Source organism: Micromonospora noduli, assembly GCF_003264475.1.
Classification (GTDB): Bacteria; Actinomycetota; Actinomycetes; order Mycobacteriales; family Micromonosporaceae; genus Micromonospora; species Micromonospora noduli.
In genome coordinates this window covers 285,135-341,789 of record NZ_PYAC01000001.1, presented here as the reverse complement: position 1 = coordinate 341,789, position 56,655 = coordinate 285,135, and the positions used below count along the sequence as shown (strand labels likewise).

Here is a 56,655-nt window from a genome sequence, read left to right as displayed (position 1 = left end):
TCACTGCGTGCCGGCTGTCGACCGGCGCATCGAGTGCAACAGGGGAGACCCGGCAGGGTGTTCCGCCTCCCGGGCCGTCCCGTGCCGTCAGCGCTGGATGGACTTGGTCTCCAGGAACTCCTCCAGCCCAAAGCGGCCGAACTCGCGGCCGTTGCCGGAGTGCTTGTAGCCGCCGAACGGGGCGAGCGGGTTCCAGTGGCCGGCGTTCACGTCGACCTGGCCCACGCGCAGCCGCCGGGCGATCGCCAGCGCGTGCTCCGGCTCACCGAAGACGCCGCTGGTCAGCCCGTACAGCGTGCCGTTGGCGATGGCCACGGCCTCCTCCTCGTCGGCGTAGGGGATGATCGTCAGCACCGGGCCGAAGATCTCCTCCTGGGCGATCGCGGAGGTCGGGTCGACGTCGGCGAAGATCGTCGGCTGGACGTAGGCCCCGACGGTCAGCCCCTCCGGCCGCTGCGGACCGCCGAACACGAGCCGGGCACCGTCGGCGATGCCTCGCTCGATGTAGCCGACGACCTTCTGCCGGTGGGCCTCGGACGCCATCGGGCCGATCCGGGTGGCCTCGTCGCCCGGGTCGCCGACGGTGTACTGCTTCGCGGCCTCGGCGGCCAACGCCACGACCTCGTCCTGACGGGAGGCGGGCACCAGCATCCGCGGCCACGCGCCGCAGACCTGACCACCGTTGCTGAACGCCATCATGAGACCCCGCTCGACCGCGGCGGGCAGGTCGGCATCGTCGAGGATGATGTTCGCGCCCTTGCCGCCCAGCTCCAGCGCGACCCGCTTGACGGTCGCCGCGGCCACCGCGGAGATCCGCTGCCCCGCCCGGGTGGAGCCGGTGAAGGAGATCATGTCGATGTCCGGGTGTGCGGAGATCGCCTCGCCGACTGTCGCGCCGGTGCCGTAGACGACGTTGAACACACCCGCCGGTACGCCGGCCTCGGCGGCGACCTCCGCGAGGATGCGCGCGGTCAGCGGGGCGTTCTCGGACGGCTTGAAGACCATCGTGTTGCCCGCGAGCAGGGCCGGCGCCAGCTTGGAGACGACCTGCTGAAGCGGGAAATTCCACGGCGTGATCGCGCCGACCACGCCGATCGGCTCGCGGACGATCAGCGAGTTGCCGACCTCCTCGGTCCAGGCGAAGTCGTCGGCCAGGCCGGCGACGGACTCGACCACCGCGGCCGGGAACGCGACCTGGGCGGTCCGGGACATACCGATCGGAGAGCCCATCTCGGCGGTGATCGCCTGGGCGATCTCCTCCGTGCGGGCGGCCAGGCCGGCGCCGAGGCGACGCAGCACGTCCGCCCGGTGCTGCGGGGTGGTCGCCGACCAGGCCGGGAAGGCGGCTCGGGCGGCGGCGACGGCGCGGTCGACGTCGGCGGCGGTGCCGGCCGGGGTCTCGGCGACGACCTCGCCGGTGGCCGGGTTGACGACGGGAAGGGTGTCGGCGGAGCCGGTGACGGTCTCGCCACCGATCCAGTGGCCGGCGACGGTGTAGGTGGAAGGTGTCATGGACCGACCGTCGCACCGCTGCCGAACCCCAACCAGGTGCGGTTTATCCAGGGTTCCGCGATCCCTGGCTGAGGCCCGGCCCCCTCAGAACGCGAGGACGATCCGGCCGGCGGTGGTGCCCGCGTCCTGCCGGGCCCAGGCGTCCGCGATGGCGTCGAACGGCACGATCTCGTGGTCGACGGTGAGCCGGCCGGCCGCCGCGTGCCCGGCCACCACTGTCAGCGCCGCGGCCCCCTCGGCGGTCGACAACCCGTTGTTGGTGTAGCCGATCATCCGCAGTGCGCCGCTGCGCAGCACTGCGGACTCGATGGGCGCGGTCGCGCCGGCCGCGCTGCCCAGGTTGACCAGTCGCCCACCCGGGCGCAGCACCCGCAGCGCCGCCGCGGCCGGGACACCGAAGACCGGGTCGAGGACGAGGTCGACCGGCCCGTCGGCGGCGTGGCGCAGCCGGTCGGCCATCGACGCGACATCGTCGTCGGGGAGCAGCGGGACCGCGACGGCGGCACCGAGCTCCTCGGCGCGGGCCCGTGCCGCGGCCGACCGGGCCACGGCGATGACGCGGCGGGCGCCGCCGAGCAGGGCGAGCTGGACGGCGGCCTGACCGACCACACCACCGGCGCCGAGCACGATGACCTGGTCGCCGGCCGCCAGGCCGCCGGCGTGGGTCAGCGCCGCGTGCGCGGCGACCGCGGAGAGACCGAGGGCCGCGAGCAGGGTAAGCGGTACGTCGGCCGGCAGCGCCACCACGTCGACGGTCGGCACGGTGACAGTGGTCGCCATGCTGCCGTCGACGCCGGAGCGCATCCCGGCCGACGTGCCGAACCAGACCGGGGTACCGTCGGCGAGCCGACCGATTCCCTGCACGCCCGGCACGTACGGGGTGCTCGGCGGGCCGAAGTAGCTGGTGCCGCTGGCGCAGAGCACGTCCAGCGGGGTGATCGGCACGGCCTCGACGGCGACCGCCACCGTACCGTCGGCCGGTACGGGCGCCGGCCGCTCGGCGATCGTCGGCGCGTCGCCGCAGGTGGTGAGCACTGCCGCGCGGATCACGTCGCGATGTCCGGGTAGGGCATCGAGAAGTGGGCCAGTCGCGCGCCGTAGGACTTCTGGTATTCCAGCGGCTCGGTGTTGTCCCGCTCGAAGAGGGCGATGAAGAGGGTCAGGGTGAGGAACGGGTGCGCGCCCAGCTCGAAGAGCTTCACGTGGTCGTGGGTGGCCAACGCCTCGCGCTCCACGTCGTCGAAGCGCAGCCAGGTGCTCGCCTCGCCGGTGTGGCAGTTCAGCACCGTGTTGGCGCACTCGGCCTCCCACCGGGAGACCAGCTCGCGCGGCTCGCTGCGGTAGCGTTCGACCAGCTCCGGGTCCCGGTCGACCATGAAGAGGAACTTGTTCAGCAGGTACTTGCTCATGCCGTCGGCGCTCCGTTCGGGTACCAGGTGAAGTACGCCTCCATGGTGTGGAACAGATCGAGGGTGTCCACGTAGTCGGCCTTCACGCCGGCACCGGCCACGCCCATCATGAGCATGAAGTCCATGAAGCCGTGGGTGGCGTTGCCCGGTGAGTGCAGGCTGTCCAGGGTGACCTCGCGCAGGCACTCGTCCAGGTCGCCGTTGGCGATCCACTCGACGGCCCGCTGGTCGAACTCCGGGTCCGGGCCGTGCGGGCCGAACTGCCGGGGGCCGCCCAGCTCCAGCGAGAGGTGGCCGGTGCCGATGACGGCCACCCGCAGGTGCGACGGCCACGACTCGACGATGTCGCGGATGCTCTGGCCGAGCTGGACGAAGCGCTTCGGCTGCGGCAGCGGCGGCGCGAAGATGTTGGTGTAGATCGGCACGATCGGCAGGTCGGCCTCGGGCCGCAGCGTGATGATCGGGCAGGTGATGCTGTGGTCGATGCGCAGCTCGTTGCTGAACGCGAGGTCGAAGCCGGCGTCGAGCCCGGCCCGCAGGATGTGCCCGGACAGGTCCTCCTGGCCCCTGAGCAGCATCCGGGGCAGCCCGAACTCGCGCTCCTCGTTGTACCAGTTGGCGTCGTAGTAGGGCGCCTTGCCGACCAGGAACTGCGGCATGTTGTCCAGCCAGAGCTGGTGGAAGTGGTCGGAGCCGACCATCACCAGCACGTCGGGCCGGGCTCGGGTCAACGTCTCCCGGAATGCCAGGATCTTGCGGGTCCACTCGTCGGCGAACGGTGGCCGATCCTCGCCGGTGGCCGTGCTGGCCCGGTAGTAGAAGGGGTGGTGGGTGGAGGCGATGACCGCGACGATGGAGGCCATTCCCGCTCCTTTCGGGGGTGGGAGAGAAGATCAGGGTTCGTAGACGGCGTTGCGGTCGACGGTGCGGTAGATGTCCATGCCGAGCGGTCGTCGTCGCTCCTCGGCGAGGTGCCCGAGCAGCCCCGCCGCGCGGGCCAGCAGGGCGAAACCGCGCAACATCTCGACCGGGAGCCCGAGGTCGGCGAGTGCCGCCCCGCAGACTCCGGCGCCGTTGAGCGGCAGGGTGCGGCCGAGCACCTGCGGGTGTACGCGTCCGATCGCCTCGAACAGCCGCAGGTGCGGGCCGTGCAGACCCTCCTCGGTGGCGATCCTGATCAGCACGGGGGTGCGCGGGTCCTGCTCCTTGTGCACGGGGTGCCCGAGCCCGGGGACCAGTCGACGCTCCTGCTTGGCCCGGGTGACCGCGTCGAGCGCCACCGCGTCGTAGTCGGTCACCTCGCCGGCCTGGGCGAGCGTGTCGGCGAGGAAGCGTCCACAGTCCTCGGTGACACCGAGGAAGCGGGCGCCGCCGCCGAGCAGGCCGGCGGCGAGCGCGCCCTGCAACGACTCGGGCGCGGACAAATACGTCAGCCGGGCGGCGATCGCCGTCGGGGTGAAGCCGTGGTCGGCGAGGGCCACCAGCACCGCCTCGAAGACCCGTACCTCACCCGGGGTGGGACGGCGGCCGGCGACCAGCCAGTACGCCAGCTCGCCGAAGCCCACAGTACCCATCAGGTCGGCGGCCAGGTCCTGCCCGAGCAGGGAGATGGTGGTCGGGTCGGAGGTGCCGATCCCGGTGGGGAAGCTCAGTTCTTCAGCCACGCGCGGATCTCCTCGCCGTGTTCGTCGAGTCCCGGCGGCGGCAGCTCGTACCGGGCCGGGGTGTCGGAGAAGGTGATGGGGTTGCGGACACCGGGCACGTCTCCGACGGTGACGACCGGGTCGAGGCCCAGCTCCTCGGCGAGCGCCACGCCACCGTCGATGGTGTTGATCGGCGCGCATGGAACGCCGGCGGCGAGCAGGTCCCGGAACCACTCGTCCTTGGTCCGCTTGGCGAGGCGTTCGACCAGCAGCGGCCGCAGTTGTTCGCGGTTGGCCGTGCGGTCCTGGTTGCGCCCGAAGCGCGGGTCGTCCGGCAGGCCGGGCAGGTCGAGCACCTGGCAGAGCTTGCGGAACTGCCCGTCGTTGCCGGCGATGACGATCAACTCGCCGTCAGCGGTGGGCAGTGGCTCGTACGGGAAGAGGCTGGGGTGCGCGTTGCCCATCCGGAACGGGACGGTGCCGCCGGCGACGTAGCCGCTGGAGTGGTTGACCAAACCGGACAGCGCCGAACTGAGCAGATTGACCTCGACGTGCTGGCCTCGCCCGGTCTCGTCACGGTGGTGCAGCGCGGCGAGGATGCCGATGCTGGCGTGCAGTCCGGCCATCACGTCGAAGACGGAGATGCCGGCCCGGTACGGCGAACCGTCCGGGTCGCCGGTGAGGCTCATCAGGCCCGAGATGGCCTGCACCATGAGGTCGTAGCCGGGGAAGTCCCTGCCTGCGCCGGTGCCGAAGCCGCTGATGCTCGCGTACACGATCTTGTCGTTGGTCGCGGTGACCGTGTCGTAGTCGAGGCCGAACCGGGCGAGGCCGCCGGGCCGGAAGTTCTCGATCAGCACGTCGGCCCGGCGGGCCAATTCCTGCGCGGCGGCCAGGTCGTCGGGGTTCCTGAGGTCCAGGGCGACCGACCGCTTGTTGCGGTTGATGCCGAGGTAGTACGTCGAGACCCCGTCGCGGGTGGGCGGCATCCAGGTGCGGGTGTCGTCGCCACCGGGGCTCTCCACTTTGATCACCTGGGCGCCCAGGTCGGCCAGGAGCATCGTCGCGTACGGCCCGGCGAGGATCCGGGAGAAGTCCGCGACGAGCAGGCCGGCCAGTGGGCCTGTCGAATGCTGCACCATGTTTCCGCCCGTTCTGCGGACACCTGTCCGCCGGGACAGCTTGCGATACCGCACGGTGCGTGTCAACGGTGCGATTCGCGCGTGGGACCACGCTCTTGACACGAATCGTGACCGGGACCACACTTGCGCCACTCGGACTGGCCGCACAGCGGACAGGAGTCCGGATTCCCCTCGTACCGTGAAAGGAATGGGTGGCGAATGAGCGCAACCGACCGGCCGGTGGTCTTCCGTAACGGCCTGGTTCTCACCATGGACGACGCGCACACCGTGCTGCCCGGCGCCGACGTGCTGGTCGTCGGCGGCCGGATCGCGCAGGTCGGCGTCGGTCTCACCGCACCCGACGACGCCCTGGAAATCGACGCCACCGGCGGCATCCTCATGCCCGGCATGGTCGACACCCACCGGCACCTGTGGCAGACCGCGATGCGCGGGTACGGCGCCGACTGGACCCTGACCCAGTACTTCGTCTGGTACTACCTTGAGTCGGGCAAGCTGTTCCGGCCCGAGGACGTCTACGCCGGCAACCTGCTCGGCGCGATCGAGGCGATCGACGCCGGCGTCACCACCACCGTCGACTGGTCGCACGGGTTGCAGACACCCGAGCACGCCGACGCCGCCGTGGACGCGCTGGAGGCGGTCGACGGACGGTTTGTGCTCGCCTACGGCAACATCCAGCAGGGGCCGTGGGAGTGGGCGACCTCGCCGGAGTTCCGCGACTTCCACCGCCGTCGCGTCGACGGTGGCAAGCTGGCCGGCTTCCAGTTGGCGTTCGACGTCACCGGCGACCCCGCCTTCCCGGAACGGGCCGCGTTCGAGGTGGCCCGGGAGTTGGGCGCCGCGGTGACCACCCACGCGGGCGTGTGGGGCGCCACCAACGACGACGGCATCCGGCTGATGCACGAGAACGGATTCATGACCCCGTCGACCGTGTACGTGCACGCGGCGACGCTCACCCAGGACTCGTACAACCGGATCGCCGCGACCGGCGGCTCGGTCTCCGTCTCGACCGAGAGTGAGCAGAGCGCCGGCCAGGGTTACCCACCCACCTGGCAGTTGCGCCACCACGACATCCCGGTGTCGCTGTCGATGGACACCAGCGTGTGGTGGAGCGGCGACCTCTTCTCCGCGATGCGCAGCACGCTCGGCGCGGACCGCTCCCGGGAGCACCTGGAGGCGCACGCCAAGCAGGAAACCATCACCCACTGCCACCTGCGCGCCGAGCAGGTCGTCGAGTGGGCCACCCGAGGCGGCGCCCGTGCGCTCGGCATGGACGCCACGATCGGCGCGCTCACCCCCGGCCGTCAGGCCGACGTCGTCCTGATCAAGAACGACGCCTCGCCGGCGATGTTCCCGATCCTGAACCCGCACGGTCACGTCGTCTTCCAGGCTCAGCGCGCCGACGTGCACACAGTGCTGGTGGGTGGCCGGGTCGTGAAGCGGGACGGCCGCCTCGTCGGCGTCGACCTCGCCGCCGCGCGGGCCAGTGTGGCCGCGACCATCGATCACCTGCGCGAGACGATGGGGGAGGAGGCGTGGCAGCGGGGAATGAACCCGGACGTCCCCGAGACCGCGATCCTGGAGAACCCGTACCAGTACACCGAGTGGGACGCCGGGTCGGCGCAATGGAAGCATTAAGGACATGAGTGACAACGGAAGGGGCGCCGGGCCCGACTTCATCGAGGCTCTCGCCCGTGGCCTCGACGTCCTGCGCTCCTTCCGTCCCGCCTGCCCCTCGATGACGCTCAGCGAGCTCGCCGCCGCCACCGGCCTGGCCCGCCCCACCGTCCGGCGCATCCTCATCACGCTCGAATCGCTGGGCTACGTCCGCGCGGTCGGCCGCGGCCACACCCTCACCCCGCGCGTCCTGGAGCTGGGGATGGCGTACGTCAACGCGCTGAACATGTGGGACGTGGCCCGGCCGCACATGGAGAAGCTCGTCGCGCAGACCAACGAGTCGACCTCGATGGCCCAGCTGGACGGCAGCGACATCGTCTACGTCGCCCGGGTGGCCGTCCCCAAGATCGTCACCCTGGGCGTCACCATCGGCACCCGCTTTCCGGCACCCGCGACGTCGATGGGCAAGGTGCTGCTCGCGGCCCTCCCACCGGAGACGCTGGCGACCGTCCTCGCCGAGCCCAGCCGCTCCGGCATCACGCCGCGCTGGCAACCCGCACCGGGCGACCTCGACGCCGTGCTGCGCGAGGTCCGGGCCAAGGGCTGGGCGCTCGCCGACCAGGACCTGGCGCCGGGAATCCGGTCCGTCGCCACCGGCGTCCGCGACGGCGACGGGCGGGTCGTCGCCGCCATCAACGTGACAGTGCACGCCGCCGAGACCTCGCTGGAGACCCTGCGCGAAGAGCACCTTCCGAGGTTGCTGCGCGCGGCCGCCGACATCGGGCACGATTGGGCGCTCACCGCCGCCGTGCCGGTGGTCACGGCCTAGGCGTGTCCGGCCGATCATGAGCTTCGCGGATCGTCCGGGGCAGCGCCGACGCCCGACCGGATGCCATAGTGCCGCGATGAAGGCGGACCTGCACAGTTACTTGACGGGCGGCCGCGAGTCGCTGCTGTGGAAGCTCGACGGGCTCGGCGAATACGACATTCGGCGTCCGTTGACCCCGACCGCGACCAATTTGCTCGGTCTGGTGAAGCACTCGGCGGCCATGGAGATCCTCTACTTCGGCGTCGTGTTCGGCCGACCGTTCGAGCAGGAGCTGCCGTATGTCGGCGACGGGGCGGAGACCAATGCCGACATGTGGGCGAGCGCGGATGAGACCCGCGAGGAGATCGTCGCATTGTACCGTCGCGCGATCGCCCACGCCGACACCACCATTGAAGCCCTTGCACTGGATGAGGTAGGCCACGTGCCGTGGTGGGGCGGTGCAGCGGTCACGTTGCACCATGTCCTGGTCCACGTCATCGCGGAAACCCAACGGCACGCCGGCCACGCTGACATCGTGCGCGAACTCATCGACGGCACGGCCGGGCTGCTGCCCAGGAACGACAACCTGCCCTCCGCGGACGAGTCATGGTGGCTGGACCACCGCCAGCGGGTGGAGCAGGCCGCCCTCGACGCCGGCGAGCGCAGCCACTAGTTCTCCGCCGGTCATGGCAGCCAAATCGCCGGCCTGCCGCGTGGGTCGGCCTGCCGCGTGGGTCGGCCTGCCGCCTGGGTCGGCCTGCCGCGAATCGATCATGATGACTGAAAGTGTCGTACGCCTGTTCTAGTCTCGGCTCATGGTCGAGGAGTTGACGCAGGCAGAGGACGCCATCGCGGCCTGCGCCGACACGGCCACCTGGGCACTGCGCGAGGACGGGCTGATCGCCGCGCTCGACGCCGCGCACCGCATCGAGCAGCGGCTTGCCGCAGTGAAACTGGCTCTGATCCGTGAGCTTGACGGCCGAGGTACCGCCACCGCGCAGGGCGCCTCCTCCACCGCGGTCTGGCTCCGCGAACGGTTACGCCTCACCATCCCGGCCGCCCGCCGCCTCGTCGACCTCGCCGCCGTCCTTGACACCGGCAACCCTGGGGTACGACAGGCACTGGCCGATGGCCACATTGCCGTCGACCAAGCCCGGGCCATCGCCGACACGGTCGACAGCGTGCAGACCGCCGCCGGTCCCGAGGCCGCCGACAAGGCCCTCGGAGTGCTCGTCGAGTGGGCCGGGCAATTCGATCCCACCCTCTTACGCAAACTCAGCACCCGCATCCTCGACCACGTCGCACCCGACGTCGCCGACGCCGCCGCCGAAGCCGCCCTGGACGCCGAAGCCCGCCGTGCCACCCGCGACCGCCACCTAACCCTCTCCACCCTCACCGACGGCCGCCTGCGACTCACCGGCATCCTCGACACCGAGACCGCCGGGCTGCTCCGTGCCGCCATCGACCCACTCAGCGCACCCTTGGGTCCTGACGACCAGCGCTCTCCCGGGCAACGGCGGCACGACGCTCTCAGCGACGTGTGCCGCCTCGCCCTGCGCACCGGCGAGTTGCCCGAGCACGGCGGTGATCCCGCCCAGATCGTCGTCACCACCAGCTACGACGGGTTGACCCGGCAACTGGGCAGCGGTGCCCTCGACACCGGCCTGCGCCTCACCGCCGAGGCCGTGCGCCGCCTCGCCTGCGACGCCGCCATCCTCCCCGCCGTCCTCAGCGGAGCTGGCCAACCACTCGACCTCGGCCGACAACGTCGTCTCATCACCGGCTCGCTCCGGCGAGCTCTGGTGCTGCGGGACGGTGGCTGCGCCTTCCCGGGCTGCGACCGACCACCGCGCTGGTGTGACGCCCACCACATCCACCACTGGGCCGACGGCGGCGACACCAGCCTCGCCAACGCCGTCCTGCTCTGCGGCCACCACCACCGGCACCTGCACCACAGCGACTGGGCGGTGCGACTGGCAGGCGACGGCCACCCCGAGTTCGTGCCACCGGCCTGGCTCGACCCCGAGCAGGTCCCCCGCCGCAACCACTACCACCGACGAACGTGAGCACCACCAGCACACAACGATCACCAGGTCAGCAGGCCGATCGAGCGACCAGCCCAGCACGCCCCACTCCCGCTCAGCTGCCGGGGCGGTGAGAGGCGCGCGACCAGGACGCGGCGCGTGCCAGGTGGACGCGCCAACCCTCACGACGCTGATCGCTTGGCCGCCGCACCGCCGCACCGCCGACCTCACTGGGCACAACACCTGGCTCGCGGCTCTGCCGGCTGATTGCCACCCCGACGTCCGGCCACAGTCGCACGGCCGATCGGATACGCGGCCGGGCCGTCACGAAATCCGGCGGCGAATCGTCACAGCTGGCGGTTAGTCTTCCTCCGCGCGTCGTCGTCCTGGCACGTCGCGCCCCGCGCCCGGTTGGCGCGGCATCGCCGCCACCGCCCACCATCGGCCGGCTCAATCGACTTCAGGAGAGTTAGTGACACAGCAATCCCTCGCGACATCGGACAAACTCGACGGCGCGGTGCTCAAGGTGGCGGGCGTCGTCGTCCTTGGCGCGATCATGTCGATCCTCGACGTGACGGTGGTCAGCGTGGCGCTGCCCAAATTCCAGAGCGAGTTCGACGCGTCCTACGCCCGCGTCGCCTGGACCATGACCGCCTACACCCTCGCGCTCGCCACCGTGATCCCGCTCAGCGGGTGGGCGGCGGACCGGTTCGGCACCAAACGGCTCTACATGGTGGCGCTGACCCTGTTCACGATCGGGTCGGGGCTCTGCGCCATGGCCGACACCATCGGCGAACTGATCGGCTACCGGGTCCTGCAGGGCCTCGGTGGCGGCATGCTCATGCCGCTGGGCATGACCATCATGACCCGGGCGGCCGGTCCGCACCGGATCGGCCGGTTGATGGCCGTCCTCGGCATCCCGATGCTGCTGGGGCCGATCGGCGGCCCGATCCTCGGTGGTTGGCTGATCGACACCGCGAGCTGGCACTGGATCTTCCTGATCAACCTGCCGATCGGCCTGATCGCCCTGATCTACGCGCAGGTCGCGCTGCCGAAGGACGCGCCAGAGCCGTCCGAGTCGTTCGACTTCGTCGGCATGCTCATGCTCTCCCCGGGTCTGGCCCTTTTCCTCTACGGCGTGTCGTCCCTGCCGGAGGCGGGCACCTTCGCCGAGGTCAAGGTCTGGGCCCCGATGCTGGTCGGCGGCGCGCTGGTGGTGGCGTTCGTGCTCTACTCGTTCAAGCCCCGGCACCCGCTGCTCGACCTGCGGCTGTTCCGCAACCGCAGCCTGACCATCGCGTCGGTGACGATGTTCGTGTTCATCATCGCGTTCATGGGCGCCGGCCTGCTGTTCCCGAGCTACTTCCTGCAGGTGCGCGGTGAGTCGACGCTGGCCGCCGGCCTGCTGATGGCGCCGCAGGGCATCGGCGCGATGATCACCATGCCGATCGCCGGCACGCTGGCCGACCGCGTGCCGATCGGGCGTACCGTCCCGTTCGCGCTGGGGCTCATCGTCGTCGGGTTCTTCGGTTTCACCCAGGTCGACCCGCAGACGTCGTACTGGCTGCTCGGCGGGTCGCTGTTCGTGATGGGCCTGGGCATGGGCGGCACGATGATGCCGATCATGACGTCGGCGCTGCGGACATTGTCGGCCAACGACGTGGCCCGCGGCTCGACGTTGGTCAACATCCTCCAGCAGATCGGCGGCTCGGTCGGCGCCGCCGTGATGTCGGTGATCCTCACCAACGAGCTGAACGGCTCCCGGCAGATCCCTGGCCTGGTGGACGAGAGCGGCAAGCCGGTCACCGAGGCCGGGCTGGCCATCGCCGCCCAGCAGCGGCCGGAGCTGCTTCAGCAGATGCCGGTCGACCCGTCGCTCATCGAGCGCGGGCTCGACTTCGCCGCCAAGTCGTTCGCCAGCACGTTCTGGGTGGCGTTCGCGCTGGTCGTGCTCACGCTCATCCCGGCGGCGTTCCTGCCGCGCCGACGTCAGCCGGCGCAGCTCGACGACCCGCAGGGCGAGCAGGTCAGGACGCCCGTCGTCATCCACTGACCGACCCCGCCGCGCTCGGCACCCGGTGAGGTGCCGAGCGCGGCGGGTACGGCGTCAGCGCAACGGACCGTCGCCGGGCCCGTCCGGGTCCTCGACCACGTGGATCGCCGCCTCCTCCGCGCTGGCGGCACCCGCGTCGATGCCGGCGTCCCACGCCACCGACTCGGCCTCGTCGTCCTCGCGGACGCCCTCGTCGTACGCGACGAGACGGCCGGCGCGCGCCTCCGCCTCGTACCCCCGGCGGGTCAGCTCGTCCTCGTCGTCGCCACCCTCGGCGTACGGGTCGACATCCGGCACCTCCTGGGCGAGGTGTTGCGCCAGGGACTCGCCCGCCCGCTCCTCGGCCGGCGTGGTGCCGAACCGGTTTGCCGCCGTCCAGTGGTCCTCGGCGACGATGCCGGTGTCGAGGGGGTCGCCGACCCGGTCGTCGTCGAGGGTGTCGGAGGCGTCCAGGACGCCGTCATCCTCGGCCACGTTCCACTCGTCGACGGAATCCACTCGTTCGGTCTGGCTCACGGCGGTCTCCTCTTCGTTGCGGTGCAGCAAAGCGCTCAGCCTATGACCGTGCAACGCGCCCGCACCCCGAGGCCTGCCCGCTGTGACGAACCCACCTCGGGGCGGGCGGTGCCCGGTGGGTCAACGCTTCAGCAGCTCCGCCACGGCGTCGGTGAACTCCACCGATTGCTCGATGTGCGCGAAGTGTCCGCTGCGCTCCAGCGTCACCAGCCGCGAGTCCGGAAGCCCCGCGTGCAACTGCTCGGCCCAGCGAGGGCCACAGATGAAGTCGTACGCCCCGACGATCACCACGACGGGCACGGTGATCTCACCGAGGTTCTCCCGCACGTCGAAGGGTGTGGGGTCCTGCGCGCCGGCCGGCGTCGCCCAGATCCGGACGGCCGCCTGAAACGGGGCGAACTCGTCCTGTCGGCCCCAGAAGTCCGCGAAGTACACCGGCAGGGCGGCGCGCAGAGCGGCCCCCAGCGACTCGTCGTCCGTCGCGCCGCCGATCTGCGCGAAGGCAGCCGGGACCGTTGCCGCCTCCGGCCGGTCCGGGTGCCGCTGCGGGTAGGCGGCGAGGCCGGCCATGGCCTCGCCCCAGAACTCGGCGCCGGTGACGGGGGAGGTGTCGTACAGGGCGAGGCCGGAGATCCGGTCCGGGTGGGCGAGCGCGTACCGCTGGACGACGAAACCGCCGTGCGAGTGCCCGAGGAGGTACACCCGGGGTTCGCCGAGGTGCTCGACGACGGCGTGCAGGAACCGGACATACGTGTGGAGACGGTAATCGTCGGGGTTGTCGAGCTGCCCCGACGCGCCAGTGCCCACCGGCTCGACGTAGACCATGGTGAAGTGCGTCTCAAGGCTGGGCGTCCGCAGGTACGCCCACTCGATGCCCGGGCCGCCGGAGTGCGCCACGCAGACCGGACCGGTGCCGGCGACGTGGTAGACCTGCCGAACGCCATCCACCGTGAACGTGTGGGCGCCGGGTGCGAGGGCGCTGACGTCGTGGCTGGTGAAACCCATGAACTATCTCCCGATCCGAGACCCGCGCGGCGTCCGCCGGCACGGCAACTGGTGCATGACGCAGACCAGATGCGCGGGTCGAGAGGAAAGTTCGCTCGGTCGGAAAAGTTTTTTCAGACCAGCGCGGGGACGGGGTGGAAGAGGGTGAGCTGGCGCACCCGGCCCTCGCGCAGCACCTGCAACCACAGCGCCGCGGGTGGGCAGTGCTCCGGGTCATCGGGTGGGCTGATCAGGTCGGTCTCCCAGATCAGCACGTCGCCGCTGGCCACCACGTTGCGCAGCCGCTGACGTACCCCGGCGGCCAGGTCGCAGTTCATGCCGTTGATGGCCAGGTCACGGCCACCGCGCGGGCCGCCCGGCACGATCATCTCGGCGTCCGGCCACCAGCTCTCGCGGACCACCCGCTCGAAGTCGCCGCCCATCGCCGTGGAGATCATGTCGCTGCCCTCCCGCCACCGCGAGTCGTTCGAGGCGGCGACGTCCGCGTGCGCCGCGTCCGCCGCCGTCCGCAGGCCGCCGGCGAGCGCCCGGCGGGCGTGGCTGAGGCGACTGCGGACGGTGCCGACCGGCACGCCACACACGGCCGCGATCTGCTCGTACGAGGACGCGTCGCTGAAGTACCGCAGCAGGGTGACGAGCCGGTCAGGTTCGGACAGTTGCCCGAGGGAGTGCCACACCCAGTCGCGCATCGCGGCCCGGTCCAGTGCCTCCTCCGGGGTGGGTGTGTCGGCGGGGCGGGTGAACCACTCGGGTTCGGCGACCGGGACGGCTCTGTGCCCGCGCAACGCCATCCGGCTGTTGTTGCGGACGATGGCCCGCAGCCAGGGGCCGACGCCGTTCGGGTCGCGGACCTCGCCGATGCGACGCAGGGCGACGACCATCGTGTCCTGCACCGCGTCCTCGGCGTCCGGCCCGTAACCGAGGACGCTCAGCGCGACGGCCCGCATCCCGGCCTCGTGCCGGGCCAGCAGCGCCCCCAGCGCGGCCGCGTCTCCCGCCTGCGCGAGCACGACCAGCTCCCCGTCGCTCTGCGTCACGCCCAGTTCCTCCCCGAAACGCCTGTTCTGAACGCTTGTGCTCCATCAAGCGTACGGCGGGCCGGCGTGCCAATGCCCCAGGCCGTCGGCCGTCCTACGCTGCGGACGGGCTGGCGGCGCGGGTTGCCCGGGTGCCGATCTGCCGCAGGTGCGCGATCAACTCCGGAGGCTCGTGCACCTTGATGTCGCAACCGAGGGTCAGCAGGCGCCACGCCAGCCACTCCAGAGTGTCGGCGTTGCTGCGCAACCGGCAGGAGGTCGCGTCGATCGGCTCTAGATCGACGCCGGCACCACCGAGCGGGCCTGCCATCCGCTCGATCGGCGCGTGCAGCGTCACCACCGCCCGGTAGACGGGCGTCAGCTCAAGCAGCTTCTCCGTCATGAACGAGGCGGCGTCGGGCGCCGGCAGTTGCCGGGCGGCGACCCGGGTCCCTGTGGGCCGCAGGTCGGTGATCCGGTCGACCCGGAAGATCCGCCAGTCGTCGCGGTCGTTGTCGTAGCCCACCAGATACCAACGCCGGCCTGCCGACACCAGCTTGTACGGCTCGACGAGCCGTTTGGTGTCCACGCCGTCGCGACGGCGGTAGGTGAACCGCAGCTGCTCACGATTGTTGACGGCGGCGGCCAGCGCGCTCAGGTGCTCCGGGTCGACCGTCGGTCGGTCCCAGGTGAGCAGCGGTTCGGTGGCCGCACCCAGCGCGCTGACGCGGTGCCGCAGCCGGGACGGCAGCACCTGTTCGAGCTTCGCCAGCGCCCGTACCGAGGCCTCCTCGATGCCGGCCACCGCGTGACCGGCGGCGGTGCGCAGACCGACAGCGATCGCCACCGCCTCGTCGTCGTCGAGCAGCAGCGGCGGCATCGCCTTGCCGGCGACCAGGCGGTATCCACCGATCGCGCCCATCGTCGCCTGCACCGGGTAACCGAGGTCGCGCAATCGCTCCACGTCGCGGCGGATGGTGCGCAGGCTGACGCCGAGCCGGGTGGCCAACTCGCTGCCGGGCCACTCACGGGGCGTCTGCAACAGCGACAGCAGGCCCAGCAGTCGGGCGGGGGTGTCGGACATGGTCCCAGAATGCCAGCGATGTGTGCCAGAAACTGTCCTATATGGGCCGTAGCGTTCCCGGCATGACGCCATTTCGCATCGACATCCCACAGGCGGACCTCGACGACCTGCGTGACCGGCTCTCCCGAACCCGGTGGCCCCGCTCGTTGCCCGGCACCGGCTGGAGCCGCGGGGTGCCGGTGACGTACCTGCGCGAGCTGACCGAGTACTGGGCGAATGGTTACGACTGGCGGGCCCACGAGGCGCGCCTGAACGACTTCCCCCAACTCGTCACCGAGATCGACGGCTTGGATGTGCATGTGCTGCACGTCCGCTCGCCGGAGCCGGACGCGCTGCCGTTGTTGCTGACACACGGCTGGCCGAACTCAGTGGTCGAGTTCACCGAGCTGATTGGCCCGCTGTCCGACCCACGCGCTCATGGCGGGGATCCCGCGCAGGCGTTTCACGTGGTGGTGCCGTCGGTGCCCGGCTACGGTTTCTCGCAGGCGCCGCCGGCCGGGTTCACGATCGACCGGCTCGCCCGGATGTGGGTCGAGCTGATGGCCCGCCTCGGCTACCACCGTTACGGCACCCAGGGCGGCGACCTCGGTGCGTACATCGCGCCACGGGTGGCAGCGGTGGCGCCGGAGCAGGTGGTGGGCGTGCACATCGACGGCGGGTTCGGCTTCCCGACCGCCGCCGACGTGCCGGACATGAGCGCGGCGGAACGCGCCGAGTGGGAGCAGATGCAGCAGTGGATGAGCGGTGGCGTCGACCATCATGCGCTGCTGCGGGCAGCGCCGCAAACCTTGTCGTACGCCTGGAACGACTCGCCGGTCGGGCTGCTGGCCTGGATGATGCAGAAGTTCAAGGAGTTCACCATGACGGTGCCGACGCCGGAGCAGGCCATCGACCGGGACCACCTGCTCACCAACGTGAGCCTCTACTGGTTCACCGGCACGTCGGGAACGTCGTCGTGGCCCATGTACGAGCGACTCACCGTCGCCGACGATGGCGGTTTCGCCTGGCCCACGGGCCAGCGGCGGGTGCCGTCCGGTGTGTACGGCGGCGGCTCCGCGCTGATGCGCCGCCTCGCCGAGCGGGACAACACCATCGTCCACTGGCCGCAGGGCAACCCGGGCAGCCACTTCGTGGCGATGGACGAGCCGCTGGCGCACGCGGCGGACATCCGCGCGTTCTTCGAGGGCCTGCGATGACCGAGCTGAGCTGGGCGCAGGTGTCCGCCCGACGGCTTGCGCGACACCGGCTGCGCCCGCCGGCGGCGGACGCGGCACCGGATGCCGCACGCGTCGCCGACGTGGTGTCGACGATCTGCGGCGCGCACGCCCAGATCGCGTCGGCCGCCGAGCTGTCCATCGGGCTGCGGGTGCCGGGCACGACCCGCGCCCTGGTACGCCGGGCACTGTGGACCGACCGCACCCTGGTCAAGACCCGTGGGCCACGCGGAACCGTGCACCTGCTCGCCGCAGCGGACCTGCCGATGTGGGTCGGCGCGCTGACCGCGTTGCCGGCGCCGTCCCGGGAGCGGAGCGTCGTCCTGCTGACGCCCCGGCAGACCGAGCAGGTCCTCGCGGCCATCGCCGACGCGGTCGCCGAGGCCGACCTGACCACCGCCGAGCTGACCGAGGAGATCGTCGCCCGTACCGGCCCGTGGGCGGGTGACCTGGTGATGGAGGCGTTCCAGGACATGTGGCCCCGGTGGATCGCCGCGATGACCGCCGCCACCCGGGCCGGAGTGGTCTGCTTCGGCCCGAATCGCGGTCGGCTCAGCACGTACACCAGCCCGACCCGATGGCTGCCCGACTTCGCGCCGATGCCCGGTCCCGCCGCCCTGGCTGCCCTCGCCCGCAGCTACCTGTACGCGTACGGGCCGGCCACCCCGGCACAGTTCGCCAGGTGGCTGGCGGTGGCGCCGGGGTGGGCGACGTTGCTGTTCGACTCGCTGGACCTGGCCGAGGTGACGGTGGAGGGCACCCGGGCCTGGGTGGCCGCCGACGACACGGAATTCCCCGACGACCGGCCGTCCGGGTTGCGGCTGCTGCCGTACTTCGACGCGTACGCGGTCGGCTGCCACCCCCGCGAACGGCTCTTCCCCGATGCCGCCGCCGAGCGGGCGCTCGCCGGTGGCCAGGCCGGCAACTATCCGGTGCTGCTGGTCGACGGGGTGGTCGCTGGCGTGTGGCATCAACGCCGTTCCGGCCGCTCGATCCGGGTCACCGTCGAGCCGCTGCGGACGCTCGGTGCCGCCCAGCAGCGGGCGTTGGGGGAGGAGGTCGAGCGGGTCGGCGAGATCCTGGAGGGCAAGGCGTCGCTGACCATCGGCACTGTCAGTGTCGGTCCGCACGCCTGAGGCCACGCGGGCCCACCGCCTGGGCGACGATGGGAGCGTGCATCCCGAACCGGTCGACCACGCACCCCGGCAGGCGTTCCCCTGGGCGCTCCTGCGCCAGCGCTGGGAGGACCTCGCCTTCCTGCACTGGGCCGTCGCTCCGGAGGTGGTCGCGCCGTTGCTGCCCGCCGGCACTCGTCCGGACACGCTGCAGGGGGTCAGCTACGTGGGCCTGATCGGTTTCCGGATGGTCGGGCTGGGATTCGGCCGCGGCCCGGGGGTGCCGTACTTCGGCACCTTCTGGGAGACCAACGTCCGGCTCTACTCCGTCGACGACGCCGGCCGGCGAGCGGTCGTGTTCCGGTCGCTCGACGCGTCCCGCCTGCTGCCGGTGCTGGTGGCGCGGGCGACGCTGCGCCTGCCGTACCTCTGGTCGTCGATGCGATTGGATCGCGACGGTGACCGTCGCACCTACCGCTGCCTACGGCGCTGGCCGGGGCCGGCGGGCGCGACGAGCCGGATGGTGGTGCGGGTGGGGGAGCGGATCGTCGAGCCGTCCCCGCTCGAACACTTCGTCACCGCCCGCTGGGGGCTGCACACCCGGGCGTACGGGCGCACGCTGCACCTGCCGAACTGGCATCCGAGTTGGCCGCTGCACCGGGCCGAGGTGCTGCACCTGGATGACGAGTTGGTCGCCGCCGCCGGGCTGCCGGCACCGGTCGGGCCACCGGTGAGCGTGCTCTACTCGCCAGGTGTCGCGGTCAGGTTCGGCCCGCCGGTGGCGGCCCGGCCACACGGTGCCGGGCCGCCGGAGCCTCAGTAGCGGCCACCCTCGGGCGCGGGCAGCGCGTCCAGGTCGGCCAGGTCCTCGGCGCTGAGCCGCACATCGGCGGCCGAGCAGTTGTCCACCAGGTACTTCGGGGTCTTGGTACCGGGGATCGGGATGACCTGGTCACCCTGGGCGACGACCCACGCGAGGGCGACCTGTGCGGGGCTGAAGCCGGCCCGTTCGGCGATCTCCCGGACCCGGGCGACGATGGCGAGGTTGGCGCGCAGCGCGTCCTGCTGGAAGCGCGGCAGGCCACGCCGGAAGTCGTCGGCGGGCAGGTCGTCGAACGAGGTGAACCGGCCGGCGAGGAAACCGCGACCCAGCGGGGAGAACGGCAGGAAGGCGATGCCCTGCTCGGCGCAGTACGGCAACACCTCGGCCAACGGGTCGCGCGTCCACAGTGACAACTCGGACTGCACCGACGCCACCGGGTGCACCGCCTGGGCCCGCGCGATCTGCGCGACCGTCACCTCGGACAACCCGAGCTGCCGGGCCTTGCCCGCCGCCACGACCTCGGCCATCGCGCCCCAGGACTCCTCGATGGGCACCTCCGGGTCGACCCGGTGCAGCTGGTAGAGGTCGACGTGGTCGGTGCCGAGCCGGCGCAGGCTCTCGTCGATCGCCGTACGAATGTGCTCCGGGCGGCCGTTGTTGCCGATCTTCGGTGAGTTGCCGGGACCACCGGTGGGGGAGGTGGCCACCAGGCCGACCTTCGTGGCCAGTACGGCCCGCTCCCGGTGCCCGCCGGCCAGCGCCCGCCCGACCAGCTCCTCGTTGGTGTACGGCCCGTACACGTCCGACGTGTCGATCAGCGTCGCGCCCAGGTCCAGTGCCTGTCGGATAACGGAGATCGACGTGTCGTCGTCGCGGGGGCCGGTGATGTCGTAGCCGTGGCTCATGCCCATGCAGCCGAGGCCGATGACGCCGACCTCGGGTCCGGTGCTGCCCAGCGTGGTGGTTCGCATGCGCCCACGCTACGACCGGACCGACCGACCCGCACCCGCCGTGGCGGGCACAGCAGCCCAGCGGGTACGTGACGACTCTCACCGGAAGTGGACTCGGGAGTCCGGTACGGTGGGTGCTAAGCGGACCTGCGAGTCCGGATGTGCTCGACAGTGACTTACGAGGAGCCCCATGAACCCGGTACGGATCAGCGATGCCCTGCGCGCGGTGGTCTTCGAGCCGACGCGCGACCTGACCGACGCGCTCGATGAGTTCTACGCCCCCGACTACACCCACCGCAGCGACGGCGAGACCCTCGACCGGGCCGCGTTCGTCGAGATGGTGACCCGGGTGCGTGGTCAGATCGTCGGTGGCACCGTGCGAGTCCTCGACGAGCTGCGCGATGGCCTCCACTACGCCGAACGACACGTCTTTGAGATCACCATGGCCGACGGGTCGACCGCCAAGCGGGAGATCGCCATCTTCGGGTCGTACGCCGAGGACGGTCGCTTCCGCCACCTCAGCGAGACGGGCTTCGACCTGCCCGCCTGACCTCACCTCGACGACCAGAAACAGGAGAGAGCCATGCCCCGCCTTACCGACCCCGACCCGAACGCGATTCCCACCGACGTCCGCGACTTCCTGTCCGCCCTGCCGCCCGACCCGATGGTCAAGATGCTGACCCACTCGGTCGGCACTGTGAACCTCTTCATCCAGCTCGCGAGGGCGCAGTTCACCTCGTTGGAGCTGCCCGCCCGCTCGCGGGAACTGGTCATCCTCACCGTGGCGGAGTACACCGGGTGCGAGTTCGTGGCGGCCCAGCACGCTCCGATGTCCGCGGCGGCCGGCGTCGACGAGCGCACCCGCGAGATCATCAGCAGCCGGGACATCGACAACCCGTACCTCTCCGCGTACGACCGCACGCTCATCCGGTTCGCCGCCGAGGTGGTGCGGTCACCGCGCGTTCCCGACGACCTCTTCGACCAGGTGCGGCACATCCTCAGTGAGCGCGAGATCGTCGAGGCGCTCCACGTGATCGGCTACTACTGGTCGTTCGGCCGGGTGGCCACGGTGCTCGACGTCGAACTCACCACCGTGTACGGCGACGAGCCGCTGCTGACCGACGAGACCGAGCGGGCAGACTGAGGCCATGGCCCCACCGACGCCGAGCGACAGGGATGCTCCCCATCGCCGTCTGGACGCCCGTCGCAACCAGGAGCGGGTCATCGCCGCCGCCCGGGAGCTCTTCAGCGAGCAGGGTCTGCAGGTGACGGTGCCGCAGGTGGCGGAGCGGGCCGGGGTGGGCCGCGCGACGGTGTACCGCAGCTACCCCAGCAAGGAAGACCTGATCGTCGCGGTCGTCCAGCGGCAGTTCCAGGAGCTGGAGCAGCGCACCCGCGCGGCGCTCGACGGCGCGGACGCGTACCGGGAGTGGTGTTCCTACGTGCCCGACCTGTTCGGACGCCTCGCCCGCGACCGGGTCCTCGCCGACGCGTTCTTCGAGGGCAGGCTGGTGCCCGCCGCGCGCATCCTGGGCCTGATCGGGCAGCTGGTCGCGGCGGCCCGAGCGTCCGGCAAGATCCGCCCGGACGCCGGGGAGCTGGACATCCGGGTGATCCTTTGCGGGGCGGTCCGGCAGCTCATCGTGCTCGACGAGCGCGACCCGGCGGTGTGGCGCCGGTACGCCGACCTCGTGCTCAACGCGCTGCGCTCCTGACGGCCACGGCTGACACTGGGAGAAAGTTCGGCGGACGTGTCGAGGACGGTCGGCCGGCTTCGACCATTGGTTGAGGGCCGGAGACAGCCGGCCTCGCCGACGAGCCGACACGGCACGGACCGAGGAGTGGATCGATGACGAAGGTGACGACCGGGGCGACGATGTCGTTGGACGGCTACATCGCGGACGCGTCCCACGGCGGCTTCGAGTACCTCTTCCAGTGGTACGAGAACGGTGACGTCGAGACGCCGACGGCCGACCCCGAGCTGACCTTTCGCACGTCCGCCACGAGCGCCCGGCATCTGCGGGCTCTCACCGAGCGGACCGGCGCGCTCGTCGTCGGCCGGAGGCTCTTCGACATCACTGGCGGGTGGGGTGGCCGGCATCCGTTGGACGTGCCCGTCGTGGTGGTCACGCACAGCGTGCCGGAGGGCTGGGCACCCGAGAACGACTCCTTCGTCTTCGTCACCGACGGCATCGAGAGCGCCATCGCCCGGGCGAAGGCGATCGCCGGCGACAAGGAGGTCGGTGTCAACGGCGGCACCATCGCCGCCCAGGTCATCGAGGCCGGCCTGCTCGACGAGGTGCACGTCGACCTCGTCCCCGTCCTGCTCGGCGCCGGCATCCCGCTCTTCGCCGACCTGAAGATCGCGCCACTTCAGCTGGACGGCCCGTTCAGCGTCGTCGAGGGCGACGGCGTCACACACCTGGCCTACCGGGTACGCCCAGCGGCCTGAGCGCCTTGCCCCCATAGGCATTGATCGATATTGTGCGCGCAGGCGCCGCCCCGCCTCAGACCACCACCGTCGATCCGAAGCGGGTTCCGCATGCGCACACTGAGACTTGTCACGACCCTGGCCGTCGCCGGCCTGCTCGCCGGTGGGGTGGCAGTGGTCGCCGCCACACCGGCCAGCGCGGCCACCGCCGTGTTCTCCGTGACGAACAACTGGGGCAACGGCTACCAGGGGCAGGTGACCGTCACCAACGACACCTCCGCACCGATCACCAGCTGGCGGGTCGAGTTCGACCTGCCGTCCTCCTCGACCGTCAGCCAGTCGTGGAACGCGCAACAGACGACCTCGGGCAGCCACTACACCTTCGCCAACGTGTCCTGGAACGGCACCCTCGCCGCCGGTGCCTCCACCTCGTTCGGCTTCCTCGTCAACGGCACCGGCACCCCGGTCAACTGCACAGTGAACGGCGCTTCCTGTGCCGGCGGTCCGCCCCCGACCACGCCGCCACCCACCACCCCGCCGCCGACGACCCCGCCGCCGACCACCGGCACGCCGGTCGAGCGGCACGGGCAACTGCGGGTCTGCGGCACCACGATGTGCGACAAGTCCGGCGCGCGGGTGCAGCTGCGCGGCATCAGCAGCATGTGGCTCAACTGGGAGACGGCCCCGTACGCCGAGAACCTCTCCGCGTTGACCTGGATGCGCGACAACTGGAACCTCCAGGTGATCCGCGCGGCCATGGGCGTGGAGCCGGCGGGGGCGTACCTCAGTGACCCGGCCAAGGCGCGCGCGCAGGTGGAGACCATCATCAACAACGCGGTCACCGCCGGGGTCTACGTGATCGTCGACTGGCACGCGCACGAGGCGCAGAACAACCAGTCCCAGGCGGTGGCGTTCTTCGGCGACCTGGCCCGCCGGTACGGTCACCTGCCCAACGTCATCTGGGAGCCCTACAACGAGCCGCTCCAGGTCAGCTGGACCAACGTCATCAAGCCGTACCACCAGGCGGTGGTGTCCGCGATCCGCGCCGCCGACCCGGACAACATCATCGTGCTCGGCACCCCGACCTGGTCACAGGACGTGGACGTCGCGGCGGCCAGCCCGGTCACCGGCACCAACCTGATGTACACCCTGCACTTCTACTCCTGTACCCACGGGGCGTCGCTGCGCGCCAAGGGCGACGCGGCGATCCGCGCGGGTCTGGCGCTGTTCGTCACGGAGTGGGGCGCCAGCAACGCCGATGGCGGCCTCGACGGCCGGGCCTGCCTGCCGGAGGCGCAGTCCTGGATCGACTGGATGAAGGCGAACGGCATCTCCTGGACGGCCTGGAAGCTCGACGTCGGCACCGACACCACCAACCTGCTCAGCCCGGGGGCGCCGGTGACCGGTGGGTGGACCAACTACCTGCACGGCCACGCGCCGTTCGTGGTGGCGAACATGAGGTGATCCCGGCCGCTCCTTGACCGCGATTGATCGAATCGAGACTGCTGATGTCGGGGTGTCCAGGCCGGCGGGACACCCCGACATCGCCGACCGCCACCACGACCGCGCCACGGCCACCGTCGCGGGAGTCACTGTGTGAAAGCCCGGCGGTACGCGGTAGGGGTGGTGGCGAAGGCCCGCTGGAAATGCGCACGGAGATTGGTCGCCGTACCCAGGCCGGTGCGCCGTGCGACTTCGTCGACTGTTGTCCCGCCGTTCTCGAGCAGGGTGCAGGCGGCGCGCAGCCGTTGCTGGATCAACCACGCTCGTGGGCTCATCCGGAACCGGCTCTGGAAAGTGCGGTGCAGCGTACGGCTGGACATCACACCCTGCCGGGCAAGGTCCGCGACAGTGATCGGGCGGTGCAGGTTGCTGCCCGCCCAGGTGATGACCCCGGCCAACTCGTCGTCCTCATCCGGAACGCCGACCGGGATGAACTGGGCCTGACCGCCGGCGCGGTGCAGCGGTGTGACCATGTGGCGGGCCCGTTGGATGGCGGCAGCCTGCCCGTGGTCGCGGCCGACGAGGTAGAGGCACATGTCCAGACCGGCGGCGAGTCCGGCGCTGGTGATCACCTCGCCTTCGTCGACGTACAGCGCATTCGCGTCCACGAGCACCAGTGGGTGCTCGTCGGCGAGCGCGTCGGCGTGCGCCCAGTGGGTCGTCGCGCGGCGACCGTCGAGCAGGCCGGCCTGGGCCAGCGCGAAGGCGCCGGTGCAGATCGACGCGATGCGGGCGCCACGACTGTGTGCCTGCCGCAGCGCATCGAGAGCACGCGGCGGCGCCGGGCCACGGCGGAATCCGGGCACGATCACCGTGTCGGCATCGTCGAGCGCGTCAAGCGTCGCGGCGACGCTCAGCTCCAGACCGTCCGTGGTGGTGGTGACCGAACCACCGTCCAGTGTGCACACCGTCATCGCGTACCGGCCGTGACCCTCGTGGCCGAACACCTGCGTCGCGATGGTCAGATCGAAGGCGACGACAGTGGGTAGGGCGAGGACGGCGACCCGATGCGTGGCGGGTTTCTTACGCATGGTGGCAAGGATGCCACTCGCCGCCTCCCGGTCGGCAGGAGATCCTGGGCCGTATGCGGATCGAGATCGTGGTGTTCGACGGCTTCGACGAACTGGACGTCTTCGGGCCATTCGAAGTCTTGTCGATGGCCGACTTCGACGTGGCGCTGGTCGCCGTCGAACGGCCGGGGCTGGTCACCAGCATGCGTGGTGTCCAACTTCAGGTTCCCGAGGTGCTGCATCAGGCCGACGGCGTGGTCGTCCCGGGTGGCGGATGGCTGAACCGGGCCGCCGAGGGTTCCTGGGCGCAGGCGCAGCGTGGTGTGCTGCCGGCGAAGCTGGCCGCACTGGCGCCATCGGCGCGATGGATGGCGTCGGTGTGCACTGGTGCGCTGGTGCTCGCCGCCGCCGGCCTGCTGACGGGTCGGCGGGCGACCACCAACCGCAACGCGTACGACGAGTTGCGCGCCCTCGACGTCACAGTCCTCGACGAGCGGGTGGTCGACGACGGTGACCGGGTCACCGCTGGCGCGCTCTCAGCGGGGCTCGATCTGGGGCTGTGGCTCACGGAACGGGAACTCGGCGCCGCCACCGCCGACCGGGTCGCCACGACCATCGAATACCGGGCTGCGCAGCGCTGAGCAGCGCGGACAGAACGGGCGCGTCACCTTAACGCGCCGGAAACACCACCGGTACCAACCCTGGGAACGCTCGTCGGACAGCCAGACCACCGACACGCGAACCGGGGTGACCATGGCCGACAACACCACGAACGCGCCGACGTACGACGGGCCGGTGGGCCGGTCCGGCAACGGCCGGATGCTGCCCACCCCCCGTACGAATCCGGTCCTGTCGCTGGACGACGGCGACCCGGCGGACCTGGCCACGATCGGGGTGGAGGAGGAGTTCCACGTCGTCGACCTGCACACCCGGGAGTTGGTGCCCCGCGCCGGGGAATTGCTCGACCGGTTGCCGGCGGCCTCGTTCACCGCCGAGCTGCACCGCAGTGTGGTGGAGACCAACACCGCGGTCTGCCGCACCCTGGACGAGATCCGCGCCGAGCTGACCCGGCTGCGTCAGGCGGCCGTCCAGGTCGCCGACCGGGCCGGTCTGGGCATCGTGGCGGCCGGTACGGTGCCGCTGCGCGCCGACGGCGACCCGAGTGTCACCCCCACCTCCCGCTACCGGCGGATGCTCGACGAGTATCAGATGCTCGCCCGGGAGCAGTTGATCTGCGGCGCGCAGGTGCACGTCGGCGTCTCCGACCGGGACCTGGCGGTGGCGGTCACCCGCCGGGTCCAGCCGTGGCTGCCGGTGCTGCTCGCCCTCTCCACCAGCTCGCCGTACTGGATGGGCCAGGACAGCGGCTACGCCAGCGTCCGGTCCCTGGTCTGGCAACGCTGGCCCACCGCCGGTGACCCGGGGGAGGTGACCAGCGCCGCGGACCACGAGGCGCTGGTCGCCGAGCTGATCTCCTCCGAGACCATCACCGACCCCGCCATGATCTATTTCGACGTCCGGCCGTCGGCGCACGTGCCCACAGTGGAGCTGCGGATCACCGACGCCAACGCCGACGTGGAGACCATCGTCCTGCTCACCGGCCTGTTCCGGGCGCTCGTCCGACGGGAGGTCGCCGCCCTGCGCGCCGGGGTGGAGCGCACTGCCGTACGACCACCGGTGCTGCGCGCCGCCGTGTGGCGGGCCGCCCGCTCCGGGTTGGAGGGTGACCTGCTCGACCTGCCCCGGTCGGCGCGACCGGTGCCGGCCGCCCAGGCGGTCCGTCGCCTGGTGACCGACCTGCGCCCGCAGTTGGAGGCGACCGGGGACTGGGAGCAGGTCAGCGAGCTGACCCGGTACGCGCTGGAACGTGGCAGCTCCGCCGCCCGGCAGCGGCGGGCGTACGAGCGACGGGGCCGGTTGGCCGACGTGGTCGACCTGCTGCTCGACGAGACCCGGGGCCGGGTCCGCGGGCCGCTGCCGGGTGCGCCGACACCGCCGGCGCTGCCCACGTACGCCGACGCCGGCGACGAGGTCTTCGGACCGGACGGACCGCAACCGGCGTACGCCCCGATGCTCGCGGCCCTGCGCCAACTCGGCGCCGGGGTCCTGCGTCAACGCGAACACGACCGGGACGAGGAGCAGCGGGCCCGGGGCGTGACGTTCAGCGTGGCCGGCGAGGCGAGCACCCGGCTCTTCCCGGTCGACCTGGTGCCCCGGGTGGTGCCCGCCGCCGACTGGCGGACCCTGCGTACCGGCCTGGTGCAGCGCGCCCGTGCCCTCGACGCGTTCCTGCGGGACGTCTACGCCGACCGGGCCGTGGTGGCCGACGGCGTGGTGCCGGCGTGGGTGGTGGAGTCCTCACCGGGGCTGCGCCCGACCGGGGCGCTGATGGGCCGACGGAGCACCCGCGCCCAGGTGTCCGGCACCGACCTCGTCCGGGACCCGGACGGCGGCTGGTACGTGCTGGAGGACAACCTGCGGGTGCCCTCCGGGATCGGCTACGCGGTGCAGAACCGGCGGCTGACCCGGGCGGTGCTGCCGGAGCTGCCGGTGCCGGAGGATCTGCTGCCCGCCGACGAGACGCCGGCGATGCTGTACCGGGCGCTGGTCGCCGCCGCGCCCGCCGCGGCCGACGACCCCGCCGTGGTGGTGCTCAGCAGCGGCCCCGGTGATCCGGCCTGGTTCGAGCATCGGCTGCTCGCCGACGAGATGGGTGTGCCGCTTACCGAGACCAGCGACCTGCTGGTGGAGGAGGGCCGGGTCCGCCTGGTCCGCGAGGGCTGCCGCCGCGAGGTCGACGTGATCTACCTGCGGATGGACGAGGAGGCGCTGCTGCACGCGCCCGGCGCGGACGGGGTGCCGCTGGGGTGGCCGCTGCTCGCCGCCGTGCACGCCGGGCGGCTCACGCTGGCCAACGCGCTGGGCAACGGTGTCGGTGACGACAAGGCGCTGTACGCGTACGTGCCCCGACTGATCGAGTACTACCTGGGTGAGAAGCCGCTGCTCGGGGACGTGCCGACGTACCTGTGTGGGCTGCCCGAGCAGCGGGCCGAGGTGCTGGGTCGGCTCGACGAGTTGGTGCTCAAGCCGGTCGACGGGTACGGCGGTGACCGTGTGGTGATCGGCCCCCGCGCCGAGGCGGAGGAGTTGGACGCCGTCCGGGAGCAGATCCTCGCGGCCCCGCACCGGTGGATCGCCCAGGAGATGATCGCGCTGACCACCCACCCGGTCTTCGACGGCACGGCGCTCGCTCCCCGCCACGTCGACCTGCGGGCGTTCGTGTTCCTCGGTGACACCGCCGAGGTCGCGCCGGTGGCGCTGACCCGGGTGGCGCCGGCGGGCAGCATGATCGTCAACTCGTCGCGCGGCGGCGGGTCGAAGGACACCTGGCTGCTCGGTGGAGCCGACGAACCGTCGGCGTAACCGACGCTTGACCCACCCGTCATCGGGACGCAACCCGGTCCGCCAAGCCTGGACCGGTCAGCGGCCCAGCGGATCCAGCCGATGAGAGGTGTGTGCCATGTGCGGTATCGGAGGCGAGTTCCGCCTCGACGGGGCGCCACCGGACCTGGCCGCCGTCGAGCGGATGCTCCCCGCCCTGGCCTCCCGGGGCCCGGACGGCGAGGGTCGGTGGCAGCAGGGGCCGGTGGTCCTGGTGCACCGCCGGCTGCGCATCATCGACCTGTCCGACGCGGGCGCCCAGCCGATGGTCGACACCGGGCTGGGTCTGGCCGTGGTCTTCAACGGCTGCATCTACAACTACCGGGAGTTGCGCGACGAGCTGACCGCCGCCGGTTACTCCTTCCGCTCCACCTCGGACACGGAGGTGATCCTCAAGGCGTACCACCGGTGGGGGACGGCCTGCGTCGAGCGGTTCTACGGGATGTTCGCGTTCGCCCTGGTCGAGCTGGCCACGCACACCCTGGTGCTGGCCCGGGACCGGCTCGGCATCAAACCGCTCTACCTGGCCGAGGGGCCGGGCCGGGTGCGTTTCGCCTCGACCCTGCCGGCGTTGCTCGCCGCCGGTGACGTGGACACCGACCTCGACCCGGTGGCGCTGCACCACTACATGAGTTTCCACTCGGTGGTGCCGCCGCCGCGCACGATCCTCGCCGGGGTCCGCAAGTTGCCGCCGGCCACAGTGCGGGTGATCACCGCGGATGGCCGGAGCACCGACACCACCTACTGGCGGCCGGGGTTCAACCGGGCCGCCGCCCCCGCTATGTCCGCCGACGAGTGGCAGGAACGGCTCATGGCGGCGTTGCGCACCGCCGTACGACGGCGGATGGTCGCCGACGTGCCGGTCGGCGTGCTGCTCTCCGGCGGTCTCGACTCCAGCCTGATCGTCGCCCTGCTGGCCGAGCAGGGCCAGACCGGCCTGGCCACCTTCAGCATCGGCTTCGAGGCGGCGGCGGGGGAGAGCGGCGACGAGTTCCACTACTCCGACCTGATCGCCCGCCACTTCGACACCGACCACCAGCAGATCCGCATCGGCGCGAAGCGGTTCGTGCCCGCCGTGCACCAGGCCATCGCGGCGATGAGCGAGCCGATGGTCAGCCACGACTGCGTCGCGTTCCACCTGCTCTCCGAGGAGGTCTCGCAGCGGATCACCGTGGTGCAGTCCGGGCAGGGCGCCGACGAGATCCTCGCCGGCTACGACTGGTACCCGCCGATGGCCAACGTGGCCCGCACTGACGCCGTCGAGGCGTACGCCCGGGTGTTCTTCGATCGTCGCCACGCCGCGCTCGGCGGGCACCTGGCGCCCGAGTGGATGCTCGACCACGACGCCAGCCTGGAGTTCGTCGCCGCGCACTTCGGCGCACCCGGCGCGGACACCGCGCTGGACGCGGCGCTACGCCTGGACAGCCTGGTGATGCTTGTCGACGACCCGGTCAAGCGGGTCGACAACATGACGATGGCCTGGGGGCTGGAGGCCCGCGTGCCGTTCCTCGACCACGAGGTCGTCGAGCTGGCCGCCGCCTGCCCACCGGCCATGAAGCTGGCGCAGGGCGGCAAGGGTGTGCTGAAGGCGGCGAGCCGGGGCATCGTCCCGGACGAGGTGATCGACCGGCCGAAGGGCTACTTCCCGGTGCCCGCCATCCGGCACCTCTCCGGCCCACTGCTCGACGACGTGCGGGACGCGCTGACCGCCCGACCGGCGCGCGAGCGGGGCCTGTTCCGCAAGGACTACCTGGAGGAGTTGCTGGACGCGCCGAACGCCCGGCGGACCACGCTGGGCTCCAACGCGCTCTGGCAGCTCGGGCTGCTGGAGCTCTGGTTGCAGCGGATCGGGGTTTAGATGAGCGTACGGATTGAGCCGCCCCGCACCACCCGGCGGCCCCGACCCGCGAGCCACCGGCCGGTGTCACCGCCGGTGCCCATCAGCGAGGACTTCGCCCCCGCGCCGTCCCCCGACGGCCGCCGGGTGGCGTTCCTCTCCGACCGGGCCGGCACGCCCGGCGTCTGGGTCTGCGAGGTCGACGCGGGTGCGCCCGTCGCGCTGCCCGTCGGTGACGAGCCGGTCCTGGCGCTGAGCTGGTCCCCGGACGGCCAGTGGTTGGCCTGTGTCGTCGCCCCCGGTGGCGCGCCCCGCACCGAGCTGTGGGTGCTGCGCCCGGACGGCACGCGACGCCAGCAGGTCGCCGGGTTCGGTCGCCGCAGCGCCGCGCTGGCCGGCTGGCTGCCGCACGGCGCGGTGCTGGCGGTCACCGAGACCGACGAGCACGGGCAGGCAGTGCTGGTCGATGCGGCTACCGGGCACCGGCGGGTGCTCGCCCAGGGCGACCTGCTCACCCTCCTGGACGTGACCCCGGACGCCGGCACCGCGCTGCTGCGCCGCGGCCCCCGTAACGCCCGCTGGCTGGAGGTGCTCGACGTGGCCACCGGCGTTCGACGCCGGCTCTTCCCGGACACCGGGCGGGGCAGCACCGACCAGGGTTGGTTCGGCCCGGACGGCACGAGCGTGCTGGCTCGCACCGACGCGTACTCCGAACTCGCCGCGTTGGTACGGGTCGACCTGACCCGACCGGAGCAGCCGCCGACCCGGCTCGCCGGACGACCGGACGCCGAGCTGGAACACGTCACGCCCAGCGCGGACGGGCAGCGCGGCGCGTTGCTGTGGAACACCTACGGCGGGCGCAGCGAGCTGAGCATGCTCGACTTCGCCAGCGGTGTGCAGCGGGCCGTCGCCGCCCCCGGCGAGGTGCTCGGCGACGCCGTCTTCGCCGCCGACGGAGACCTGCTCTGCCTCACCGCGCAGGGGCCGGTGCAACCACGGGAGGTCTGGCTGGTCGACCCGTCGACCGGGGCGCCGCGCCCGCTGCGGCCGGACACCGGCGTCCCGCGTACGGACGATGCCGGTGTCGCGCCGCAACTGGTCGACCTGCGGGCCCGTGACGGGCTGCCGCTCTCCGGCTGGCTCTACCGCCCGGCCGGGCCGGGTCCCTGGCCGACCGCGATCAGCCTGCACGGTGGCCCGGAGGCGCAGGAGCGTCCTGGCCACAACCCGCTGTTCCAGGCCCTGGTGGCGCAGGGCATCGCGGTCTTCGCGCCCAACGTGCGTGGGTCGTCCGGGTTCGGCCGTTCGTTCGTCGCCGCCGACAACCTCGCCGGCCGCTACGGTGCGATCGCCGACGTGGCGGCCTGCGCCGACTTCCTCGTCGACGCCGGCGTCGCCCGACCCGGCCAGCTCGGCGTTCTGGGCCGCTCCTACGGCGGTTACCTGGTCCTCGCGGTGCTGGTGAACTTCCCCGGTCTGTTCGCCGCCGGGGTCGCCGAGTGCGGCATCTCCGACTTCCGGACCTTCTTCGCCGGCACCGAGCCGTGGATCGCCGCCGCCGCCGTCAGCAAGTACGGCGACCCGCACCGGGACGCCGAGCTGCTGCGTGACCTCTCCCCGCTGACCCACATCGACCGGCTGGACGTGCCGGTGCTGCTGATCCACGGCGCCAACGACACCAACGTGCCGGCGGGCGAGTCGGCGCAGGTCGCCCAGGCCCTCGCCGACCGCGGTGTGCCGCACGGGCACCTGGTGCTCGCCGGGGAGGGGCACGACTTCCTGGCGCGGACAAACGTCGAGGCGGCCCGTACGGCCACCACCGGCTGGCTGACCCGGCACCTCGCCGCGAGGACGACCGTCGTCGGCTGAGGCGTTATCCTGCGCCGGTGGAGGTCGCGGCGCAGGACGAGCGGTTGGCCGCGGACCTCGGTCGCTGGCTGGCCGAGGTGACCTTCGTCGACCTGGACACCGACGAGGTCACCGCGCGGGTGATCGACTCGGTGGTGCGGTGGGCCGAAGCCCAGGGCTGGCGGGTCTACCGGCGCGCGCCCAGCGTGCTGCCGTTGCCACCGCCGCTGGAGCAGCGGCACTCGGTGCTCGACGTGGCGTGTGCCCGTCCGGACGGCCCGCCCGTCGTGGTGGAGGTCGACCACACCGACCGGGCCCGTACGGTGCAGAAGCTGCGCGCGGAGGCGGACGCCGGCCGGATCCCGATCTGGGTGCGGTGGGGCGTCGGGCGTTTCACCGCACCGCCACCGCCGGTGCGGATGGTGACCGTCGAGGTGACCCGGCGGGCCGGTCCGGCCGGGCGCGGACGGCTGCACAGCCGCGGCGGTGACCGCCCCGCCCCGGCCCACTCGACCGGCGGCGGCACTGTGACCCCGCAGGCGCTGCCGATCCCGTTGACCGACCCGGCGCAGAGCCCGGTCGACGACGCGGGTAAGAGCACCTGAAGCGAATCGTAAGCGGGCTCCGGCAGAGTTCTGGGTGTCACCGGAGAGCAGAACAAACACCCAGGAGATCCCGATGCGCAAGCTCGTCAACTCGACCTACATCACCCTCGACGGCGTCATCGACAACCCGATGTGGACCATGCCGTACTTCGACGAGGAGGCCGCCAGCTTGGCCGGTGCGCAGACCGAGGCGGCCGACGCGATGCTGATGGGCCGGGCCACCTACGACGGCTTTTCGTCCGCCTGGCCGAACATGGATGAGAGCGACCCGACCACGGGCGCCGCGTACTTCAACAACGTCAAGAAGTACGTCGCCTCGACCACCCTGACCAACCCCACCTGGAACAACACGGAGGTGCTCCAGGGCGATCTGGTCGAGGCGGTCACCGCGCTCAAGGCCCAGCCGGGCAAGAACATCATCCAGTACGGCTTCGGCTCGGTCACCGCCCAGCTGATCCGCGCGGGACTGGTGGACGAGGTCCGGTTCTGGATCCACCCGGTGCTGGAGGGCGGCCCCAGCCTCACCACGCCGCTGACCGACCTCAAGGCGTCGTTCGACCTGGTCGACACCCGGGTGCACAAGAGCGGCGTGATCGTCGCCTCGTACGCGCCGAAGGTGACCCCCTGAGCACCGGTCAGAGCTGGGCCCGGGCCTCGCCCGGGCTCAGCTTCGCGCCCTCGGCGAGCAGCGCCTCGAAGCGTTCCGGCCCGAGTTCGGCCCGCAGTCGCGCTGTCGTCCGGTCGGTGTCGTCGCGTTCGGCCGGCGCGGCGGGCGACTGCGTGGCGAGCCGGGCGGCGGCCGCGGCGCCCAGCAGCCGGGCGGCGACCTCGGGGGAGCGCACCGCCGCCGCCATTCCCTCCAGTGGGTTGATCGCGTCCCGCATCGTCGCCATCGCCTCGGCGACCTCGAACGCCTCGACGTGCAGGGCCAACGCGGCGTCCGGGTCGCCGCCCTGTTCGACCGCGTAGCCCAGCTCCACCAGCACCATCGGCAGGTAGAGCGCGGGTTGGTTCTCTCCCCGACCCAGGTCGACCAGGTGGCTGAGGTGGGTGACGGCCAGGTCGAGCTTGCCGTCGCGGCGGGCGGCCAGCCCGAGGCTCATTTCCGCGAAGATCAGCGCGCCGGGCGAGCCCTGCTCCACCGCCAGGTCATAGGCGCGTTCGGCCAGTTCCCGACCCTGGGCGTAGTCGCGGGTCTGCACGGCGAGCCAGGCCAGCCAGGACAGCTCGGCGCAGACCTGCGGCCACAGCGCCAACTCCTCGGCCCAGCGCAGCCCCTCCCGGTGCAGCGCGGCGGCGCGCTCGTGCTCGCCGCGCATGTCGGCCAGCCCACCCACCCACTCGGTCGCCCGGAGCCGACCCCACCGGTCGCCGAGGTCGGCGAAGAGCGCGGCGCTGCGGGTCGCGGTGCGCTCCAGGGTGGCCTGGTCGCCGTTGGCGTGGGCGATGTGGGCCAGGGAGGTGAGCACCGCGGCCTCGGTCCACGGGTCGGTGGCGGTGGTGGGGAGCAGCTCCGACACCAGGGCCAGGTCGCCGTGTTCGATCACCGCGTTGGCCGCGAACCACGCGGCGTGGCTGTCCGGGTCGGCGGCCACTGCGGCGCGCACGTCGTCCGGTGCGATCACCTCACCCTGTGACAGGGCGAAGCCGACCCGCCAGGGTGCCGCGCGGGCCTCCTGCTCCGGGTTGCCGGGCACCGCCAGCGCCCGCCGTGCCTCGGTGAGCCGGCCGCGCAGGAACCAGTACCAGCTCAGCGCGACCGCCAGGCGCAGCCCGCCACCGTGCGCCAGCGCCGAGCGCAGGTTCGCCAGTTCGGTGTCGAGCAGCGCCAGCCACCGCTGCTGGTCGGCCCCGCGCAGCCCGGGGTCGGCGCGTTCGGCCAGCTCGGTGTAGTAGCTGGCGTGCCGCCCGCGTACCTCGTCGGCGTCGGTGAGGCGTTCCAGGCAGAACGCGGCCACCGATTCGAGCAGCCGGTAGCGGGGGGCCGCGCCGGAGTCGTCGAGCACCACCAGCGACCGGTCCACCAGTCGGGCGAGGGCGTCCAGGTCGGTTCGGCAGACCTGTTCGGCGGCCTCCGGGGTGCAGCCGTCCGGGAACACCGCCAGTTGGGCGAGCACCACCCGGTCGGGTTCGTCCAGGAGGTCCCAGCTCCAGCCGATCACCGCGGTGAGTGTCCGCTGCCGGGGTGGCACGTCCCGCTGCGCGGTGGTGAGCAGCCGGAACCGGTCGTCGAGCCGGTCCACCACCCCGCGTACGCCCAGCGCGCGGACCCGGGTCGCGGCCAGCTCCAACGCCAGCGGCAGACCGTCGAGGCGGCGGCAGAGCTGGGCCACCGCCGTCGCGGTCTGCCGGTCGAGGCGGAAACCGCGTTGCTGCGCGGCGGCGCGGGCGACGAACAACCGGGCCGCCGCCGAGCGCCGGACCTCGTCCAGGTCACCGTCGTCGGGCACCGGCAGAGGGGGTACCTCCCAGAGCAGCTCACCGGTCAGCCCGAGTGGCTCTCTGCTGGTGGCCAGCACGCTCACCCCGGACACGTCGCGCAGCAGCCGGGCGACCAGCTCGGCGACCGGTTCGATGACGTGCTCGCAGTTGTCCAGCACGAGCAGCAACTGCCGGTGCCGCAGGGCCGTGACCACCCGGTCGGCGGGGGACTGGGTCGTTCCGGCGGCCTCGTGGGCGCCCAGAGCGCCGAGCACCTGTTCGGCGACGCGGGCGTCTCCGGCCGGAAGTGGGGCCAGCTCGACCAGTCGGACACCGTCCGGATAGGACGACGCGCGGGCTGTTTCGGTGGCCAGCCGGGTCTTGCCGACGCCGCCCGGCCCGATCAGCGTGACCAGCCGCTGGCGGGGCAGCAACGCCCGCAGCTCGGCCAGCGCCTCGTCCCGGCCGATCAACTCGTCGAGCGGGGCCGGCAGGTTGTTCCGGATGATCGCCGCCTTCGGCGGGGCGTTCAGGCCGGCATCCTGTTCGAGGATCCTGCGGTGCAGAGCGACCAACTCCGGGCCGGGGTCGAGGCCCAACTCCTCGGCGAGCCGGGCCCGCAGCTCGGCGTAGCTCTCCAACGCCTCGGACTGGCGGCCGGCCGCGTACAACGCGCGTAGCTGCACCGCCCGCAGGCCTTCGCGCAGCGGATGTCTGGCGACCAGCTCGGCCAGGTCCGCGGCCACCAGGTCATGCTCACCCCGGGCCAGCCGGGCCTGCGCCAACCGCTCCTGAACGACGAGGCGCTGCTCGGCGAGGCGGGCCGCCTCGGCCCGCACGAACTCGGCGTCGGCCACGTCGGCGTACGCCTCGCCGCGCCACAACGTGAGGGCCTCGGTCAACCGTTCGACGTCGGCGCAGCGGGCCAGCTCGTCGAAACGGTCGACGTCGACCGCGTCGACCCGCAGCAGGTAGCCGGGTGGCCGGGACTCGACCAGCTCACGGGCGCCGGGCTCGGCATCGTTGAGCGCCTTGCGCAGCTGCGACACCCGCACCTGGAGCGCGCCGGCCGGATTGGCGGGGGCGTCGTCACCCCACAGGTCGTCGATGAGGCGGTCCGCCGAGACCACCTGGTTGCGGTTGGCCAACAGGTCGGCCAGCAACGCCCGTACCTTGGTGCCGGGCACCACCACCGGCTCGCCGGCGTCCGTGGTCACGGCGAGCGGCCCGAGCACCCCGAACTGCACGGCGGTCATCCTAACCGCGCGCAGGCGACCCAGGCCGACCACGAGCGCGTCCACCGCGCACCGGCGCCGCGAGCGACCCACCCGTCAACATTCGCGGTGCGGCGCTCGTGGCGTGCGGCCGCATTAACGGGTAGAAACATCTCAACCCCTTCCGGCCCGGTCCAACCTCCGGCGGCAAGGGTCAGAGAGCGCTCTCACCGCCCCCAGCTGCGCCGGAAGTACGCCCGGCCAGCGGAGAGGACGAACCACATGACAACCCCGTCCCCAGAAGTGCGCCGGAGATCCGGTCGTACCCTGCTGCTCGCCCTGGTGTTGACCACCGCCACCACGATGGCCAGCACGGCGGCCGTCGCCGGCCGCCCGACGCACGGCGCACCCGACTTCGGCCCGAACGTGACCATCTTCGACCCGTCCATGCCGGTCGCCGAGATCCAGCAGACCCTCGACGCGGCGCACGCCCGGCAGGTCGACAACGAGATGGGCACCGAGCGGCACGCCTACCTGTTCAAGCCCGGCACGTACGGCACGGCGGCGCAGCCGTTGCAGGCCAAGGTCGGCTACTACACCGAGGTGTCCGGCCTGGGCGCCTCGCCCACCGACGTCACCGTCAACGGCAAGCTGGAGGTCTACAACCGCTGCCTGGCCGACGGCGGCACCGGCAACTGCCTCGCGCTGGTCAACTTCTGGCGCACCCTGTCCAACCTCTCGCTCACCATCAACGCGGCCGGCCAGGACGACTGCCGGTCGTCGGCGAACTTCTGGGCGGTCTCCCAGGCGGTGTCGATGCGCCGACTGAACATCGGCGGCGGCGGTCTGTCGCTGATGGACTACTGCACCGCCGGCCCGCAGTACGCCAGCGGCGGGTTCATCGCCGACTCACGGCTGCCGGCCACGACGAACGGTTCGCAGCAACAGTGGCTGACCCGCAACAGCGAGGTCGGTAGCTGGTCCAACGCGGTGTGGAACCAGGTGTTCGCGGGGGTCGAGGGCGCGCCGGACGACGCCACGTTCCCCGACCCGCCGTACACCACACTGGAGACCACCCCGCTCAGCCGGGAGAAGCCCTACCTCTTCGTCGACGGCAAGGGGCGCTACCAGGTGCGGGTGCCCGCCGCGCAGCGCGACAGCCGGGGCGTCTCCTGGGCTGACGGCATCACGCCGGGGCGCACCATCGGGATCGGCGACTTCTTCATCGCCAAGCCGTCGGACTCGGTGCGCGTGATCAACAGCCAGTTGGCGCGCGGCAAGCACCTGCTGCTCACGCCCGGCACGTACGACATCGCGCGCAGCATCGAGGTCCGGCGTCCGAACACAGTGGTGCTGGGGATCGGGCACGCCACCCTGACCGCCGTGAACGGCGCGATCCCGCTGGACGTGGCCGGTGTTCCCGGGGTGATCGTCGCCGGTGTCACGATCGACGCCGGCCTCGTCGAGTCGCCGGTCCTGCTGCGGGTCGGACGTGAGCACGGCCGCAACGCGAGCAGCCCGCACAACCCGACCACGCTCTCCGACGTGTACTTCCGGGTCGGCGGCCCGCACATCGGGCGGACGAACACCGCGCTGGAGGTCAACAGCGACAACGTGCTCATCGACCACACCTGGGTGTGGCGCGGTGATCACGGCGTCGAGGGCTTCACCGAGGGCGTCAACGGTGACACCGACCGCTGGCGTACCAACACCGGTCGCTACGGGGCCGTCATCAACGGCGACCACGTGACAGCGACCGGCCTCTTCGTCGAGCACTTCCAGCGCTACAACACGGTCTGGAACGGCGAGCACGGCACCACGATCCTCTACCAGAACGAGCTGCCGTACGACCCGCCGACGCAGGCCGACTGGATGAACGGCGCGGTCGAGGGTTGGGCCGGGTACAAGGTCGGTGACCGGGTGCGTCACCACACCCTGTACGGGGGCGGGGTGTACGTGTTCAACCAGAACAACCCGTCGATCCACACCGAGAACGGCTTCGAGGTCCCGAACCGGCCCGGGGTGCGGCTGCACCACATCATGACCGTCAACCTCAGCGCCGGCACGATCGACCACGTGGTCAACGGCGTCGGGGACGCGGCCGACATGACCAAGGTCGGCGCTCCGGTGTACCTGACCCAGTACCCGACCCCGTAGCGGGGATCGGGCGTACCGACGGGGCCGGAGCCGGCGACGGCTCCGGCCCCTCTGGGCTGGTTTGTCGGGGCCCTGACTGACCCGCTGCGGGTGGTCGCCTAGCTCGGCTGTGACCCGGCGGCCGGTCCATAGTCCGGCAGTGGCAGGAGCCTGGGCTGTAGGCGTCGTTCCACTCCCGCCATGGCTCCCAGCAATGGGAGTCGGGCAACCGTGTTCCGAGCCCAGATGCCCGCGGTGCTCTTCGGCGCGATCATGCCGATGAAGAGGTTCGACTGACTCCGCTCGACCATCTTTCGGTGGCCCTGTTCGTACCGGCGAAAGGCGATCCGATGATCCCCGCCAGCAGCGGCCAATTCTCCCGCGAGTCGGTAGGCGCCGATGAGGGACAGCGTCGCCCCGGCACCCGCAGCCGGTGACGCACAGTGCGCAGCGTCCCCAGCGAGCGCCACCCGTCCCGATGACCACGACGCCATCCGTACCTGGCTCAACGCGTCGAAGTAGAAGTCAGGATCGGTGAGCGCGCCGGCCAGCAGTTCCGGGACGTGCCACGGCATGTCGGCGAACGCCTCCCTCAGCAGACGCTTCTGCTGCTCGACGTTCCGGTGGTCGTACATCAGGGGCTTACTGCGGAACAGAAAGTTCACCTTCGCGCCGGCGTGGTTGCCCGAGCGATAGATCCCCGCGGCCCGGCCTGGTCGGTTGTAGAGCGTCACCCACCGCTGCTCACCCAAGCCAGGGTCCGCGTTGGCGGACGCGAAGTAGTGCCCCAGGTGCCGGAGGAACTGCGACTCCGGGCCGAAGGCCAGATTCCGCACCGCGGAGTGTGTGCCGTCGGCGCCGACGACGAGGTCGAACCGGCGGGTCGGGCCGTGCTCAAAGGTGACTGTCACACCATCGTCGTCCTGGTCCATGGTGCGGATCGAATCATCGAAGACGTACTCGACGTCGTCCTTTGTCGTCTCGTGAAGGATCGCCGCCAGGTCGCCGCGCATGATCTCGACCTCGGAGCTGGCGGCCCTGCCCTGGATCGCCCGCATGTCGATGCGGGCCAGACTTCGGTCGTTTCTGTCCACGAAGGACATGCCAATGATGTCGGCCGCCGCCGCGCGGGTCCGCGACATGATCCCCATCCGCTCGACGACGTCAACGGCCTGCCCGCGTACGTCAACACCGTTGCCGCCCTCGCGGAGGCGGGGCGCACGCTCGACCACGGTGGGCGCAAAACCGTACCTGGCCAGCCAGAACGCCAGGGCCGGCCCCGCGATGCTGGCTCCGGAGATGAGAATCCGCTGGTTCATTGACTCCTCCTTGCCGTGCAGCGAGGAGCACGCCGGTGGCACCTGGGCCGCTTGCGTGGTCGGGTGAGCTTTCGTAAGCTAACCGAAATGCACGTTCCACTTACGATATGGAATGGACGTTTCAGATGTCAACCCCTGCGGCCAGCGGTGTGACCCGACGCAGGGCGGACGCCGTCCGCAATCGCCAACGCGTGCTGGCGGCGACGAAGGACCTCTTCGTCGAGGGGGGCGTCGCTATCACCGTCGACGCCATCTCGCAGAGGGCGGGCGTGGGAGCGGCCACTGTCGTGCGCACCTTCGGCAGCAAGGAGGCCCTCATCGACGCGGCCGTGGCCGAGCTGCTCGAACCGCTCATTCAGCGCGGCCGGCATGCGCTGCTTGAGCCGAATGCCGAACAGGCTCTTCGAGGCTTCCTCGTCGAGGTGATCGCGTTCCAGTCGGCGCACTGGATCATGGGAGAGCGGCTCGGCGGAATGCAGCTGCCGGACACGACGGCGCAACGAGCAGCTCTGAACAAGGTCGGGCTCGACCTGATCGCCAGGGCCCGCGACGGCGGTGCAATCCGTACCGACATTGACGCCGCCGTCGTCACCGTATTGATCAGCGAGGTGACCTACGCGATCGCGAGGTCGGAGTCGGCATCACGAGCACTCTCCGAGGCCTACGTGTCGGTCATCATGGATGGGCTCCGCCCGCAGCAGGGCAGGCCTGACCCCGCCCATTCAGGGAAAACCACTGACGCGGCTTGAGTCGCAGGACCGCCCCCGCCGGTCGTCAACGGTTGGTTGGGAATCTCGCTCATGGTCTTGAATTCCTACTGGGCTAGTAGGAAAATGGGCCAATGCCGGATGGTCCGTTCCTCACCTCGCGTCGGGCCGTTGACCTGATGCGGGTCGCCTCTGAGCTCTGTCCGGGTCGTTGACCACCGACTGAGCGCTGGCACCACCGCATCGTTCGTCTGGCCCCGCTGCCGAATCACGCGCCGCCCGGTGGCCCAACCGGCCCGGCGGCCTCCGCGCGGTCACCGAGGCCGCCCGTCTCACTTGCTCGCCCCGCAACCGATCCCGCCGCGGTCGGATCGGGCCATTCCTGGAGGTACGTCATGACCACCGATCCGGCACCGCCCAACCCGGAGACCGCCGGAGATTCCCGGCTCGCCTTCAACGAGGACTGGCTGGCGACCATCCTCGGCCTGGCCCTGCTCGCCCTGGTCCTGCTAGGTGCCATCCCCGCCGGGCTGGTGCCCTGATGACCGCCGACGCGACCCGGACGGGCACTCAGCCCGGCACCGCCTCCGCTGACGACCCGCCCACCGAGGACGTGGTCGAACGCGACGCGTCGTCGAGCACCGCCGAGCCGACCAGCGCGGCTTTCTGGGCGTGGACGGCGCTCGGCCTGCTGATCGTGGTCGGTCTCGCCGCGCTCACCCGCTACCTGGAGCAGAACGTCCCGGCCTGGGCCGAGGGCACCGCCGTCGAGGACATCGGAGCGGCGGTCGAGTACCCGGTCTACGCGATCCTGCTCGGCCTGCTCGGCAACGTCGCCGTCACAGTGCTCGGGTGGCGGGACCGGATCGCCGCCGCGTTCCGGACCGAGTTCTTCATCAAGACCGGTCTGGTGCTGCTCGGGGCGTCGATCAACCTGGCCGTCATCGCCAGCGCCGCAGGCCCGGCGATCGCCCAGGCGATTCTGCTGATCAGCGGGGTGTTCCTGTTCACCTGGTGGTTGGCCGGCAGGTTCGGCCTCGACGACAAGCTGCGGGCGCTGCTCGCGTCGGCGGTGTCGATCTGCGGGGTCAGCGCGGCGATCGCCGCCGCCGGCGCCGTGCGGGCGCGCCGCGAGCAGTTGGCCTACACGGCGAGCCTGGTCATCGTCTTCGCGTTGCCGTCGATCTTCGTCCTGCCCTGGTTGGCCGACGTGTTCGGGCTCTCCGACGCGGTGGCCGGCGCCTGGATCGGTGGCAACATCGACACCACAGCGGCGGTCACCGCGGCGGGAGCGCTCGCCGGTGAGGAGGCGCTCCAGATCGCCAGCATCGTCAAGGTCACCCAGAACGCCCTGATGGGCGTGGTGGCGGTCGCGCTCACCGCGTACTTCACACTGCGGGTGGAACGACGGCCCGGCGCGGCCCGACCGGGCCTCGGTGAGCTGTGGACGCGTTTCCCGAAGTTCGTCCTCGGTTTCATCGCGGCCTCGGTCATCGCCACCTGGTACCTCGACGCGGCTGGCGCGGACGGCAAGGCCACCATCGCCATCGTCAACGATCTGCGGGTGTGGTTCCTGATCCTGGCCTTCGTCAGCATCGGCCTGGAGGTCCGGGTCGCGTCGCTGCGGGAGGCGGGTTGGCGACCGGTGGCGGTTTTCGCCAGTGCCACAGTGTTCAACCTGGCGTTGGCGCTCGGCCTGGCGTCCCTGCTGTTCCGCAACTTCTCGGCCTGAGGCGGTCGGTCGTCCGCACCCGCACGGACGTTCGGGGCCGGAGCCAGGCTGGCTCCGGCCCCATCACGATCAGCGGGGTGGTGGCGTCGAGGTGGCCGGCGCGCGGTGCTACCGAACCGGTCGCCCGTCGGCAAGCACGCTTAGGAACGCTCCGGCACACAGCACGCCGATGGCGGCAGCCAGGCCGACCGGCCCGGGTGACCACGGTCAGCACCGCGCCCAGCCCGGCGCCGGCGAGCAGCACACCGGGCTTGTCTCAGCCACGGCCCGACCGCTCCATCGGCCGTGGCGCTCCGGCGGGCAGCAACTCGTCCTCGCCGAGGCGGCCGAGCACCGGCCGGGCGCGCTCGTCGTCGAGTCGCAGCAGGCGAGCGCCGGCGTGCCGGTCCAGCCAGTCACGCAGCGCACCGGCCGCGATCCGCCGGTTGATCCAGTTGACCAGCGGCACCGAGTCACCCAGCGGCAGCGCGGTCGGTGCGACGGCGTGCCAGGCCGCCGAGCCGATCGGGCTCACCTCGCACCGCCAGCGCGGCCGGCGTCCCGGTGGGTCGACGAAGAGCAACCGTTGCCCGGGCGCCAGTTGCCCCAGCACCGTCGGATGTCCGTCGGCAGACCAGCGGGTTCGGCTGAACAGCACCACCCAGTCGCGGGTGTCACCGTCGGGCAGCGGGCCGACGTCGCCGCGCAGCGCGGCTAACAGGTCGCCCAGGCCCAGCGGTACGGACCGACCGAAGAGTCGCTTGACCAGGTGGTCGGCGAGCAGCACGGCCCGGAACACCGGCAACCGGTGCCGGGGCTGGGTCATCCGCAGATACCCGACCAGGCTGCCGAGCAGGTGTCGAAAGCGGATGGTCGGCCCGAGCAGCCGACAGGACGCGCCACGGCTGTGCGTCACCATCGCGTCCGGAAGCATCCACAGCTCGTGCCCGGCCTGGTCGAGCTGCCGCGCGAGGATCGCGTCGTTCCAGTAGACGGGGAACGTCTCGTCGAAGATGGTCTGCTGCCCGAGCACCGCGCGGCGCAGCAGCACGCAGCTGCCCGAGGCGAGTTGCCGGGGACGGCTGAAGTCCTCGCCCCGCATCTGGAACCGGTGCAGCGCCTGGCGGAACCCGGGCAGTCGGCGCAGCGCGGTCACCAGCGCGATGGTGGCGGCGAAGCTGGGCTGTTGAACGTAGTGCTGCTGGAAGGTGCCGTCCGGGTTGAGGTACAGCGGGCTGACCCCTGCGACGTCCGGCCGCTCCCGCAGATGGTCGACCATTCGGGACAGCGCGCCCGGGTGCAACCGGATGTCGCTGGTGAGCAGCAGGATCAGCTGCCCGTTCGCCCGTCGGTACGCCTGGTTCACCGCGGCGGCGAAACCGTTGTTGTGCTTGTTGCGGATCAGTCGGACCCGGGGTTGGCCGGCGAGCAGGTCGGCTGAGCCGTCGGACGATCCGTTGTCGACGGCCACCACCTCGTAGTCCAGATCGGGATCGGCGGTCGACGCCAGCGACTCCAGGCACTGTCGGGTCTGCTCGCGGGTGTTCCAGCTGACCAGCAGTACCGACAGCAGGGGAGCGCTCGTCACGTCACCGCCCGGTTGTCGCGGTGGCGGGCCCAGAGTCTCTCTCAACACGCCGTCCTCCTCTCCGTCCGGTGCTCCCAGAGCATGCCGGCGGACACCCCCGGGGGAGAAAGTACTAGCGGTAAGGGGTGAATAGTGATGAATGGGTAAAACAGGCTTTTACCCACTAGAACTTGCATATCTTCCGACTGATCGTCCGTTTGGTGGCCTTTGGTGGGTTACGGTCGTGTCCGGCCGTCCGGTTGCCGCAGCGGGCCGACCGTTCCGTCGTTCCGAGGAGTCCGACATGGACCTGCCCGTTACCGCCGCCGGTGTCGACCCGCCGACGGACCTGATTCCCGGGCGCGTGCTGGTGACCGGGGGCGCCGGCTTCATCGGCAGCCACGTGGTCGCCCGGCTGATGCTGATGGGTAGCCAGGTCCGGGTGCTCGACAACTTCTCCACCGGGCGGATCGAGAACCTGACCGACGCCGCGTACGGCGGACTGACCGAGGCGGACGTCGTCTCGGGTGACATCCGTACGCCGGAGGGTGTCGAGATCATCCACCAGTGGCAGCCGGACGTGGTGGTGCACCTCGCCGCACAGTCGAGCGTTCCCGCGGCCCATCGTTCACCCCTGTACGACGCCGACGTGAACGTCTTCGGCACCGTCAACGTGCTGGACGCCTGCGCACGCAGCGGCGTACGGCTGGTGATCAACGCGACCAGCAGCGCCATCTTCGGTAGCGTCGCCGCCCACGACCTGCCGGTCCGGGAGGACCATCCGATCGCCCCGGTGAGCCCGTACGGCGTCAGCAACGCCGCCGGCGTGCACTATCTCGACTGGTACGGGCGTCAGCACGGCCTGTCGTACACCTCGATGGTGTTCGGGAATGTCTACGGGCCGCGGCAGGAGGGCAGCGACTGCGGCGTGGTGTCCCTCATGGTCGATGCGCTGCTCGGCGGTCGGCAGGCGGTGATCTACGACGACGGCACGCAGACCCGGGATTTCATCCACGTCAGCGATGTCGCCGAGGCGATCGCCGTCGCCTGTCACCACAACGGTGTGGGAATGGTCAACATCGCCTCGGGTCGGCAGACGAGCGTCAACGAGGTGTACGACACGGTCCGGGAGGCGTCCGGCGTCGACAGCGCGGCCCGCTACGAGCCGCTGCCCTGGCCGGGCGAGGTGCGCAACATGGCGCTGGACACCAGGAAGGCGCGAGATTTGCTCGGGTGGCACCCGAAGATCGGCTTCACCGAGGGTGTGCGGACAACGGTGCGCGACGCCCGCCGCCGCCAGGCCCCAAGCCAGATCCTGTCCCCGCTGTGGGCGCGGGAGCGGGCCGTCAGCCACTGACGACCCAGCGCGTAATTCCCGTCATCTGATCGGGATTTTCATCGATCAGTCTAACTCTTGCGGGTCGGCATCCACTGCTGCCACGATGGCCGTCAATGCCTTCCGTCCCGAAGGAGTGGTCCTCATGGCGGTCTCCCGCCGCAGGTTCGTCACATCGGTGCTGGCCGGGTCCGCCCTCGCCACCGCCTCCACCACCGAGCTGCTCACCACCCTGTCCAGCCCCGCGCACGCCGCCAGTCCCCCCGGGGACGTGGTCGGCAAAGTGACGGTCGGCTACCAGGGCTGGTTCAGCGCCCCCGGCGACGGGGCGCCGATCGGCGGATGGTGGCACTGGGGCCGCGACCGGTTCCAGCCGCCCTCACCCGCCAACACCACAATCGTGTCCTGGCCGGACATGCGCGAGTACACGCGCACCTATCCCACCGCGTACCCCAACCTGGGCAACGGCCAGCCGGCCACCCTCTTCTCCTCGTACGACCAGCAGACGGTGGACACCCACTTCCGCTGGATGCAGGAGAACGGCTGCGACACCGCCGCGCTGCAACGGTTCAACCCGATGGGCGACGAGGGCCCCACCCGCGACGCGATGACGCAGAAGGTCCGCTCCGCGGCCGAGCGGTACAACCGCAAGTTCTACATCATGTACGACGTCACCGACTGGCTGACCTTCCAATCGGAGATCAAGACCGACTGGACGACGAAGATGGCCGCGCACACCGCGTCGTCCGCGTACGCCCGGCAGAACGGCAAACCGGTCGTCTGCATCTGGGGATTCGGCTTCAGCGAGCCCAGCCGACCCTTCACCCCCGGGCCCTGCCTGGAGGTCATCAACTGGTTCAAGGCGCAGGGCTGCTACGTCATCGGTGGTGTGCCCACCTGGTGGCGGCAGGGCATCGAGGACTCCCGCCCCGGCTTCCTCGACGTCTACCACTCGTTCCACGCGATCTCGCCGTGGATGGTCTACCGGGCCAGGACCGTGGAGGAACTGGACTCGTACTACAACAACGTCAACGTCGGCGACATGGCCGACTGCGCGGCGCGCGGCATCGACTACCTGCCCTGCGTGATGCCCGGCGACCTCGCCGGGGGCCACCGCAAGCACGGCGACTTCTACTGGCGGCACATCTACAACATGGTCCGGCTCGGCTCCCAGGGCCTGTACGTGTCCATGTTCGACGAGTACAACGAGGGCAACCAGATCGCCAAGACGTCCGAGACCCAGGCCACCACCCCGGCCGGCGCGAACATCCGGGCCCTGGACGAGGACGGCGTCGCCTGCTCCGCCGACTACTACCTGCGGATCACCGCCGACGGCGGCCGGATGCTCAAGGGGCAACTTGCGCTCACCGCCGTACGCCCCACCCCACCGATGGTCGGCACCCCGCCACCGGTCACCGGCAACCTGGCCGCCGGCCGACCCACCTCAGCCAGCAGCCAGGGCGGCGGGTTCCCAGCCTCGAACGCTGTGGACTCCAACGCCGGCAGCTACTGGGAGAGCGGCGGCGGCTCCTTCCCGCACTGGTGGCAGGTCGACCTCGGCGCCAGCCACCAGGTCAACAAACTTGTGGTGCGGTTGCCCGCCGGCTGGGGCGCGCGCACCCAGACCATCACCGTGCAGGGCAGCGTCGACGGCAACTCCTTCGCGACCATCGCCGGGGCCTCCGCGTTCACCTTCGACCCGGCGACCGGCAACACCGTCACCCGCACCCTGACGACCACCACGGCCCGCTACGTCCGCCTCAGCATCAGCGGCAACACCGGCTGGCAGGCCGCCCAACTCGCCCAGGTCGAGGTGTACGCCGGCAGCACCGTCCCGGACAACCCGCCGACCGCCCCGAGCGGCCTCACGGTGACCGGCAAGACGTCGACGAGCGTGTCCCTGGCGTGGACGGCCTCCACCGACGACACCGGCGTGACCGGCTACCAGGTACGCCAGGGCGGCAACGTCGTCGCCACCGTCACCGGCACCACGGCGACAGTGAGCGGGCTGAGCCCGTCCACCGCGTACACCTTCACCGTCGTCGCCCGCGACGCCGCCGGCAACACCTCCAGCGCGTCCTCGACGGTCACCGTCACCACTGACGCCGCGGCCAACGCGGACCTCGCCCGCGGCCGGCCTACGTCGGAGAGCAGCCATGTCCAGAGCTACGGGTCGGGCAACGTGGTGGACGGGGACGCGAACAGCTACTGGGAGAGCGCCAACAGCGCCTTCCCGCAGTGGGTGCAGGTCGATCTGGGTTCCTCGCGCACTGTTGGGCGGGTGGTGCTGAAGCTGCCGCCGTCATCGGCGTGGGGCAGTCGGACGCAGACCCTCTCGGTGCAGGGCAGCAACGATGGGGGGAGCTTCAGCACGCTTGTCGGGTCGGCGGGGCGGACCTTCAACCCGGCCAGTGGTAATCAGGTGACCCTGACGTTCACCGCTGCCCAGGCGCGTTACGTGCGGATCACCGTCACTGGCAACACCGGCTGGCCGGCCGGGCAACTGTCGACGCTGGAGGTCTACGCCAGCTGACCAGGTGTCGGGCGGCCGCCAGACGCGACCGGCGGCCGCCCCAGCTCATGGACCTCGGCGAGCCGCGCCTCGCCGAGGTCCATGTTAAACGGGTCCTGGCCTGCTCTGTGGGATAGAGGTGGACAGGCCGGACCGCCGCGCGTGCTGCGGCTCAGGCAAGTCCGACCTCGGCATGCCACCGGGCCGACGGGTCGCGCCAGCGAGGACCAACACCCTCATCCCACGATGGTGATCAAGAGGTTTGCGGGACTCTTGGAGATCAAACTTCCCGCAAACCTCTTGATCACCGAGGCCAGGGCGCTCGCGAAAGCCAGGGCGACCGCCGGGAGTGGGCGGTGGGTGGGACGGCACTCGACCGTCATGCGGCGGGAGGGGTGGCGGCGGTTGCCGGCCGAGTATCGGGGCGCGTACCTGGTCGACGTCGCTCGGGCGTACCTCCAGGTGGGTGACCTGCGCGGGGCCGCTCGCGCGCTCGTCGACGCGGACAGCGTCGCGCCGGCTGAGGTTCGGTGTCGGCCTTTGGCGCGTACCGTGATCGCCGATGTTGCCCGCGCGCGGCCGGCGCCGGCCGGCGTGGCGCGACTGGCCACGTTGGTCGGGCTCACCCGCTGACGGACGAGCGCCGGCGCAGGTCGTAGGCCGGGTGGACGGTGCGTAACGGCAGGGTCAGTGCTCCCAGAGGTCCTCGGTGCGGAAGTACCTGGCGGTGAACGCCTCTTCGAAGGAGCCGGTGTCCGTCTCATCTGTCCACCAACCCGGCCAGACGTCGACACCGGAAGGCGCGCTGATGGCCGTCAGGACGGTGGAGCACCGGTGGCAGCGCCGAGGTGCCGAGTCCCGGAACCGCCCGCCGCAGTCGCATCGCCGAAGCCGTGCCTCAAGTGCCGTCATCAGCGTGGGGTAGGTCCGGTCCCGGGAAGGGAGCGCGTCGGCGATGGTCCTGAACGTCTTGTCGTAGTAACTGACATCTACCCGCATAGGGCAGCTGTCGCAGTAGAGGAAATAGCAGTCCAGCAGTGGTGAGTGGTCGAGGCGGTAGAGGCGTTCGTGGCACTCCGGACAGATAACTTCCTCGCCATTCAGCCAGTTGTCGTCGTCTTCGTCCGGTTGGCTCACTGGATGATCTTCCCATGGGTGCGACGCGGAGGAGCGGCGGCGATTCGCGTTTCGGCCCGGGTGGCACCGGCCCGCTGTGAGACTGGACGAGTGCCGGCACGTCGGTGCATCGGCGCTGGCCGACTCGACTTGGCGAGGTGGGGGAAGATGTCCAACGACAGCGAGATTCGTCCCTTCCGGCTCGACACACCGGAGGACGTGATCGCCGACCTGCGTCGCCGGATCGCGGCTACCCGCTGGCCCACCCGCGAGTTGGTCACCGATCGCTCGCAGGGGGTGCAGCTGGCGACGATCCAGGAGTTGGCCCGCTACTGGATGAGCGATTACGACTGGCGTGCGTGCGAGACGAAGCTGAATTCGCTGCCGCAGTACACGACGAACATCGACGGCGTCGAGATTCACTTCATCCACGTGCGGTCGCAGCATGAGGGCGCCCTGCCGCTGATCATGACGCATGGCTGGCCGGGCTCGGTCGTCGAGCTGCTCGGGGTCGTCGGCCCGCTGACCGACCCGACGGCGCACGGCGGCACGCCCGAGGACGCGTTCCACCTGGTGCTGCCGTCGTTGCCCGGCTACGGCTTCTCTGGCGAGCCGACCGAGCCTGGCTGGAACTCGGCGCGGATGGCGCAGGCGTGGGCGAAACTCATGGACCGCCTCGGGTATTCGCGCTACGTCGCACAGGGTGGCGACGTGGGCGCGGCCGTCACGGACGCCATGGGGCGTCAAGCACCCGGGGGGCTGCTCGGCATCCACGTCAACCTGCTCGCCGGGGCGGTCGGCATCAAGGACAAGTTGCCGGCGAATTCCGAGCAGGAGCGCGCCGCGCTCGACGCGCTCAAGCTGTTCTCGATGGACGGTTTCGGCTACTTCCTGGAGCAGTCCACCCGGCCGCAGACGATCGGCTATTCGCTGCTGGACTCACCTGTCGGGATGGCGGCCTGGATGCTCGACCACGACACGGACAGCTACTACAAGATCTCCCGCGCTTTCCTCGACGGTGATCCGGCCGGCGGTCTCACCCGGGACAGCATCCTCGACAACATCACGCTGTACTGGTTGACGGGCACCGGTGCTTCGTCCGCCCGGTGGTACTGGGAGCAGGGGCGGTTTCAGGCGGCGGCCCAGGCGGCCGGTCAGGCACCGCCGCCGGTCACGGTGCCGGTCGGCTTCACCACGTTCCCGGGCGAGCTTTGGCCCGCTCCGCGTAGCTGGGCCGAGGCGGTCTACCCCGGCATCGCGTACTTCAACGAGGCTGACCGCGGTGGGCACTTCGCGGCGTGGGAGGAGCCGGAACTCTTCTCCGCCGAGGTGCGGGCCGCGTTCCGGCCGCTGCGCAGCACCTGACGGCCTTACCCGCTGACGGACGAGCGCCGGCGCACGTCGTCAGCTGGGTGGATGGTGCGCACCGGGTCGGGCACCGGCCCTCGGGGCTGCCACTCGCGGGGATAGCCGAGGGAGACCTCCTCGAAACGCACCCCGTCGTGGAACGTGGTGCGGGGGATGTGCAGGTGTCCGTAGACCACTGTGGCGGCGTCGAAGCGAAGGTGCCAGTCGCTGGTGCGGACGGTGCCGCACCACTGGGCGAAGACCGGGTACCGCAGGACGTCGGTGGGTTCCCGCACCAACGGGTAGTGGTTGACCAGCACCGTCGGCAGGGCCCTGTCGCGTTCGGCCAGCCGGCGTTCGGTCTCGATGATCCGCGCGTCGCACCACGCCTCCCGACTCGGGTACGGGTCGGGGTGCAGCAGCGCCTCGTCAGTGCACACCACACCGGCCGCGTACGCCAGGGCCAGCGACTCCTCCTGGGTGCGTGCCTCGGGTACCCGGAACGTGTAGTCGTAGAGCACGAAGAGCGGGGCGATGGTGGCCGGGCCGCCGTCGCCGTCCCAGACCGGGTACGGATCCTCCGGGGTGAGCACCCCCAGCCGCCGGCACATCCGCACCAGCTCTTGGTAGCGCTCCTCGCCGCGCAACGTGACCGGGTCGCGCGGCGGCGTCCACAGCTCGTGGTTGCCGGGCGCCCAGATGACCCGCGCGAACCGACTGCTCAGTAACCCGAGCGCCCACTCGATGTCGGCGAACCGGTCGGCGACGTCGCCGGCGACGAGTAGCCAGTCGCCGTCGTTGTCCGGGTGCAGTTCCTGCACGAACGCGCGGTTCTGCGGGTGCCCGACGTGCAGGTCGCTGACGGCCCGCAGCCGGGGCGGAAGTTTCACCCCCCGAGGTTAGGACGGCACGGGCGCGTCACGGAACCTCTGCGGCCTGCTGTTCGGGCCGATCTGACGGTCGCATATCCGGCGACCCGACGGGAAAGCGCGGGGCGTCCGACAGCCCGAGACCGGAGCAGGAGACAAACATGCCTTTCATCACCGTGGGAACGGAAAACTCCGCGCCCATCGACCTGTACTACGAGGATCACGGTTCCGGTAAGCCGGTGGTGTTGATCCACGGCTTCCCGTTCAACGGCGCGACCTGGGAGAAGGAGACACGGGCGCTACAGAACGCCGGATACCGGACGATCACCTACGATCGCCGCGGTAACGGTAACTCCGCCCAGCCGGCCTTCGGGTACGACTACAACACGTTCGCGGCGGACCTGGACGTGTTGATGACCGAGCTGGACCTGAACGAGGTGACCCTGATCGGTCACTCGATGGGCACCGGCGAGGTGGTCCGTTACCTGGGCAACTACGGCTCGCAACGGGTCAGCAGGGCCGTGCTGCTCAGCCCGCTCCAGCCGATGCTGGCCAAGGCGAGCGACAACCCGGAGGGCGTCGACCGGAGCCTGTTCAAGGGCTTCCAGGACGCCATCATCAAGGACCGGTTCGCCTACCTGACGTCCTTCTGCGACGCGTTCTTCAACCCGGACCAGAACATGGGCAAGCGGGTCAGCGAAGAGGCGTACCGCGCGCACTGGCAGATCGGCGCGATGGCCTCCGGAAAGGCCACCCACGACAGTGTGGACGCCTGGCAGGAAGACTTCCGCCCGGACCTGCCGAAGATCGACATCCCGGTGTTGATCGTGCAGGGTGACCAGGACCGGGTGCTGCCCTATCCGGTGACCGGTCAGCGGCTCGGGCCGATGATGCCGACCGGCACGCTCATCACGCTCAAGGGCGCGCCGCACGGTATCCCGTGGACCCACGCCGACGAGGTCAACAAGGCGGTCCTGGACTTCATGAAGCAGCCGGCCAAGGCTCGCGCCTGACCCGTACCGGTAGCCGATCGGACGCCCGCGCCGTAAGGCGCCGCGACACCCGGCCCACGGTTCGCACCGGGGCCGGGTGTCGTCGCCGGTCAGGGCCGGCGGGCCACCACCGCGCCGTTGGCGCCCGGCGCGTCGAACGGCACGGTACGCACGTCCACGAAGCCGGCGTCGGTGAGCCACGCCGCGTACTCGGCGCCCGAGTAGTTCCGGCCACCCTCGGTCTCGACAAGCATGTTCATCCCCATCAGGGCCGCCTCCGGCGGTCCGGTGCGTTCGTCGTTGAGCAGCAGTTCGCAGACGACGATCGCCCCGCCGGGCGGCAACGCCGCGTGGCACCGGGCCAGCAACGCACGGTTCGTCGGCTCGTCCCAGTCGTGCAGGATCATGCTGAGCAGGATGACGTCGTGCCCGTCCGGCAGCGCCGGGTCGGCGAGGAAGTCACCGCCCACCGCGTCGATCCGCCCGGTCAGGCCGGCCTCCGCGATCCGCTCCCGCGCCCGCACGCAGACGTGCGGCAGGTCCAGGACCGTCGCCCGCAGCTCGGGCAGGCGTCGGCAGAACTCGATCGGGAACGCGCCCGCCCCGCCGCCCACGTCGAGCAGCCGCCGGTGCGCGGAGAAGTCGTACGCGTCGGCCAACGCGCTGGCGGTGAAGCTGGACGTGGAGAACATCGCGTCCCAGAACTGCGCCAGCATCTGCGGATCGGCGGTGTCGAACATCGACTGTTGGGCCTCCGGGTCCCAGGTCAACGGCCGATCCGTGCGTAGAGCCTCGCCGATGCGGTGCCAGGGCAGGTAGGTGCGCAGGTCCGAGTAGCGGACCTGCGCCCCGAAGTAGTACGGGCGGCCCTCGACCAGGAACTGCTCGGCCAACTCGGAGTTGCGGTAACCGTCGCCGGCCTTCTCCAGCAGGCCGAGCGACGCACTGGCGGCCAGCAACAGGTCCGCGGGCCGGTCGGGCAGCCCGAACTCGGCGGCGGCCTGCTCGACGGTCATCGTCCGCCCGCCGGCGAGCCGGGTGAACAGACCAAGTTCGACGCCGGCCGCGAGGGTCTTGAACCCCCACACACCGGCCACCAGACGCATGAGGGGAGTGGGGGTGATCACCACGATATGAGATCACACCTCACACGTTTCCACGATGGACGGTCACGCCCGGATCAGCGTCACCAACCCTGCGGCCACCAGCACCCCGGCCCAGAGTCGATCCACGTTGAACCAGGCCCGGCGCAGCACACCGACCCCGAACACCTGGTAGACCAGCAGCGCCACCGCCAGGGCGACGCCGAGCATGGCCACTGTGTGCGCTCCGGCCGCCGCGAGGCCGGACAGCGCACCGACCGGCGCGGCGGCCAGGTGCCCGGAGTGACCCCCGGGCACCGGCTCGGCCACCAGCACCGGCAACAGCATCAGCCCCGCGCCGTGCGCCGACGACATCAGGAACGACCAGGCGGCGAGCTGCGCCGCGGACAGCCGCATTCCCGCCCAGCGGAAGTGCCGCTCGGAAAGCAGCCGCCACAGCCCGAAGGCCACGAGCACCACACCGCCGACCACCGCGAGGGCACTGCTCGCCGTCACCGACCGGGTCGCCGAGACCAACGCGGCGACGATGGCCACCGAGGCGAGATGCCCGGCGGCTATCGGCGGCAGGGCGCGCAGCAACGCCAGCCGGCTGCGCTCCTGGAGGCCCCGGGCCACCGCGAACAACCAACCCATCGCCGGGTTCAGACCATGGAACGCGCCGAGCGCGGCGAGCGTCGCCACTGTGGTGACGGTCACGGATAGCAGTACGAGTCGGAGGAGGCGTCCCCGCCCTGCAACCGGGTCTGGTGCACCCGCAGGCCCCGGAACTCCTCCCCGTGCGGAAAGAACCGCTCATCCGGGGTGAGCCCGCCGGCGTCCACGTCGACGTCGAGCTTGGCCAGCCAGGCACCCACCCCGTCGGGGTAGAACTGGTCGTCCCACGCGCCGTAGAGCGAATTGCTGACGTAGACCCGTCGGCCGTCCCGGCTGACCTCCACCATCTGCGGGCCACCGGCCAACGCCTCGTCCGGCGCGGACGGGTGCGCGGTCCGGCGGACGATCCCGCCGAGGTGCACCGAACCCGTCTGCACCGGGTGCAGCGGATCGCTGACGTCGTACTGGCGCAGCTCCCCAGTGCCCCAGCAGGAGACGTAGAGGAACCTGTCGTCGACCGACAGGTCGATGTCGGTCACCAGCGGCGGCACCGCCCCGAACGGCTTGAGCAGGTCGGGCAGGTTCGCCGGGTCGGCCGGCTCGGCCGGGATGTCGATGATCTTGGTGACCGCCCAGGCGTCCCCGTCGCGGTGCCAGAGCCAGATCGACGCGGACAGGTCCTCGACGCTGATCACCACCCCGACGAACCCGTACGACTTCGTCGGGTCGTGCGCCGGCCGCAGCTCCAGCGGCATCTGGTACTGGTCGCCGAGATCGACCCGTTGAACGTGCCGGCGTTTCGCCAGGTCCCAGAAGTGGATGGCGTGCCCGTAGCGTCGGCCCAGCAGCAACTCACCGATGATGCCGTCCTCGATCATCGACGGGGTGCCCCACTCGCTGGTGACCAGCACGTCCTGGGTCAGGTGCCACCACACGTCGTACGCCAGGAACTGCGGCCCCCGGTCGGCCTCCCACGCCCCGCGGACCTCGAACGTGGTGTGGTCGAGGATGGCGATGCCACCCGGGCCCTCCGCACCGTCCGCGCCGCCGAGAGCCGAGAGGTAGATGCCGTCCGGACCGCAGTGCACCGTGTGCGGCCGCGAGTAGCCGGCCCGCTTCGCCAGCTCCTCCGCCCCGATCACCCTGACGATCTGCGGCTGGCGCGGATCGGGCTGGGTGTCGAGCACGTGGATGCGCGACGACCGCAGGCCGGGCACGATCAGGTAGCGCCGCTCGACATGCGGGTGCGGCGCGGTCGGGCAGAGCGCGCTGCTGCACGCGTTCCAGCCGAAGTGGTGCAGCTCGTCACCGACGTACGGCAGGTCGGTCCAGCCGACGACCCGGCCGTAGTCGGGGGAGTCGGGGTCGGTGTCCAGCACCACGATGGCGTCCGGACGGGTGGCCGTGCGGTCGAAGGCTGCCACGTAGGCGAGCTTCTCCGCCGGTGCGGTCACCGCCTCGCGGGGCGAGGGGTAGAACGTGGGGTCGGGGGTCCAGCGGGTCATCACAGCTCCGCTCGTCAGGTGGTGGGAACGCCGAGTCGGTCGAGCAGGTGGCGGCGCAGCGCGCCGAAGGCCCTGTCGTCCGGCGTACGGGTGGGGCCGAGGTCGACGGGCAGCTCCGCGGCGATGCGGCAGTCGTCGAGGAGCAGGATCCGGTCGGCGAGCAGCAGCGCCTCCTCCACGTCGTGGGTGACCAGCAGGGCGGCGAAGCCGTGCTCGGCGCGCAGCCGGCGCAGCAGGATCTGCATCCGCAGTCGGGTCAGCGCGTCCAGGGCCCCGAACGGCTCGTCGAGCAGCAGCAGGTCCGGTTCGCGGACCAGGGCCCGCGCCACTGCCACCCGCTGCGCCTGCCCACCGGACAGCTCGGCCGGCCAGGCGCGATCCCGCTCGGCGAGACCGACCTCGGCCAGCGCCCGCCGGATCCGTCCCGGGCCATCGGCGCCGGACAGCCCGAGCCCCACGTTCTCCGCCACGCGTTTCCATGGCAGCAACCGGTGCTCCTGGAAGACCACCGCAGCGGTGCCGCGCACGACGCTCGTCCCGCTGGCCTCGCCGTCCAACCCGGCGAGAATCCGCAGCAGCGTGCTCTTGCCGGAACCGCTGCCGCCCAGCAGGGCCACCACCTCACCGCGGGCGATGGTCAGGTCGACCCCGGCCAGCACGACCGTCGGCCCGAACGCCCGGCGCACCGCGTGGGCGGTGAGCACCGGCTCGGAGCCGTTCAGGTGGCCCGCAGTCCGCGACGCCATGTCAACATCCTCCTCTCCAGGACGCGCAGCGCACTGTCGGAAATCAGCCCGAGCAGGGCGTAGACGAGAAGGCCGAGCACCACCACGTCGGTCTGGCTGAACTCCCGCGCCTCCATCATCAGAAAGCCGATCCCGGTCTGGGCGTTGACCTGTTCCCCGACGACCAGGCTGAGCCAGGCCGCCCCGATCGCCAGCCGCAGGCCGAGGAAGAGGGACGGCAGCGCGCCGGGCAGCACCACGTGCCGCAGTCGGGCGGCCTGCCCCAGACCACAGGTACGGGCCGCCTCGACGAGCCGCTCGTCGATGTCCCGGATGCCGGCGTAGGTGTTGAAGTAGATGGGGAAGAACGCGCCCAATGCCACCAGGCTGATCTTGAGTGATTCACCGATGCCGACCCAGATGATCAGCAACGGGACCAGCCCGAGGTGCGGCAGCATCCGGGCCATCTGCACCGGCGGGTCGACCAGGTCGTCACCGAGCCGCAACAGCCCGGCCACGGTGCCCAGCACCAGGGCCAGGAGACCGCCGATCAGCAGGCCCGCCCCGGCCCGGGTGAGGGAGTCCAGCAGGTGGATGCCGAGCGTCCCGTCCCGGCTCAGCCGCGCGCCGGTGGCCAGGACGTCGCTGGGCGCGGGCAGCTTCTCGGCCGCCAGCAGCCCGGTCCGTGCGGCCAACTCCCACCCCAGGACCAGCGCCACCGGGCTCACCACCCGCCGCCAGCGCCGGGCCGGCCGCTGACGACGGGGTACGACCGGCACCGCCGCTGTGACCTCGTCGGGCGCCTCGACGAGCGTCGTACGACTCACTGGAACACCTCGTTGAACCGGCCGTCGATCCGGGATCGCAGGTCGACCGGC

52 protein-coding genes (1 of these 52 cut by a window edge) are annotated in these 56,655 nt (G+C 71.1%); 29 read left to right on the top strand and 23 right to left on the bottom strand.

Going from position 1 to position 56,655, the window contains the following annotated elements:
- Nucleotides 1–87: 87 nt before the first annotated feature.
- The 6 genes from MED15_RS01570 to MED15_RS01545 form a co-directional block, all read right to left on the bottom strand.
- A complete protein-coding gene (locus MED15_RS01570; protein WP_112731682.1) occupies nucleotides 88–1,512 on the bottom strand; it encodes an aldehyde dehydrogenase family protein in 1,425 nt (474 codons plus the stop codon).
- 84 nt (nucleotides 1,513–1,596) lie between these two features.
- Nucleotides 1,597–2,562 carry a quinone oxidoreductase family protein gene (locus MED15_RS01565; RefSeq protein ID WP_112734629.1) on the bottom strand — a complete coding sequence of 322 codons (966 nt, stop codon included), beginning with the start codon at nucleotides 2,560–2,562 and terminating at the stop codon, nucleotides 1,597–1,599.
- Entirely contained in the window at nucleotides 2,559–2,921 is a 363-nt protein-coding gene (locus tag MED15_RS01560) for a hypothetical protein (protein WP_112734628.1), read from the bottom strand. The genes MED15_RS01565 and MED15_RS01560 overlap by 4 nt, the downstream gene beginning before the upstream one ends.
- The gene (locus MED15_RS01555; protein ID WP_112589510.1) at nucleotides 2,918–3,784 is read right to left on the bottom strand and encodes a DODA-type extradiol aromatic ring-opening family dioxygenase; all 867 of its coding nucleotides are present in this window, start codon (nucleotides 3,782–3,784) and stop codon (nucleotides 2,918–2,920) included. The genes MED15_RS01560 and MED15_RS01555 overlap by 4 nt, the downstream gene beginning before the upstream one ends.
- 30 nt (nucleotides 3,785–3,814) lie before the next feature.
- Complete coding sequence (locus MED15_RS01550; protein WP_112734922.1) at nucleotides 3,815–4,585, bottom strand: citryl-CoA lyase; 771 nt, start codon at nucleotides 4,583–4,585, stop codon at nucleotides 3,815–3,817.
- On the bottom strand, nucleotides 4,570–5,706 hold the full coding sequence (locus tag MED15_RS01545) for a CaiB/BaiF CoA transferase family protein (protein ID WP_112734627.1): 1,137 nt from the start codon (nucleotides 5,704–5,706) through the stop codon (nucleotides 4,570–4,572). Before MED15_RS01545 ends, MED15_RS01550 begins: the two co-directional genes overlap by 16 nt.
- Nucleotides 5,707–5,904: 198 nt before the next feature.
- Between MED15_RS01545 and MED15_RS01540 the strand changes: the two genes are divergently transcribed.
- The 5 genes from MED15_RS01540 to MED15_RS01520 all read left to right on the top strand — a co-directional run bounded on the left by MED15_RS01540 (nucleotide 5,905) and on the right by MED15_RS01520 (nucleotide 12,205).
- Complete coding sequence (locus MED15_RS01540) at nucleotides 5,905–7,341, top strand: amidohydrolase family protein (protein ID WP_112734626.1); 1,437 nt, start codon at nucleotides 5,905–5,907, stop codon at nucleotides 7,339–7,341.
- Nucleotides 7,342–7,345: 4 nt separating this feature from the next.
- The gene (locus tag MED15_RS01535) at nucleotides 7,346–8,149 is read left to right on the top strand and encodes an IclR family transcriptional regulator domain-containing protein (protein WP_112589518.1); all 804 of its coding nucleotides are present in this window, start codon (nucleotides 7,346–7,348) and stop codon (nucleotides 8,147–8,149) included.
- Between the two features lie 76 nt (nucleotides 8,150–8,225).
- Nucleotides 8,226–8,801, top strand: coding sequence for a DinB family protein (locus MED15_RS01530; protein ID WP_151496549.1), 576 nt, complete (start codon nucleotides 8,226–8,228; stop codon nucleotides 8,799–8,801).
- 142 nt (nucleotides 8,802–8,943) lie between these two features.
- Nucleotides 8,944–10,194, top strand: a complete 1,251-nt coding sequence (locus tag MED15_RS01525; protein WP_112734625.1) for an HNH endonuclease signature motif containing protein — start codon at nucleotides 8,944–8,946, stop codon at nucleotides 10,192–10,194.
- Between the two features lie 430 nt (nucleotides 10,195–10,624).
- Complete coding sequence (locus MED15_RS01520; RefSeq protein WP_112625301.1) at nucleotides 10,625–12,205, top strand: DHA2 family efflux MFS transporter permease subunit; 1,581 nt, start codon at nucleotides 10,625–10,627, stop codon at nucleotides 12,203–12,205.
- Between the two features lie 54 nt (nucleotides 12,206–12,259).
- On the opposite strand, the gene MED15_RS01515 is transcribed toward MED15_RS01520, so the two are convergent.
- The 4 genes from MED15_RS01515 to MED15_RS01500 all read right to left on the bottom strand — a co-directional run bounded on the left by MED15_RS01515 (nucleotide 12,260) and on the right by MED15_RS01500 (nucleotide 15,826).
- Entirely contained in the window at nucleotides 12,260–12,721 is a 462-nt protein-coding gene (locus MED15_RS01515; RefSeq protein ID WP_112589637.1) for a DUF5709 domain-containing protein, read from the bottom strand.
- A 120-nt stretch (nucleotides 12,722–12,841) separates the two neighbouring features.
- On the bottom strand, nucleotides 12,842–13,726 hold the full coding sequence (locus MED15_RS01510; RefSeq protein WP_112734624.1) for an alpha/beta fold hydrolase: 885 nt from the start codon (nucleotides 13,724–13,726) through the stop codon (nucleotides 12,842–12,844).
- Nucleotides 13,727–13,839: 113 nt separating this feature from the next.
- Nucleotides 13,840–14,763: an RNA polymerase sigma factor gene (locus MED15_RS01505; RefSeq protein ID WP_112734623.1), complete on the bottom strand. Its 924-nt coding sequence runs from the start codon at nucleotides 14,761–14,763 to the stop codon at nucleotides 13,840–13,842.
- A gap of 94 nt (nucleotides 14,764–14,857) precedes the next feature.
- Complete coding sequence (locus MED15_RS01500) at nucleotides 14,858–15,826, bottom strand: helix-turn-helix transcriptional regulator (RefSeq protein WP_112725032.1); 969 nt, start codon at nucleotides 15,824–15,826, stop codon at nucleotides 14,858–14,860.
- 62 nt (nucleotides 15,827–15,888) lie between these two features.
- Between MED15_RS01500 and MED15_RS01495 the strand changes: the two genes are divergently transcribed.
- The 3 genes from MED15_RS01495 to MED15_RS01485 are packed head-to-tail and all read left to right on the top strand — an operon-like array spanning nucleotide 15,889 to nucleotide 18,978.
- Nucleotides 15,889–17,022 (top strand): epoxide hydrolase family protein, encoded by a 1,134-nt coding sequence (locus MED15_RS01495; RefSeq protein ID WP_112731696.1) that lies wholly within the window; start codon nucleotides 15,889–15,891, stop codon nucleotides 17,020–17,022.
- On the top strand, nucleotides 17,019–18,176 hold the full coding sequence (locus tag MED15_RS01490; RefSeq protein ID WP_112734622.1) for a winged helix DNA-binding domain-containing protein: 1,158 nt from the start codon (nucleotides 17,019–17,021) through the stop codon (nucleotides 18,174–18,176). Before MED15_RS01495 ends, MED15_RS01490 begins: the two co-directional genes overlap by 4 nt.
- Before the next feature lie 37 nt (nucleotides 18,177–18,213).
- Nucleotides 18,214–18,978 (top strand): YqjF family protein, encoded by a 765-nt coding sequence (locus MED15_RS01485; protein WP_112734621.1) that lies wholly within the window; start codon nucleotides 18,214–18,216, stop codon nucleotides 18,976–18,978.
- Here the strand turns inward: MED15_RS01485 and MED15_RS01480 are convergent.
- The gene (locus tag MED15_RS01480; RefSeq protein ID WP_112605466.1) at nucleotides 18,972–19,949 is read right to left on the bottom strand and encodes an aldo/keto reductase; all 978 of its coding nucleotides are present in this window, start codon (nucleotides 19,947–19,949) and stop codon (nucleotides 18,972–18,974) included. The two genes, MED15_RS01485 and MED15_RS01480, sit on opposite strands and share 7 nt — an antisense overlap.
- Nucleotides 19,950–20,118: 169 nt before the next feature.
- Between MED15_RS01480 and MED15_RS01475 the strand changes: the two genes are divergently transcribed.
- The 5 genes from MED15_RS01475 (at nucleotide 20,119) to MED15_RS01455 (ending at nucleotide 23,823) form a co-directional block, all read left to right on the top strand.
- On the top strand, nucleotides 20,119–20,478 hold the full coding sequence (locus MED15_RS01475) for a nuclear transport factor 2 family protein (protein ID WP_112698063.1): 360 nt from the start codon (nucleotides 20,119–20,121) through the stop codon (nucleotides 20,476–20,478).
- Between the two features lie 33 nt (nucleotides 20,479–20,511).
- On the top strand, nucleotides 20,512–21,072 hold the full coding sequence (locus MED15_RS01470) for a carboxymuconolactone decarboxylase family protein (protein ID WP_112731698.1): 561 nt from the start codon (nucleotides 20,512–20,514) through the stop codon (nucleotides 21,070–21,072).
- A gap of 4 nt (nucleotides 21,073–21,076) precedes the next feature.
- A complete protein-coding gene (locus MED15_RS01465) occupies nucleotides 21,077–21,643 on the top strand; it encodes a TetR/AcrR family transcriptional regulator (RefSeq protein WP_112605460.1) in 567 nt (188 codons plus the stop codon).
- Between the two features lie 134 nt (nucleotides 21,644–21,777).
- Nucleotides 21,778–22,380 carry a dihydrofolate reductase family protein gene (locus MED15_RS01460; protein ID WP_112725037.1) on the top strand — a complete coding sequence of 201 codons (603 nt, stop codon included), beginning with the start codon at nucleotides 21,778–21,780 and terminating at the stop codon, nucleotides 22,378–22,380.
- A gap of 90 nt (nucleotides 22,381–22,470) precedes the next feature.
- On the top strand, nucleotides 22,471–23,823 hold the full coding sequence (locus MED15_RS01455) for a cellulase family glycosylhydrolase (RefSeq protein ID WP_112734620.1): 1,353 nt from the start codon (nucleotides 22,471–22,473) through the stop codon (nucleotides 23,821–23,823).
- Nucleotides 23,824–23,948: 125 nt separating this feature from the next.
- Here the strand turns inward: MED15_RS01455 and MED15_RS01450 are convergent, their stop codons facing one another.
- Nucleotides 23,949–24,893 (bottom strand): GlxA family transcriptional regulator, encoded by a 945-nt coding sequence (locus tag MED15_RS01450; protein WP_112734619.1) that lies wholly within the window; start codon nucleotides 24,891–24,893, stop codon nucleotides 23,949–23,951.
- Between the two features lie 53 nt (nucleotides 24,894–24,946).
- On the opposite strand from MED15_RS01450, the gene MED15_RS01445 reads away from it, so the two are divergent.
- The 6 genes from MED15_RS01445 to MED15_RS01420 all read left to right on the top strand — a co-directional run bounded on the left by MED15_RS01445 (nucleotide 24,947) and on the right by MED15_RS01420 (nucleotide 33,231).
- The gene (locus tag MED15_RS01445; RefSeq protein ID WP_112734618.1) at nucleotides 24,947–25,513 is read left to right on the top strand and encodes a DJ-1/PfpI family protein; all 567 of its coding nucleotides are present in this window, start codon (nucleotides 24,947–24,949) and stop codon (nucleotides 25,511–25,513) included.
- A 112-nt stretch (nucleotides 25,514–25,625) separates the two neighbouring features.
- Complete coding sequence (locus tag MED15_RS01440; RefSeq protein ID WP_208646441.1) at nucleotides 25,626–28,295, top strand: carboxylate--amine ligase/circularly permuted type 2 ATP-grasp protein; 2,670 nt, start codon at nucleotides 25,626–25,628, stop codon at nucleotides 28,293–28,295.
- A 97-nt stretch (nucleotides 28,296–28,392) separates the two neighbouring features.
- Nucleotides 28,393–30,171 carry an N-acetylglutaminylglutamine amidotransferase gene (locus tag MED15_RS01435; RefSeq protein ID WP_112734617.1) on the top strand — a complete coding sequence of 593 codons (1,779 nt, stop codon included), beginning with the start codon at nucleotides 28,393–28,395 and terminating at the stop codon, nucleotides 30,169–30,171.
- Complete coding sequence (locus MED15_RS01430) at nucleotides 30,172–32,019, top strand: S9 family peptidase (RefSeq protein ID WP_112734616.1); 1,848 nt, start codon at nucleotides 30,172–30,174, stop codon at nucleotides 32,017–32,019.
- 17 nt (nucleotides 32,020–32,036) lie between these two features.
- Nucleotides 32,037–32,603 carry a hypothetical protein gene (locus tag MED15_RS01425; RefSeq protein ID WP_244220324.1) on the top strand — a complete coding sequence of 189 codons (567 nt, stop codon included), beginning with the start codon at nucleotides 32,037–32,039 and terminating at the stop codon, nucleotides 32,601–32,603.
- A 73-nt stretch (nucleotides 32,604–32,676) separates the two neighbouring features.
- The gene (locus tag MED15_RS01420) at nucleotides 32,677–33,231 is read left to right on the top strand and encodes a dihydrofolate reductase family protein (RefSeq protein ID WP_112734615.1); all 555 of its coding nucleotides are present in this window, start codon (nucleotides 32,677–32,679) and stop codon (nucleotides 33,229–33,231) included.
- A gap of 7 nt (nucleotides 33,232–33,238) precedes the next feature.
- Here MED15_RS01420 and MED15_RS34460 read toward each other — a convergent pair whose 3' ends face one another.
- Nucleotides 33,239–36,280 (bottom strand): AfsR/SARP family transcriptional regulator, encoded by a 3,042-nt coding sequence (locus tag MED15_RS34460; RefSeq protein WP_279636226.1) that lies wholly within the window; start codon nucleotides 36,278–36,280, stop codon nucleotides 33,239–33,241.
- A 240-nt stretch (nucleotides 36,281–36,520) separates the two neighbouring features.
- Here MED15_RS34460 and MED15_RS01410 point away from each other — a divergent pair, with 240 nt between their 5' ends.
- Nucleotides 36,521–38,395, top strand: a complete 1,875-nt coding sequence (locus tag MED15_RS01410; RefSeq protein ID WP_112698058.1) for an adenylyl cyclase — start codon at nucleotides 36,521–36,523, stop codon at nucleotides 38,393–38,395.
- Between the two features lie 98 nt (nucleotides 38,396–38,493).
- On the opposite strand, the gene MED15_RS01405 is transcribed toward MED15_RS01410, so the two are convergent.
- Nucleotides 38,494–39,693, bottom strand: a complete 1,200-nt coding sequence (locus tag MED15_RS01405) for an FAD-dependent monooxygenase (RefSeq protein ID WP_112734614.1) — start codon at nucleotides 39,691–39,693, stop codon at nucleotides 38,494–38,496.
- A 107-nt stretch (nucleotides 39,694–39,800) separates the two neighbouring features.
- Between MED15_RS01405 and MED15_RS01400 the strand changes: the two genes are divergently transcribed.
- The 4 genes from MED15_RS01400 to MED15_RS01395 all read left to right on the top strand — a co-directional run bounded on the left by MED15_RS01400 (nucleotide 39,801) and on the right by MED15_RS01395 (nucleotide 42,132).
- Nucleotides 39,801–40,442, top strand: a complete 642-nt coding sequence (locus MED15_RS01400) for a TetR/AcrR family transcriptional regulator (RefSeq protein WP_112605432.1) — start codon at nucleotides 39,801–39,803, stop codon at nucleotides 40,440–40,442.
- 92 nt (nucleotides 40,443–40,534) lie between these two features.
- Nucleotides 40,535–40,615, top strand: a complete 81-nt coding sequence (locus MED15_RS34740; RefSeq protein WP_355006783.1) for a putative leader peptide — start codon at nucleotides 40,535–40,537, stop codon at nucleotides 40,613–40,615.
- Nucleotides 40,616–40,795: 180 nt separating this feature from the next.
- The gene (locus MED15_RS33335) at nucleotides 40,796–40,942 is read left to right on the top strand and encodes a hypothetical protein (protein WP_167457544.1); all 147 of its coding nucleotides are present in this window, start codon (nucleotides 40,796–40,798) and stop codon (nucleotides 40,940–40,942) included.
- The gene (locus MED15_RS01395) at nucleotides 40,942–42,132 is read left to right on the top strand and encodes a YeiH family protein (RefSeq protein WP_112734613.1); all 1,191 of its coding nucleotides are present in this window, start codon (nucleotides 40,942–40,944) and stop codon (nucleotides 42,130–42,132) included. Before MED15_RS33335 ends, MED15_RS01395 begins: the two co-directional genes overlap by 1 nt.
- A 256-nt stretch (nucleotides 42,133–42,388) precedes the next feature.
- Here MED15_RS01395 and MED15_RS01390 read toward each other — a convergent pair whose 3' ends face one another.
- Nucleotides 42,389–43,747 (bottom strand): glycosyltransferase family 2 protein, encoded by a 1,359-nt coding sequence (locus MED15_RS01390; RefSeq protein WP_167457543.1) that lies wholly within the window; start codon nucleotides 43,745–43,747, stop codon nucleotides 42,389–42,391.
- 235 nt (nucleotides 43,748–43,982) lie between these two features.
- On the opposite strand from MED15_RS01390, the gene MED15_RS01385 reads away from it, so the two are divergent.
- From MED15_RS01385 to MED15_RS01375, 3 genes are all read left to right on the top strand, one after another.
- Entirely contained in the window at nucleotides 43,983–45,035 is a 1,053-nt protein-coding gene (locus MED15_RS01385; protein WP_112698053.1) for a GDP-mannose 4,6-dehydratase, read from the top strand.
- A gap of 124 nt (nucleotides 45,036–45,159) precedes the next feature.
- Entirely contained in the window at nucleotides 45,160–47,547 is a 2,388-nt protein-coding gene (locus MED15_RS01380) for a galactose-binding domain-containing protein (protein WP_112734610.1), read from the top strand.
- 339 nt (nucleotides 47,548–47,886) lie between these two features.
- The gene (locus MED15_RS01375; RefSeq protein WP_244220323.1) at nucleotides 47,887–48,159 is read left to right on the top strand and encodes a hypothetical protein; all 273 of its coding nucleotides are present in this window, start codon (nucleotides 47,887–47,889) and stop codon (nucleotides 48,157–48,159) included.
- Nucleotides 48,160–48,213: 54 nt separating this feature from the next.
- On the opposite strand, the gene MED15_RS01370 is transcribed toward MED15_RS01375, so the two are convergent.
- Nucleotides 48,214–48,663, bottom strand: a complete 450-nt coding sequence (locus MED15_RS01370) for a hypothetical protein (RefSeq protein WP_112734609.1) — start codon at nucleotides 48,661–48,663, stop codon at nucleotides 48,214–48,216.
- Between the two features lie 147 nt (nucleotides 48,664–48,810).
- Here MED15_RS01370 and MED15_RS01365 point away from each other — a divergent pair, with 147 nt between their 5' ends.
- Nucleotides 48,811–50,007 carry an epoxide hydrolase family protein gene (locus tag MED15_RS01365; RefSeq protein WP_112734608.1) on the top strand — a complete coding sequence of 399 codons (1,197 nt, stop codon included), beginning with the start codon at nucleotides 48,811–48,813 and terminating at the stop codon, nucleotides 50,005–50,007.
- Nucleotides 50,008–50,012: 5 nt separating this feature from the next.
- On the opposite strand, the gene MED15_RS01360 is transcribed toward MED15_RS01365, so the two are convergent.
- On the bottom strand, nucleotides 50,013–50,879 hold the full coding sequence (locus MED15_RS01360; protein WP_112734607.1) for a metallophosphoesterase family protein: 867 nt from the start codon (nucleotides 50,877–50,879) through the stop codon (nucleotides 50,013–50,015).
- A 140-nt stretch (nucleotides 50,880–51,019) separates the two neighbouring features.
- On the opposite strand from MED15_RS01360, the gene MED15_RS01355 reads away from it, so the two are divergent.
- On the top strand, nucleotides 51,020–51,871 hold the full coding sequence (locus MED15_RS01355; RefSeq protein WP_112589582.1) for an alpha/beta fold hydrolase: 852 nt from the start codon (nucleotides 51,020–51,022) through the stop codon (nucleotides 51,869–51,871).
- A gap of 89 nt (nucleotides 51,872–51,960) precedes the next feature.
- On the opposite strand, the gene MED15_RS01350 is transcribed toward MED15_RS01355, so the two are convergent.
- The 6 genes in view from MED15_RS01350 to MED15_RS01325 are tightly spaced (at most 42 nt apart) and all read right to left on the bottom strand, a layout consistent with a single transcriptional unit that may run on beyond the window.
- Complete coding sequence (locus MED15_RS01350; protein ID WP_112605879.1) at nucleotides 51,961–52,977, bottom strand: methyltransferase; 1,017 nt, start codon at nucleotides 52,975–52,977, stop codon at nucleotides 51,961–51,963.
- 42 nt (nucleotides 52,978–53,019) lie between these two features.
- Nucleotides 53,020–53,649, bottom strand: a complete 630-nt coding sequence (locus MED15_RS01345) for a hypothetical protein (protein ID WP_112734606.1) — start codon at nucleotides 53,647–53,649, stop codon at nucleotides 53,020–53,022.
- Nucleotides 53,646–55,052 (bottom strand): selenium-binding family protein, encoded by a 1,407-nt coding sequence (locus tag MED15_RS01340; RefSeq protein WP_112734605.1) that lies wholly within the window; start codon nucleotides 55,050–55,052, stop codon nucleotides 53,646–53,648. The genes MED15_RS01345 and MED15_RS01340 overlap by 4 nt, the downstream gene beginning before the upstream one ends.
- Before the next feature lie 14 nt (nucleotides 55,053–55,066).
- On the bottom strand, nucleotides 55,067–55,798 hold the full coding sequence (locus tag MED15_RS01335) for an ABC transporter ATP-binding protein (protein WP_112734604.1): 732 nt from the start codon (nucleotides 55,796–55,798) through the stop codon (nucleotides 55,067–55,069).
- Nucleotides 55,771–56,604: an ABC transporter permease gene (locus MED15_RS01330; protein WP_112589590.1), complete on the bottom strand. Its 834-nt coding sequence runs from the start codon at nucleotides 56,602–56,604 to the stop codon at nucleotides 55,771–55,773. The genes MED15_RS01335 and MED15_RS01330 overlap by 28 nt, the downstream gene beginning before the upstream one ends.
- Nucleotides 56,601–56,655 carry the 3' end of an aliphatic sulfonate ABC transporter substrate-binding protein gene (locus MED15_RS01325; RefSeq protein ID WP_112589593.1) on the bottom strand. The gene runs 923 nt beyond the window's last position, so 55 of the gene's 978 nt are visible here — the last part of the coding sequence; the start codon falls outside the window, past its right edge; it ends in the stop codon at nucleotides 56,601–56,603. Before MED15_RS01325 ends, MED15_RS01330 begins: the two co-directional genes overlap by 4 nt.

Coding starts and splice junctions, on each gene's coding strand:
- MED15_RS01385 (WP_112698053.1), top strand. CDS start 43,983: ATGGACCTGCCCGTTACCGCCGCCGGTGTCGACCCGCCGACGGACCTG.
- MED15_RS01570 (WP_112731682.1), bottom strand. CDS start 1,512: ATGACACCTTCCACCTACACCGTCGCCGGCCACTGGATCGGTGGCGAG.
- MED15_RS01560 (WP_112734628.1), bottom strand. CDS start 2,921: ATGAGCAAGTACCTGCTGAACAAGTTCCTCTTCATGGTCGACCGGGAC.
- MED15_RS34460 (WP_279636226.1), bottom strand. CDS start 36,280: ATGACCGCCGTGCAGTTCGGGGTGCTCGGGCCGCTCGCCGTGACCACG.
- MED15_RS01510 (WP_112734624.1), bottom strand. CDS start 13,726: ATGGGTTTCACCAGCCACGACGTCAGCGCCCTCGCACCCGGCGCCCAC.
- MED15_RS01355 (WP_112589582.1), top strand. CDS start 51,020: ATGCCTTTCATCACCGTGGGAACGGAAAACTCCGCGCCCATCGACCTG.
- MED15_RS01440 (WP_208646441.1), top strand. CDS start 25,626: ATGGCCGACAACACCACGAACGCGCCGACGTACGACGGGCCGGTGGGC.
- MED15_RS33335 (WP_167457544.1), top strand. CDS start 40,796: ATGACCACCGATCCGGCACCGCCCAACCCGGAGACCGCCGGAGATTCC.
- MED15_RS01430 (WP_112734616.1), top strand. CDS start 30,172: ATGAGCGTACGGATTGAGCCGCCCCGCACCACCCGGCGGCCCCGACCC.
- MED15_RS01410 (WP_112698058.1), top strand. CDS start 36,521: ATGACAACCCCGTCCCCAGAAGTGCGCCGGAGATCCGGTCGTACCCTG.
- MED15_RS01455 (WP_112734620.1), top strand. CDS start 22,471: ATGCGCACACTGAGACTTGTCACGACCCTGGCCGTCGCCGGCCTGCTC.
- MED15_RS01340 (WP_112734605.1), bottom strand. CDS start 55,052: ATGACCCGCTGGACCCCCGACCCCACGTTCTACCCCTCGCCCCGCGAG.
- MED15_RS01540 (WP_112734626.1), top strand. CDS start 5,905: ATGAGCGCAACCGACCGGCCGGTGGTCTTCCGTAACGGCCTGGTTCTC.
- MED15_RS01495 (WP_112731696.1), top strand. CDS start 15,889: ATGACGCCATTTCGCATCGACATCCCACAGGCGGACCTCGACGACCTG.
- MED15_RS01545 (WP_112734627.1), bottom strand. CDS start 5,706: ATGGTGCAGCATTCGACAGGCCCACTGGCCGGCCTGCTCGTCGCGGAC.
- MED15_RS01535 (WP_112589518.1), top strand. CDS start 7,346: ATGAGTGACAACGGAAGGGGCGCCGGGCCCGACTTCATCGAGGCTCTC.
- MED15_RS01435 (WP_112734617.1), top strand. CDS start 28,393: ATGTGCGGTATCGGAGGCGAGTTCCGCCTCGACGGGGCGCCACCGGAC.
- MED15_RS01555 (WP_112589510.1), bottom strand. CDS start 3,784: ATGGCCTCCATCGTCGCGGTCATCGCCTCCACCCACCACCCCTTCTAC.
- MED15_RS01470 (WP_112731698.1), top strand. CDS start 20,512: ATGCCCCGCCTTACCGACCCCGACCCGAACGCGATTCCCACCGACGTC.
- MED15_RS01465 (WP_112605460.1), top strand. CDS start 21,077: ATGGCCCCACCGACGCCGAGCGACAGGGATGCTCCCCATCGCCGTCTG.
- MED15_RS01420 (WP_112734615.1), top strand. CDS start 32,677: ATGCGCAAGCTCGTCAACTCGACCTACATCACCCTCGACGGCGTCATC.
- MED15_RS01530 (WP_151496549.1), top strand. CDS start 8,226: ATGAAGGCGGACCTGCACAGTTACTTGACGGGCGGCCGCGAGTCGCTG.
- MED15_RS01460 (WP_112725037.1), top strand. CDS start 21,778: ATGACGAAGGTGACGACCGGGGCGACGATGTCGTTGGACGGCTACATC.
- MED15_RS01475 (WP_112698063.1), top strand. CDS start 20,119: ATGAACCCGGTACGGATCAGCGATGCCCTGCGCGCGGTGGTCTTCGAG.
- MED15_RS01525 (WP_112734625.1), top strand. CDS start 8,944: ATGGTCGAGGAGTTGACGCAGGCAGAGGACGCCATCGCGGCCTGCGCC.
- MED15_RS01395 (WP_112734613.1), top strand. CDS start 40,942: ATGACCGCCGACGCGACCCGGACGGGCACTCAGCCCGGCACCGCCTCC.
- MED15_RS01405 (WP_112734614.1), bottom strand. CDS start 39,693: ATGAACCAGCGGATTCTCATCTCCGGAGCCAGCATCGCGGGGCCGGCC.
- MED15_RS34740 (WP_355006783.1), top strand. CDS start 40,535: ATGCCGGATGGTCCGTTCCTCACCTCGCGTCGGGCCGTTGACCTGATG.
- MED15_RS01335 (WP_112734604.1), bottom strand. CDS start 55,798: ATGGCGTCGCGGACTGCGGGCCACCTGAACGGCTCCGAGCCGGTGCTC.
- MED15_RS01445 (WP_112734618.1), top strand. CDS start 24,947: ATGCGGATCGAGATCGTGGTGTTCGACGGCTTCGACGAACTGGACGTC.
- MED15_RS01490 (WP_112734622.1), top strand. CDS start 17,019: ATGACCGAGCTGAGCTGGGCGCAGGTGTCCGCCCGACGGCTTGCGCGA.
- MED15_RS01450 (WP_112734619.1), bottom strand. CDS start 24,893: ATGCGTAAGAAACCCGCCACGCATCGGGTCGCCGTCCTCGCCCTACCC.
- MED15_RS01480 (WP_112605466.1), bottom strand. CDS start 19,949: ATGCGAACCACCACGCTGGGCAGCACCGGACCCGAGGTCGGCGTCATC.
- MED15_RS01365 (WP_112734608.1), top strand. CDS start 48,811: ATGTCCAACGACAGCGAGATTCGTCCCTTCCGGCTCGACACACCGGAG.
- MED15_RS01500 (WP_112725032.1), bottom strand. CDS start 15,826: ATGTCCGACACCCCCGCCCGACTGCTGGGCCTGCTGTCGCTGTTGCAG.
- MED15_RS01380 (WP_112734610.1), top strand. CDS start 45,160: ATGGCGGTCTCCCGCCGCAGGTTCGTCACATCGGTGCTGGCCGGGTCC.
- MED15_RS01400 (WP_112605432.1), top strand. CDS start 39,801: ATGGAATGGACGTTTCAGATGTCAACCCCTGCGGCCAGCGGTGTGACC.